Genomic DNA, 47,307 nt, shown 5'->3' on the forward strand with positions numbered 1-47,307 from the left:
ATGCCCTTGCTCAATAGGATGGCAAAACTGTTCGCGATGTCCTCGCACACCTGTCCGCGATGTCCCCAGTCCAAACAGTGGGGAGGGGTTAGGGGTACGTGGCCAGGCAAAAGCGTCTCTGATGCGAAATGCCCATCACCCAGCTTGCGCAACCGGCACCGAGCGGGTTTGCTGGCGCCGGCAGAATCAGCAGGTGCGCCATGGATACGCTCACGATCACGGCAAAGGGCATTTCGGTAACGGTCGATCTCACCGTCGGCCATCTCGCCGACATGACGGTCGATATCGACGGGCGCCGGCTAAAACCGCTGCATCGCGCGCCGTGGGTCGACGAGCCGCGCGCGACGCTGCCGCCAGACCTGCCCGAGGGCACCGTTCGCCTGTCCGGCGATTTTTTATGCGCGCCGTTTTCACGCAGTGATGTCGAGGAAGCGCCCCTGCATGGCTGGCCGGCCAACAGCCGCTGGGATGTCGTCGCCTCGGCGGCGACTGCCGATGGCTGGCGGGCCGTTTTCCGGCTGCAGCACAAGGTTTTGGGCGCGACGGTCGAAAAAATCCTGACCCTGCGCGACGACCATCCCTTTCTCTACCAGGAGCATGTCTTTTCCGGCGGCTCGGGCGGCATTTCCGTCGCCCACCATCCGATGACGGTGATGAAGGACGGCGGCAGGCTGGCCTTTTCGCCGAAGCGATTTGCGACAACGCCGGACGACGCGCTCGAGCCCGATCCGGCCCGCGGCCGCTTTCTTTTCGCCTATCCGGCGCGCTCCGCCGATCTGACGCGCTTTCCTGCCACCGATGGCGGCACGCTCGACCTGACCGACTATCGCATGGACCACAGCCGAGAGGATTTCGTCACGCTGGTCGAGGCCGACCATGGCGGGCCGGGCTGGACTGCGCTGGCGCGAAAGGCGGAAGCCGATCTCGTTCTCGTGCTGAAGAACCCGGCCGAGCTGCCGGTCACCATGCTGTGGATCAGCAATGGCGGGCGCGACTACGCGCCGTGGAGCGGCCGCCATCGCGGCGTGCTCGGCATCGAGGACGGCCGCACCGCGCTCGGCCATGCGGCGTCGCTGGGTGACAACTGGCTGAAGCGGGAAGGGGTGGCAACCGCCTTTGCGCTTGGCGGCAACGTCTCGTTCCGCCACGTCATCGGCGTTTTGCCGTTATCCAGCGGCGAGCCGCCGCGCGACATCACCACCACGCAGGGGCGTATGCGCCTTGCCGCGGCTGACGGTTCGACGCGGGATGTCGCTTTCGACGGCGATTTCCTGCGGATCGGCCGATCCGTTCCTGTCTGATTGGGCTGTGGGCGGCGCTTCCGCTTGGAGTTAGCCCTCCTATTGCGAGCGTTGGCGCTGCCCCCTCACCCGGATTGCCAACCGAATTGCAAAGGGCAATTCGGGGCAATCCGACCTCTCCCCGAGGGGAGAGGAGATCGCCAGCGCCGACGCTTCTCTCTTCTCCCCAATGGGGAGAAGGTGGCCGCGAAGCGGCCGGATGAGGGGCAGCGGCGCCGACCTCGACAATTGGTCGATCTTCAATAATCCCGCGTTTGAAATTCCCGCCAACTATCGCCAAGATGCGATCCAAAACACTTAGGCCAGAAAGGCTCCGATGTCCGAGACCGCTCACCTCGCCGCCACCATCTTCAAGCGCGCCGGCAAGGCGCGGCGCTTTGTCGTTGCCATCGCCGGCCCTCCGGGCGCCGGCAAGTCGACGCTGTCGGCCCGACTGCATGAGCTGCTGCCGGAAGGCACGGCCGAAATCGTGCCGATGGACGGCTTCCATTACGACGATATCGTGCTCGAGCAGCGCGGCCTGCGCGCGCGAAAGGGCGCTCCGGAAACCTTTGACTTTGCCGGCTTCGAAACCTTGCTGAAGCGCATCCGCGCGGCCGAGCCCGACATCGCCATTCCGGTGTTCGACCGCAGCATGGAACTGTCGCGCGCGGCCGCTTCGATCATCGCCGCCGACACCAAGTTCATCCTGGTCGAAGGCAATTATCTCTTGCTTGACGAGGAACCGTGGTTGCGGCTGGCGCCGCTGTTCGATTTCTCGATCTTTGTCGATGTGCCGCGCGCCGAGCTCGAGCGCCGGCTGCTCGAGCGATGGCACGAGCATGGCCGCTCCGACGATGACGCCCGCGCCTGGATCGCTTCCAACGACATGCCCAACATCGACCGCGTGCTTGCCCGCCGCCGCCCCGCCGATCTGGTGCTTGGCGATCAACCCTGATTCGCAAGGACCGCCGGCCTGGAACCTTAGGACTTTCCGGCCGTTATCTCGAATACGGCAATAATGCTGACATGAGGAAGACTGTCCGATGGCTACTCCGATGGCAAACAAGGCAAGAAAGCCTGCGCCCGGCAAGGGCAGGGCAACTCGATCCAGGGCAACTGGATCAAAGGCAACTGAATCGAAGACCGGCGCTGGCCCGGCCGTTGCCGCCCGCTCCAAGGATGCAAAACCCAGTTTTGGCAAGGCAGCACCGAAGAAAGTGACGCCGACCGCAGCCAAGACCACGGCAAAACCGGCCAGGTCGAGGAAGTCGGCAAGCGGCGGCTCGATGGCAGACAGCGCAATGCGTACCGTCAAGACGACGGCCAATGTCGCGGCCGGCGCGGTTGTCGCCACCGCTAAGACCGCTGCATCCCTCGCCGCTTCCGTCATGGGCAAGGGCGGCTCGAAACCCAAAGCCAAGACAAAATAGCCGGTTCTCGGCGCCTGCTACCGATTGAGCTAGCCCCTGGCGGGGATGGTAAGACCCCGCTGCACCGCCGGCCGGGCAAGGCCGCGCTCCAGCCATGCCGCGACATGGGAAAAATCGTCGAAGCCGACAAGTTCCCTTGCCTCGTAAAAACCGATCAAATTGCGCACCCAGCCCAGCATCGAAATATCGGCGATGGTGTAGTCGTCGTCCATGATCCAGCTGCGGCCCTTTAGCCTCGTCTCGAGCACACCGATCAGCCGCCGTGATTCGTCGCGATAGCGCGCCAGCGGCCGCTTGTCGGCGATCTCGCGTCCGGCGAATTTGTGGAAGAAGCCGACCTGCCCGAACATCGGCCCGATCGAGGCCATCTGGAAGAACACCCACTGGATCGTTTCGTAACGCCGCACCGGGTCGGCCGGGACCAGCTTTCCGGTCTTGTCTGAGAGGTAGAGCAGGATGGCGCCGGATTCGAACAGCCCGATCGGCTTGCCGCCCGGGCCGTCCGGATCGATCATCGCCGGGATCTTGCCGTTCGGGTTCAGCGACAGGAATTCCGGCGTCCAGCTCTCGTCCTTGCCGATGTTCACCGCATGCGCCTCGTAGGGCAGGCCGAGTTCCTCAAGCGCGATCGACACTTTTACCCCGTTCGGCGTCGGGAACGAATAGAGCTGGATGCGGTCGGGATGGCTGGCCGGCCAGCGCGTGGCGATCGGAAAGGCGGACAGGTCGGTCATCGAAACTCCTGGGATTTTTTTTCGCGCCAGCGCGCCGTGGCGCGTGGCAAGACGCGTCTCGCCGTGTCTGGATGATCCGGTTGCCGTCAGACCGCCTTGAACGCCAGCACCGCATTGGTGCCGCCGAAGGCGAAGCCGTTGCTGATCGCCGCGCGCACCTTGCGCTCGCGCGCCACGTTCGGGGTGATGTCGAGATCGCAATCGGCGTCGGTTTCGCGAAAATTGGCCGTCGGCGGCACGATGCCTTCGCGGATCGCCATCACGCAGGCGATCAGCTCCAGCGCGCCCGACGCGCCGAGGCAGTGGGCATGCATCGATTTGGTCGAGGAGATCGAAAGTTTATGGGCATGATCGCCAAAAACGCGCTTGATCGCCGCCGTCTCGATCTGGTCGTTGGCCTTGGTGCCGGTGCCATGCGCATTGACGTAGTCGATGTCCTCCGGGTTGAGCCTGGCATCGACGAGGCAGAAGCGCATCGCCGCCTCCGGCCCTTCGATGGTCGGCGCGACGATGTCGGAGGCATCGCCGGAAAGCCCGGCGCCGGCAATTTCGGCGAGTATAGTGGCGCCGCGCGCCATGGCATGCTCAAAAGTTTCCAGCACGACCATGCCGGCGCCTTCGCCGAGCACCAGGCCCTGGCGATCGGCCGAAAACGGCCGGCAGGTGTCGGGCGCCAGCACCCGCAGCGCCTCCCAGCCTTTCAGGATGCCCCAGACCAGCGGCGCATCGGTGCCGCCGGCGAGCATGACGTCGGCGCGGCCAAGCCTGATCTGGTCGACCGCCGAGGCAATGGCGTGATTGGACGAGGAGCAGGCCGAGGTGATGCCGAAGACCGGCCCGCGCAGGCCGAGATTCATGCTGACATGGCCGGCCGCAGCGCCCGGCATCACTTTCGGCACGGTGAAGATGCCGGTGCGGTTCTTGCCCTCGAGCAGGATGGCGCGATAGCTCTCTTCGATCGCCTCCCAGCCGCAAACGCCGACGCCGACGATGGCGCCCATCCGGTAGGTGTTGGCCGCGTGCAAGCTTAGCCCGGCTTGTTGCGCGGCCTCCCGCGCGGCGATCGTCGCCAACAGGCTGAAACGGTCCATCGACACGACCTGCTTGCGGTCGATGCCGTGCTCGGGAAGCGTCCTGATTTCGCAGCCGACCCTGATTTTCAGGTCATGCAGCTCCGAATTGACGATCGGGCCGATGGCCGAACGGCCGGCGCGCATCTCGCCCCAGATCGTCGGCACGTCGGTGCCGAGCCCGCACAGGCCGCCGATGCCGGTAATGACGACGCGCTTGTGCATTCGGTCAGGCTTTTTTCGCGATCAGCGCGCGAACCGCCTCGACCATGTCGCCGACGTTCTTCAAATTGCTCCAGGCGTCGACCGTGTTCATCTCGATCTCGATGCCATACTGTTCCTCGAGGTCGAAGATGATCTCCGTCAGTTCCAGCGAATGGATGCCAAGCGAGGTCAGTTCGGTGCTGGTGGTGATTTCTTCGCCACCCGGCTCGGCATGAGCCTTGATCTTCTCGATGATGTCCGTTGCCAGCTGGTCAGCCATTCGGTTCCTTCCCCAACCCTCGTCGTTTCCCGGCGCCAACGGATCGGCGCCCGTTTTTCCCCAGGTTCAGACCGTCACCGTCGCCTTTTATCCGGCCAGGCGTTGTGTGACCGTACCAAGACGGCTCCTCTATAGAAACCGAAACGTTGTCAAGCAACAAGCTATATGTCGACAAAGCCGCCGGCGTGGTCTGGATTTGAGGTTCCTACGAATTGATGGCACCGGCGGTTAGGAACCTCAAATCCAGACCACGCCAGAATCCTGTAAGTTGCTCATATGGCTTTGAATCCGAAATTCGTTCATTACGCTGCTCCAAAGCGATGCGAATTTCGGATTCAAACCATATGAGTGTGCTTAAGTTGGCGCCGTGGATATGATCGGACAGGACCTGACCTTTGTGCCGCCGGCCCAGCGCGTCGCCGGCACGGCGCGGCTTGCCTGTGAGAAGGATGGCGGCCGCACGCGGCTTCGGCGGCTTTATCAGGATGGGTCCGCCAAGATCCGCATGCCGGCCGTCTCGGCCGATCCGCTCGAAGCCGTGCTGATCAACACCGCCGGCGGGCTGACCGGCGGCGACCGCCTTGGCTGGGACATCGATGTCGGCGCCGGCGCCTGCGCCAGCATAACCACCCAGGCCTGCGAGAAAATCTACCGCGCTGCGTCCGATCGTGCCGAGGTGCGGGTCAAGCTGACCGTCGGCGCCGGCGGCCGCATCGCCTGGCTGCCACAGGAAACCATCGTCTTTGATCGATCTGCCTTTGCCCGCAGGCTCGACCTGGAGCTTGCCGCAGGCGCCGAGGCGCTGGTGCTCGAGGCGACCGTTTTTGGCCGCCTCGCCATGGGCGAACGCGCGGCGCACGGCGCTTTCCACGACCGCTGGCGGGTCAGCCAGGACGGAGCGCTGGTTCATGCCGAGGATTTCCGCATCGGGCCGGACATTGCCGCGATTCTGGGCCGTTCCGCCGTGGCCGGCGGCGCCATCGCTATGGCGACGGTGCTGATGATCTCGCCGCGGGTCGAGGCTTTGCTCGATCCGGCCCGGGACATTATCGGCGGCCAGGGCGATGCCAGCGTCTGGAGCGTGAAAAAATATGGCAAGCTTCTTGCGAGGCTGTTTGCCGAGGACGGCTACCAGCTCCGCAAGCGGCTGGTTCCGCTTGTCGAATTGCTCAACGAACGGGCCGGTCTGCCCAAATTATGGTCACTCTGATTCCGATTACACCGCTCCTGTCTATGCCATCCTGGGAAAACGCATGAACCTGACGCCAAGGGAAAAGGACAAGCTGCTCATCGCCATGGCGGCGATTGTGGCGCGCAAGCGGCTCGAGCGCGGCGTCAAGCTCAATCACCCGGAGGCGATCGCGCTGATCACCGACTTCGTTGTCGAGGGCGCCCGCGACGGCCGCCAGGTCGCCGAGCTGATGGAGGCCGGCGCCCACGTCGTCACCCGCGCGCAGGTGATGGAAGGCGTCGCCGAGATGATCCACGACGTCCAGGTCGAGGCGACGTTTCCCGACGGCACCAAGCTGGTGACCGTGCATGAACCGATACGGTGAGGGCCGATACGGTGAGGGCCGACAAGGTGAGGTGAGAAAAATGCTTGAGCTGCGCCCCAACTGCGAATGCTGCGACAAGGACCTGCCGCCTGAGGCGACGGATGCGCTGATCTGCACCTTCGAGTGCACATTTTGCGCCGATTGCGCGGCAAATGTGCTGGGCGGCGTCTGCCCGAATTGCGGCGGCAATTTTTCAGCGCGCCCGATCCGGCCGGCAGCGATGCTGAACAAATATCCCGCCTCGACAAAGCGCGTCCTCAAGGCCGAAGGCTGCGGCCCGGCCCGCAACGCCGCGTGACGGCCGACAGCGAAAGGCATATCTATGGTCCCCGCAACGATCAAACGCACGTCCCTCTCGGCGATCCTGCTGCTCGCCGCCGGCCTCGGCTTCGGCGTCTTGTGAGGCTGGCGATGATCCCGGGCGAAATCATCACGGCAGGCGGCGAGATCGAGCTCAACAAGGGCCAGCCGACCATCACCATGAAGGTGGCCAACAGCGGCGATCGGCCGATCCAGGTCGGTAGCCACTATCATTTCTTCGAGACCAATGAGGGGCTGAAATTCGATCGTGACAAGGCGCGCGGCATGCGCCTCGACATTGCCGCCGGCACGGCGATGCGCTTCGAGCCCGGCCAGGAGCGCGACGTCACCCTGGTGCCGCTCGGCGGCAAGCGCGAGGTCTACGGGTTCCAGCAGAAGATCATGGGCGCGTTGTGAGATCCCCTGGTCGTATTGTGCGATCCAGACCGTCGCGCGGTTTCGGCTCAGCCGGGCGGCTTGGCCGCCGCGTAGATGACGACCTTGCCAGGATCGTCGAATTCCACGGCGAGAACGTCTTCGGTCTGCACGCGTCGAGAGTCGATGGCGTTGAACAGCAATGCGTTCGCCTCGATCTCGTCGCGCAGTTCCGCAATGTCGTCCTGATGCTGCTCGACCTTGCTTTCGATCGCCGGCGGCAGCCCGCCTTCCGTGCGCGCGGCGTCGGTAAGGAACACGATGTCGACCTTGTCGAGCTTGGATGTCTTGCGCACCGCGCCGATGTTTTCACGCGTCCGCTCGATCGCGGTAGTGACTTTGCCGGCCTCGACAGCCGTGTTGGTCTCTTCCTGGCCGACCTCCGAGCCGATGATCTTGTTCTGGGTCTCAGGGCCTTCAAGGCCCTGCGCATTCAGCCCGGCCTGGGGAGCGCTCGCCGCAAGAAACGCAGTTGCGGCAAGCATATGCAGCCATCTGGTGTCGGGGAAGGTGGTGATCGCCATCGCTCGCTCTCGGAGCCGCTTTCGAGACTCGGTTCTAGGCCAAAAAGTCGAAACGTATTCCGCCCTGCGAAGGTTCCCTCCCCGATGCGGCAGGCCGGCCTCGTGCCGGCCCGCCACGGCGCGTCGTCAGCTCGCCTTCTTGGTGATCAAGGTCAGCGAGCCGTTGGCGTCCATGCTGGCGGCGATCACTTGCGCGGAGGTGAGTCCCTTGGCTTCGAGTGCGGATTTGACTTGGGGGGTCGCGTCGATCGAGCTGCGCAATTTCTGCAGGCCGTCCTCGCCGCGCTTGGCGATCACTTCGTTGACCTTGGCCTGCGTTTCCTTGGGCAGGGTCTCGATGTCGACGACGTTGACGGTCTGGATCGCCGGCGCTTGCGGCTGAGCGCCGGGCGCTGCGGGAGCGGGCGAAGCCGGCGGCTCGGCAGGCTGCGGGGCAGGCTGTTGCTGGGCGCTGGCAGCGGTCGCGAGCAGCAGGGTGGCGGCGGCTGCGAGAGAGATCGTTTTGCGCATAAAACTTCCTTTCCATCGATTGGCAAACGGTCGTTTTGGGGTGACCCTGCCACCTCAAACGTTAAATGGGATCGGAAGGTGTCGCCCAGCAGGTCATTGCGTGACCATAGGATGGCGACAATGTGGGGCCGGGCTTCGCTCGGCTGTATCTTGGGTCCGCATTTGCGGCCGTATTTCGGGAGCAATTGCTGATGGCTAGAATCACCCGCGCCGCCTATGCGCAGATGTACGGCCCGACCGTCGGCGACAAGGTGCGGCTTGCCGATACCGAGCTGTTCATCGAGGTCGAGAAGGATTTCACCCTGCATGGCGAAGAGGTGAAATTCGGCGGCGGCAAGGTCATCCGCGACGGCATGGGCCAGAGCCAGGTGTCCCGCGCCCAAGGCGCGGTCGACACCGTCATCACCAATGCGCTGGTCGTCGATGCCTCGGACGGCATTTTCAAGGCCGATATCGGCCTGAGCGACGGCCGCATTGCCGCGATCGGCAAGGCCGGCAATCCGGACATGCAAGACGGCGTCACCATCATCATCGGGCCCGGCACCGAGATCATCGCCGGCGAGGGCAAGATCCTCACTGCCGGCGGCTTCGACGCGCATATCCATTTCATCTGCCCGCAGCAGATCGAGGAAGCGCTGATGTCAGGCATCACCACCATGCTCGGCGGCGGCACCGGACCGGCGCATGGCACGCTGGCGACGACCTGCACGCCGGGCCCGTGGCATCTGGCGCGCATGATCCAGTCCTTCGACGCCTTCCCGATGAACATCGGCCTGTCGGGCAAGGGCAACGCGTCGTTGCCGGCCGCGCTTGAAGAAATGGTGCTGGGCGGCGCCTGCTCGCTTAAGTTGCACGAGGACTGGGGCACGACGCCAGCGGCAATCGACTGCTGCCTGTCGGTCGCCGACAACTATGACGTGCAGGTGATGATCCACACCGACACGCTGAACGAGTCCGGCTTTGTCGAGAACACGGTGGCGGCGATCAAGGGCCGCACCATCCACGCCTTCCACACCGAAGGCGCCGGCGGCGGCCATGCGCCCGACATCATCAAGGTTTGCGGCCTGCCCAACGTCATCCCGTCGTCGACCAATCCGACCCGGCCCTACACCGTCAACACGCTGGCCGAGCATCTCGACATGCTGATGGTCTGCCATCATCTGTCGCCGTCGATCCCCGAAGACATCGCCTTTGCCGAAAGCCGCATCCGCAAGGAGACCATCGCCGCCGAAGACATTTTGCACGACATCGGCGCCTTCTCGATCATCTCGTCGGACAGCCAGGCGATGGGTCGCGTCGGCGAAGTGGCGATCCGCACCTGGCAGACCGCCGACAAGATGAAGCGCCAGCGCGGCTCGCTGCCGCAGGAGACCGGCGACAACGACAATTTCCGCGTCCGCCGCTACATCGCCAAATACACGATCAACCCGGCCATCGCGCACGGCCTGTCGAACGAGATCGGCTCGGTGGCGGTCGGCAAGCGCGCCGATCTGGTGCTGTGGAACCCGGCCTTCTTCGGCGTCAAACCGGACATGGTGCTGATCGGCGGCATGATCGCGGCCGCCCCGATGGGCGATCCCAACGCCTCGATCCCGACACCGCAGCCGATGCACTACCGGCCGATGTTCGGCGCCTATGGCAAGGCGATGACCAATTCGTCGGTGACCTTTGTCTCGAAAGCCGCGCTCGATGCCGGCCTGCGCGGCCGGCTCGGCGTCGACAAGCAGATGGTCGCCGTCGACAACACCCGTGGCGGCATTGGCAAGCATTCGATGGTGCTCAACGACGCCACCCCACATGTCGAGGTCGATCCCGAAACCTACGAGGTCCGCGCCGACGGCGAATTGCTCACCTGCGAGCCGGCCACCGTGCTGCCGATGGCGCAGAGATACTTTTTGTTCTGATCCCTACAAACGCCCTGTTGGCGGGGCGTCAAATTCGGTGCTCAGTTGTCCAAGGCTCTCTCGTGCCGTTTTGCGATTGTCTCGAAATTGCGGCATGATGGGCCTCATGAACAGGATTGATCGTCTCAGGGCCCTCACTCCCTACGAAGCGGACTACGTCCAGTGGTGCGCCGAGCAAGGCGCATTGTTGCGCGAAGCTCGTTTCTCCGACCTCGATCGTGAGAATCTTGCCGAGGAGATCGAGAGCTTGGGGAGACGTGACAAACGAGAGATTCGCAGTCGGATGGAGGTGCTGCTTGCACATCTCCTGAAATGGGAATTCCAACCCGGCCATCGAAGTCACAGTTGGCAGTCGTCAATTTCCGAACAGCGCATCTGGATCAGAAACATCATCAAGGACAGCCCGAGTCTTCGCCGATATCCCGCTCAGATTTTCGACGATGCATATAAAGACGCTTTGCTTGTCGCGGTCAGGGAAACGGGTCTCAGGAAATCCCACTTTCCAGGCGAACCTCCCTTCACATGCAAGCAGGCGCTCGATGAACGATTTTGGCCGGGCAATCCCCTATTGATGGGCGATTTCCTGCGGGATTAGCTGGCTTCTTCGGCGACCGTCGCTTTCACATCGCCTTTGTCGCCGCCGCCCTGGTCTACCAGATATCGTTCATCCTGCGGCTCTTCGACACGATCGTTTGAGCAGCATTGGGGCGGCGCACGCGATAGGCTACGCTTGTTGGGAGAGGCAGTTTTACATGAAGCTCGACATCCGCACCGATTTCACCAAATTCCCGCGTGCCGTCTCGGTTCTGAGCGCCGGCGAGGCAGGAGCGGTCGCGCCCTACGATCGTGCGGTGCTGGCCCATGACGAGCGGCATCTGCGCCGCCGCGCCATCGAAACGGCCCGTAGCGATAGAGTGCTGGTCGACCTGCCCGAACCGGCGGCCTTGAACGATGGCGACCGCCTGGTGCTGGAGGATGGCCGCCATATCGAGATCGTTGCGGCCGAGGAACCGCTCTACGATATCCGTGCCAGCGGCCCTGTCCATCTGGCCGAGCTTGCCTGGCATATCGGCAATCGCCACCTTGCCGCCGCCATCGAAGCGGAACGCATCCTCATCCTGCGCGACCATGTCATCAGGGCGATGCTGGAAGGCCTGGGTGCCACGGTGCGCGACGTTTCCGAGCCGTTCAAGCCGCTGCGCGGCGCCTATTCTGGGCACAGTCACGGTCACGCCCATGCCGAGGCGCATGCACACAGCCACGCCGAAGCGCATTCCCATGCCCATAGCGAATCGCATGCCCACAGCCATTCGCACGACCATGACTGACCAGCCTTCCAACGTCGCTTTGTTGCGGCTGATGGCGTGGCTGTCGCCTGCCTTCCCGGTTGGCGGTTTTTCCTACAGCCATGGTCTCGAACAAGCCGTGCATGCCGGCCTGGTCGCCGACAGCAAAGACCTCGCCGCATGGCTGGAGACGCTGGTCGAGATGGGCTCGGGCTGGAACGATGCCGTGCTGTTTGCCGAAAGCTGGCGGCGTGCGCCCCAAGCCGGCGATCTCGCCGAGATCGCCGCCCTCGCCGAGGCCTTGGGCGGCTCGCGCGAGCGCCACAGCGAGACCATGCTGCAGGGCGCCGCCTTCCTGAAGGCGGCATCGGCCTGGCCGTGTCAGGTGCTCGACCGTCTGCCGGCCGAGTGCGCCTATTGCGTCGCCGTCGGTGCAACTGCCGGTGGCAACGCCATTGCCCTGCACGATGCACTGTCGGCCTTCCTGCAGACCTTCTTTTCCAACCTCGTCCAGGCCGCGATCCGGCTCGGCGTCGTCGGCCAGACGGGAGCAACCACGCTGCTCGCCGGCTTCGAGCCGCTGGCGCTCAGCGTTGCCGCTCGCGCCGCCGGCTCGACGCTGGACGATCTCGGCGGCTGCGCCTTCGTCTCGGATGTCATGGCGATGAAGCACGAAACGCAATATTCGCGGCTGTTCCGCTCATGATCGTCCTCGCCTTCGCGCTCTCGCTGGTCCTGTTGCTGATCACCGCGCTGCATGTCTATTGGGGTATTGGCGGCATCTGGCCGGGCAGCGACGCTGCCTCCTGCGCCCGCGCGGTGGTCGGCTTTCGCGGCGTCGACGAAATGCCGGCGCCCTTCGCCAGCTTCGCCGTCGCCGCCTGCCTCGGCCTGGCGACGCTGTGGCCGATGGCGCTGGAAGGCGTGTTTGCCACGCCCTTTCCCAAGGCCGGGCTTGCCGCGACAGCGCTGCTCATCGCGCTGGTCTTCCTGGGGCGCGGCATTGCCGGCTTCACGCCGTGGTGGCGCCGGCTGGCGCCCGAACAGCCTTTCGCGCGGCTCGATGTCAGCTATTATTCGCCGCTCTGCCTGGTTGTAGGGCTCGGCTTTGCAGTGCTAGCCATCATGGAGTTCCCTGGATGACACAAGCCAATGGTCCCCTTCGCGTCGGCATCGGCGGCCCCGTCGGCTCCGGCAAGACGACGCTCACCGAAAAGCTCTGCAAGGCGCTGCGCGACGAGTTCTCCATCGCCGTGGTCACCAACGACATCTATACCAAGGAAGACGCCATGATGCTGGCCCGGCTTCAGGCGCTGCCCGAGGATCGCATCATCGGCGTCGAGACCGGCGGCTGCCCGCACACCGCCATCCGCGAGGACGCCTCGATCAATCTGCAGGCGATCGCCGAGATGACCAGGAAATTCCCGGATCTCGACATCGTCTTCATCGAATCGGGCGGCGACAACCTCGCCGCCACGTTTTCCCCGGACCTCGCCGATCTGACGCTCTACGTCATCTCGGTCTGCCAGGGCGAAGAAATCCCGCGCAAGGGCGGCCCGGCGATCACCCGGTCGGATTTCCTGGTCATCAACAAGAGCGATCTCGCCCCCTATGTGAACGTCAATCTCGATGTCATGGAGAGCGATGCCGCCCGCATGCGCGGCAAGCGGCCGTTCGGATTTACCGATCTGTCGCGCGGCAAGGGCCTGCAGCAGGTGATCGATTTTGTCGTCGAGCATGGCGGGCTGCGCATCGACGCCGCCAGAAGCACGGCGGCGTAAGCCAAAGCGCTCGCCTGCACCAAACGAAACCGGTTGCGCGCATCGGCGGCGCACGGCATCCTTGCTTCTTTCACGGAGGTTTTCGATGAGCATCGCCCGCCTGCAGAAGGAAATGCTGACCAACCTGCCCTTCTACGAGGAGCGCGTCGATCTGGCTTGCGCCTTCCGCTGGACAGCGCGGCTCAACATGCATGAAGCGGTGGCCAATCATTTCTCGCTGGCCGTCAACGATGACGGCTCGCAATTCCTGATGAATCCCAACCAGGTGCATTTCTCGCGCATCAAGGCGAGCGACCTGCTGCTGATCGACGCCAACGATCCCGATACGCTCTCCGGCCCGGATGCGCCCGACCCGACGGCATGGGGGCTGCATGGCGCCATCCATCGCAATGTCCGTCATGCGCGCTGCGTCATGCATGTGCACTCGATCCACGCCACGGTGCTCGCTTCGCTCGCCGACTCGACGTTGCCGCCGATCGATCAGAACTCGGCGATCTTCTTCAACCGCCACGTCGTCGACGGCCATTATGGTGGGCTCGCCTTCGAGGAAGAGGGCGAACGCTGCTCGCAGCTGCTCACCGATCCGAAGGTCAAGGTGATGGTCATGGGCAACCATGGCGTGCTGGTCATCGGCGATACCGTCGCCGACACCTTCAACCGCATGTTCTATTTCGAACGCGCCGCCGAGACCTACATCAAGGCGCTGTGGACCGGCCGCCCGCTGCGGGTCCTGTCGAATGAAATCGCCGAGAAGGCAGCAGCGGAGCAGGAAGATTATCCCGGTCAGGCCGAACGGCACCTGTCCGAATTGAAGGCGATCCTCGACGAGCAGGAGCCGACCTATCGGAACTGAGAGCCCTTCTCCCCGTCACTATGCGGGGAGAAGGTGCCGGCAGGCGGATGAGGGGCAGCGCAAGCGCCCGAAAGTGTGCTCGGCCTGGCCGTGATCTCGATGCGCCCTGGAAAAGCGCCTTCCTTGTCAATCTCGGCGCTGCCCCTCATCGCCCTGCCGGGCACTTCTCCCCGTATAGGTACGGGGAGAAGAACACTCTGATCGTCGGTTTCACCAATCATCGGCGTTGCAGGATACGCGTCTAGGTTGCAGCCCAATCTTAAAGCCCGAGTTCAGCCCGCAATTCGTCGGCGCTGTTGATGACGATCGCGCCGGGCGGCCCTGCCATGGGCGCTTCCGGCCAGAAGATCGTCCTGATCCCCGCCGCCAGTCCTGCCGTGGCGCCGGTCACGCTGTCCTCGACGGCCATGGCATTGGCTGGATCGACACCGGCCAGCCAAGCGGCGCGCAAAAAAGGTTCGGCGTGCGGCTTGCCTTCGCGCACGTCGTTGCGGCTGATCGTCTTCATGCCGGGATGGGAAAGACCGACCATGCGCAGATTGGCGTCGACGACCAGCCGGTCGGAGTTGGACACCACCGCTTGCGCCACGCCAAGGGCACGCAGCTCGTTGTAGATCTCGATGGCGCCGGGGCGCGGCTTCAGCGTCTCGGCCATCGGCAGATAATGGTCGTATTTGCGCACGATCCAGTCGTCGAAGGGCAGGTCGAGGCCGAACTCGTCGCGCAGCATCTCGTAGACCGGCCATGCGGCGATGCCGAGCACGCGCTCATGCAGGTTGGTTGGCGCCGCGATGCCGACGCTGTGCAGCGCCGCTATCAGCGCCGCCTCGTGCAACGGCTCGCTGTCGACCAGCGTGCCATCCATGTCCCAGAAAACCGCTTTCGGCGTCATGCGAGGCTCCTTTGTCCGAAATCCCTTAAAGGGTTTGCCTCGCGAGATAAACTGCCGCGCCTGGCTGCGCCAACATTGCGGGCTATAATCATCCACTCGGAACCCAGCAGGCACCCCGGGAGCTTACCTAAGCAATTGCCCTGTCTGCAGGCAATTGCTTACAAACGCATTCCCCGGTAAAACCAAGGCGCTCCCGCTCGGTGCTAGTGCTCGGTGCTCGGGGGCAGGGAGGCAGCAAGTTGAATTCCCGGCAGGACAGCGGCAGCAACAGGCTGGACGACGCGGCGCGTGCCGGCTGGCTCTATTATGTCGCCGGCAACACGCAGGACCAGATCGCCTCGACGCTCGGCATCTCAAGGCAGACGGCGCAGCGGCTGGTGTCGCTGGCGGTGTCGGAAGGGCTGATCAAGGTGCGTGTCGACCACCCGATCGCCAATTGCCTCGACCTCGCCGCCCGGCTGAAATCGCGCTTCGCCCTCGATCTGGTTGAGGTGGTTCCAAGCGATCCCGCTTCCTCCTCGACTATTGGCGTCGCCGTGGCGGCGGCCGCCGAGATCGAGAGGCGGCTGCGCTCGCCGACGCCGATCGTCATGGCGATCGGCACCGGCCGCACGCTGAAGGCGGCAATCGAGCAGCTGCCGCCGATGGAATGCCCGCAGCACAAGGTGGTGTCGCTGACCGGCAACATCTCGCCCGACGGTTCGGCCGCCTTCTACAACGTCATCTTCACCATGGCCGACAGGGTCAAGGCTCGCTCCTTCCCGATGCCGCTGCCGGTCATCGCCTCCTCGCCGCAGGAGCGAGAAATGCTGCTCAGCCAGCCGATGATCCAACCGACGCTGGCGCTTGCCGCGGAAGCCGACGTCACCTTCGTCGGCATCGGCGATCTCGGCCCCAAGGCGCCGCTTTACGAGGACGGCTTCATTTCGGAGAGTGAATTGAAAGCGCTGCAAAAGGCAGGCGGCGTCGCCGAGATCGTCGGCTGGGTGTTCGATCGCGAAGGCCGGATGATCGAGGGCATCACCAATGACAGGGTGTCGTCGGCATCGTTGCCGTCGCGCGAAAAATCGCTGGTGATCGCGCTCGCCATGGGCGAGCGGAAGCTGCCGGGCATCCTTGCGGCTGTGAACCGGCGGCTGGTCAACGGCCTCATCACCGACGAGCGGACCGCCGCCGCCTTGTTGGCCGCCAGCTGATTTGCGATAAATCCAGCAGGGCTATTTGCGACGGCCGTAAGGATCGTTGCCGTCGAGAAAACCCATGTCGCGCTGCAGATGCGGCGGTAATTCCCTGATGTCGAGATAAGCCCGTTTCCTGGCTCCGTGCCGTGCCAATCCACGCGCCAGCCGCAAAAACCAGCCTTGGCCTGGCGTCAGAAATAGCTTTTCCTGTACAATGGTCATGATCATCAGCCTTTGTTATGTCTGGCGCATGACCCCGAAAATCGATATCGAATTTCGGAAAGGATCATGCGCAAAATCAAAAGGGCTACAGCGTCCTTTGCGCGCCCAAAAGGACGCGCGGCGCTGTAGACGAGAGTGATCGTCGACCTCAAATATCGGCCGGATCGGGCCTTGCTGCCAATCAAACGTTAATCACGGCCCATAAGGAGGATTTATGCCTGAACTCAAGTCACGGCAGGTCTCCCAGCTCCCTCCGCTTCAGGCGATCCGGGTGTTCGAGGCGGTGGCGCGGCATCTTTCCTTCACCAAGGCCGCCGGCGAGCTTGGCATGACGCAGGCGGCTGCGAGCTATCAGATCAAGCTTCTGGAAGAGCGCGTCGGGGCACCGTTGTTCCTGCGCCGGCCAAGGCAGATCGTGCTGACCGAGGCGGGGCAACGCCTGGCGCCTGCGGTCAGCGAGGCGTTCGCCCTGTTGGGTGGAGCCTATGCCGCGGCGCGCAGCGGCGCCGACGGCGTACTTTGTGTCTCGACGCTGCTGACCTTTGCCTCGAACTGGCTGGCGCAGCATCTCGGTTCGTTCCAGGTCGCGCATCCGTCGCTGGCGGTGCGCCTCGATACATCGAACCGCCTCGTCGACTTCGCCCGCGAGGACATCGACATCGCCATCCGTTCGGGCGGCGGAAACTGGCCGGGCGTGGAGGTGCACAAGCTTTTCAATGCGGACTTCACGCCGATGCTGAGCCCGAAACTCGCGGCAAGCATCGGCGGGGTGAAGGAGCCGGCCGATCTGTTGCGCCTGCCGATCCTCGACCCCGGCGATATCTGGTGGCGGGACTGGTTTATCGCCGCCGGCCTGCCGGTCGAGGAACTGGCCAAGCGCCCCGGCTCCAGCATGGGGGCGCAGGCCTATGAGGCCAACGCCGCGATCGCCGGGCAGGGCGTGGCGATCGTAACGGCCGCTCTTTTCAAGGCCGAGCTTGCCGATGGCCGCCTGATCCAGCCCTTCGATCTGGTCGGCGACGACGGCCACGCCTATTGGCTGGTCTATCCCCAGGCGCGGCGCAACGTGCCGAAGATCCGCGCTTTTCGCGAATGGATCCTGGCCGAGATTGCCGGCGGATAGTCGATAATCCATCGATCAAGCGGGCACCGACATCCGGCCTGTTCGCGCGCAAAAATCCTCCGGAGCAAGATACGCACGCGGCCGGATGCTGCGCTGCAGCAACGAATCCGGCTTGACATAAATCACGCGAGGTGAGTAATTGCTCACAGCCAAAGCAAATGCTCAGCTTGGTCCATGGGAGGAATTTTGATGAAACTTCGCACGCTCACCCTGGGTCTGTTGTCGGCCAGCACCCTCGCGTTCCCCGCGCATGCCGAATCCATCACCATCGCCACCGTCAACAATGGCGATATGGTCCGCATGCAGACGCTGACCGACGATTTCACCGCCAAGAACCCCGATATCCAGCTCCAGTGGGTCACGCTCGAGGAGAACGTGCTGCGCGAGCGCGTCACCACCGACATCGCCACCAAGGGCGGCCAGTACGACGTGATGACCATCGGCACTTACGAAGTTCCGATCTGGGCCAAGCAGAGCTGGCTGCTGCCGCTCGACAAGCTCGGCGACGACTATGACGTCAAGGACATCATCCCGGCCATTGCCGGTGGCCTGTCGGTCGATGGCACGCTTTATGCAGCACCGTTCTATGGCGAAAGCTCGTTCGTCATGTACCGCAAGGACCTGATGGAGAAGGCCGGGCTGACCATGCCCGACGCGCCGACCTGGGACTTCGTCAAGCAGGCCGCCGAGAAGATGACCGATCGCGCCAATGGCGTGAACGGCGTCTGCCTGCGCGGCAAGGCCGGCTGGGGCGAGAACATGGCCTTCCTGACCGCCATGTCGAACTCCTTCGGCGCACGCTGGTTCGATGAGAACTGGAAGCCTCAGTTCGACCAGCCCGAGTGGAAGAACACGCTGCAGTTCTATGTCGACCTGATGAAGGCCAATGGCCCGGAGGGCGCGTCTTCGAACGGCTTCAACGAAAACCTGGCGCTGTTCCAGCAGGGCAAGTGCGGCATGTGGATCGACGCCACCGTCGCTGCCTCCTTCGTCTCCGACCCAAAGAACTCCACGGTCGCCGACAAGGTCGGTTATGCGCTGGCGCCCGACAATGGCCTGGGCAAGCGCGGCAACTGGCTGTGGGCGTGGTCGCTGGCCATTCCCGCCGGCACGCAAAAGGCTGACGCCGCCCAAAAATTCGTGTCCTGGGCAACCAGCAAGGCCTATCTCGAGCTCGTCGCATCGAAGGAAGGCTGGGCCAATGTTCCGCCGGGAACGCGCACCTCGCTCTACGCCAACCCCGAGTACCAGAAGGCGGCGCCGTTCGCCAAGATGACACTGGACTCGATCAACGCCGCCGATCCGACGCATCCGACCGTCAAGCCGGTGCCCTATGTCGGTGTCCAGTTCGTCGCCATCCCCGAGTTCCAGGGCCTTGGCACCACCGTCGGCCAGCTGTTTTCGGCGGCACTCGCCGGCCAGACCAGCGTCGACGATGCTCTGAAGCAGGCCCAGGACGCCGCCACCGCAACGATGACCGAGGGCGGTTATATCCAGTAGGCTCCTCCCGGTGCCGAAAGCCGGTTGCCTATCTTAACCGGCAGGGGCCGCCCGAATCCCAGTTCGGGCGGCCACCTTCACAACACTGAAAAATTTGGCTGACCTTTGAAGGGTGACCGTCATGGCTACTCAGCAGACCCGTTCGCTTGCCCGCTTCATGATGGCGCCATCCGTGGTGCTGCTATTCGTCTGGATGATCGTGCCGCTGGCATTCACCCTGTGGTTCTCCTTCCAGCAGTACAATCCGCTCAACCCGATCCGCGACGGCTTCGTCGGCTTCTCGAATTACGCGCTTTTCTATTCCAATCCGGCATTCCTGCAGTCGATCCTCAACACGCTTATCCTCGTGGCCAGCGTGCTTTTGATCACGGTGATCGGCGGCATCCTGCTGGCGCTGCTGATCGATCAGCCGATGTGGGGACAGGGCATCGTCCGCATCCTCGTCATCTCGCCGTTCTTCGTAATGCCGCCGGTCGCCGCGCTGGTCTGGAAGAACATGATCATGCATCCGCAATACGGCGTCTTTGCCGACATTGCGCGCTTCTTCGGCGGTCAGCCGATCGACTGGTTTGGCCAATACCCGATGCTGGCGATCATCATCATCGTCGCCTGGCAATGGCTGCCGTTTGCGACGCTGATCCTGTTGACCTCCCTGCAGTCGCTCGACGGCGAGCAGAAGGAAGCCGCCGAGATGGACGGCGCCGGTTTCGTCAGCCGCTTCATCTATCTGACGCTGCCGCATATGTCGCGCGCCATCACCGTCGTCATCCTGATCCAGACGATCTTCCTTCTGTCGGTCTATGCCGAGATCCTCGTCACCACCAATGGCGGCCCGGGTTACGCCTCCACCAACCTGCCCTTCCTCGTCTACCAGAAGGCGTTGCTGGAGTTCAAAATCGGCCAGGCATCCGCCGGCGGTATCATTGCCGTCATTTTAGCCAACATCGTCGCCTTCTTCGCCATGCGCGCGGTCGGCAAGAACCTGGACAAATAAGGGAGGAAACGATGGCACGTGCAGTCAGCACCCAGCACAAGACGATCGCGACCGCGGCCGCCTGGATCGTCGCCCTGCTGATCTTCTTCCCGATCCTTTATACGATCATCACCTCGTTCAAGTCGGAGCAGGAGGCCATCCAGGGCTTCAACCTGTTTCCGTCGGGAACCACGGAAAGCTACACCGCGGTCGAGGCGCAGAGCGGCTACTTCAAGTTCTTCCTCAACTCGGTGTTCCTGTCGGTCGGCTCGACCATCCTGGCCTTGCTCGTCGCCATACCGGCGGCCTGGTCGATGGCGTTCTCGCCGGGCAAGTGGACCAAGGACATCCTGATGTGGATGCTTTCCACCAAGATGATGCCGGCGGTCGCCGTGCTGTTCCCGATCTACCTGATCTTCCGCGATACCGGACTGCTCGACAGCCGCATCGGCCTGATGATCATGCTGATGCTGATCAACCTGCCGATCGTGGTGTGGATGCTCTACACCTATTTTCGCGAGATCCCCGGCGAGATCCTGGAAGCGGCGCGCATGGACGGCGCATCGCTCTGGAACGAGATCGTCTATGTGCTGACGCCGATGGCGGTGCCGGGCATCGCCTCGACGATGCTGCTCAACATCATCCTGGCGTGGAACGAGGCGTTCTGGACGATCCGGCTGACCACCACCGAGGCCGTGCCGCTTACTGCCTTCATCAGTTCCTTCTCAAGCCCGCAAGGGCTGTTCTGGGCCAAGCTTTCGGCGGCCTCGACGCTGGCGATCGCGCCGATCCTGATCATGGGCTGGTTCAGCCAGAAGCAGCTGGTGCGCGGCCTGACGTTTGGCGCCGTGAAGTAACACCGCCGCAAGCGATGAACGACGGACAATAACCCCTCGGGGAGGAAACCATGGGAAACATCACGCTCAAGCACGTCTCCAAGTCGTTCGGGTCGACGATCATTATTCCGGGCATCGACTTGGTCATCGAAAACGGCGAGTTCGTCGTCTTCGTCGGCCCGTCGGGCTGCGGCAAGTCCACGCTGCTGCGACTGATCGCCGGGCTGGAGGACACCACCGCCGGCACCATCAACATCGACGGCCGCGACGTCACCGGCGAGGCGCCGGCCAAGCGCAAGCTGGCCATGGTGTTCCAGTCCTATGCGCTCTACCCGCACATGACGGTGGCCAAGAATATCGCCTTCCCGCTGAAGATGGCGGGCGAGGACCAGGCGACCATCGATCGGAAGGTCAAGGACGCGGCACGCATCCTGAACCTCACCAACTATCTCGATCGCCGCCCCGGCCAGCTCTCCGGCGGTCAGCGCCAGCGCGTCGCCATCGGCCGCGCCATCGTGCGCCAGCCATCGGCTTTCCTGTTCGACGAACCTCTGTCCAATCTCGACGCAGCACTGCGCGGCACCATGCGGCTGGAGATCAGCGAGCTGCATCATCAGCTCAAGACGACGATGATCTACGTCACCCACGACCAGGTCGAGGCGATGACCATGGCCGACAAGATCGTCGTGCTCAACGCCGGCAACATCGAACAGGTCGGCTCGCCGATGGAGCTCTACAAGACGCCGAAGAACCTGTTCGTCGCCGGCTTCATCGGTTCGCCCAGGATGAACCTGATCGAAGGCGCGCCGGCGGCCAAACATGGCGCCAAGACCGTCGGCATCCGTCCCGAGCATATGAACATCTCGACGACTTCAGGCGAATGGAAAGCCACGGTCGGTGTTGCCGAGCATCTCGGCTCCGACACGTTTCTGCACGTTCAGGCCGACGGTGTCGGGCCGCTGACGGTGCGCGCCGACGGCGAACTGGCCGCCCATCACGGCGACACGATCTATCTGACGCCGGACCAGACCAAGCTGCACCGCTTCGGCGCCGACGGAAAGGCGATGTTGCAATGAGGCTCGAGGGTAAATCGGCGCTGATCACCGGATCGGCGCGCGGCATCGGCCGGGCGTTCGCCGAAGCCTATGTCCGCGAGGGCGCCACCGTCGCCATCGGCGACATCAATCTCGAAGCTGCGGAAAAGACCGCTTCGGAGATCGGCGGCAATGCTTACGCCGTGAAACTGGACGTCACCGACCTCGCTTCGATCGAGGCGGCGGTGAAAGCAGTCGAGACAAGGGCCGGCGGACTGGACATCCTGGTCAACAACGCCGCTCTGTTCGACTTGGCGCCGATCGTCGAGATATCGAAGGCTAGCTATGACCGGCTGTTTTCGGTCAATGTCGCCGGCACGCTGTTCATGCTGCAGGCAGCCGCCCGCTCGATGATCGCGGCTGGCCGAGGCGGCAAGATCATCAACATGGCGAGCCAGGCCGGGCGCCGCGGCGAGGCGCTGGTTGCCGTCTACTGCGCTAGCAAGGCAGCCGTCATCTCACTCACCCAGTCGGCCGGCCTCGACCTGATCAAGCACCGCATCAACGTCAACGCCATCGCGCCCGGCGTCGTCGACGGCGAGCACTGGGACCATGTCGATGCCCTGTTCGCCAAATACGAAAACCGGCCGAAGGGCGAGAAGAAGCGGCTGGTCGGCGAAGCCGTGCCTTACGGCCGCATGGGCACGGCGCAAGACCTCACCGGCATGGCGGTGTTCCTGGCCAGCGATGACGCCGAATACATCGTCGCCCAGACCTACAATGTCGATGGCGGCCAGTGGATGAGTTGAACTTTCCTTCTCCCCTTGGGGAGAAGGTGCCGAGTGAAACGAGGGCGGACGGGGGGTGTTCTGATGCAGCACTTCGTCCAGCACCCCTCAACCGTCTCGGCGCTGCGCGCCGATCCACCTTCTCCCAAAAGGGGAGAAGGTCAGGCAGGCGCAGGCGCCGCAATGAGAAGGCGTTTGTTAAAATGACCGTAAAACTCTCATCGGCGGCACTGTCCCGCCTGCCGGAAAAAGTCGTCGGCCCGAAATATGATCGCGCCGCGCTCAAAGCCGGCATCGTGCATTTCGGCGTCGGCAACTTCCATCGCTCGCACCAGGCCGTCTATCTCGACGACCTGTTCAATGCGGGCGTCGGCCACGACTGGGCAATTGTCGGCGCCGGCGTTTTTGAGGGCGAAAAGGTCGGCCGCGGCAAGTTGCAGGAACAGGACTGGCTGACCACCGTGGTCGAGCAGGATTCTGGCCACATGAGCGCCCGCATCACCGGCGCCATGATCGACTTCCTGATGCCGGGCGATGCAGCCGCGATCTTGGAAAGGCTTGCCGACCCGGCGATAAGGATCGTTTCGCTGACGATCACCGAGGGCGGCTACTTCATCGATCCGGCATCGGGCGTGTTCAATCCGACCCATCCCGATATCGTCGCCGACGCGCAGCCGGGAGCAATGCCGAAGACTGTCTTCGGCATCATTCTTGCCGGGCTGTTGCGCCGCCGCGACGACGGCATCGTGCCGTTCACGGTCATGTCCTGCGACAACATCCCCCACAACGGCCATGTCACCGCCGACGGCGTCATCGGGCTCGCGCGGCTGATCGACGAGAAACTGGCGACCTGGGTGAGCGAGAACGTCGCCTTTCCCAACGGCATGGTCGACCGCATCACGCCGGCCACCACCGACCGCGAGCGCGGCATTCTGTCGAGCGAGTTCGGGCTCGACGACAATTGGCCGGTATTTTGCGAGCCGTTCAGGCAATGGGTCCTGGAGGACCATTTCACCGACGGCCGCCCGCCGCTGGAAAAGGTCGGCGTGCAGTTCGTCAGCGATGTCGCACCCTACGAGCTGATGAAGATCCGCATCCTCAATGGCGGCCATGCGACCATCGCCTATCCGGCCGGGCTGATGGACATCCATTTCGTCGACGAGGCGATGCAGGAGCCGCTGGTGCGCGGTTTTCTCGAAAAACTGGAGCACGACGAGATCATCCCGACGGTGCCGCCGGTGCCGGGTACCGTGCTGGAGGACTATTACCAGCTCATCGAGCACCGCTTCTCCAATCCGAAGATCGGCGACACCATTCGCAGGCTTTGCCTCGACGGCTCCAACCGGCAGCCGAAATTCATCATCCCGACCATCGCCGACCGGCTGAAGGCCGGCAAGGGCGTGGCCGGCCTGGCGCTGGAATCGGCGCTCTGGTGCCGCTATTGCTTCGGCACCACGGATTCAGGCGCGGTCATCGAGCCCAATGATCCAAGCTGGGACCGGCTGCAGACGACCGCCAGGGCGGCAAAGGCTGCGCCTGCCGCCTGGCTGGCCATGGAGGACATCTATGGCGAGGTCGGCCGCTCGACGCCGTTCGTCGAGGCCTTTGCCAAGGCGCTCGAGGCGCTCTGGGCCGATGGCGCACGTACGACGCTGACGCGCTACCTCGCCGGCAACCTCTAAGATCGGCTCAATGCATGTCCCCGCCGATGAGGGCCCTGCAATGACGCCTGACCTGGTCATTTTCGACTGCGACGGCGTGCTGGTCGACAGCGAGGGGCTGTCTGTTTCGGCGCTGCTTGGCATGATCACGCTTGCCGGCGGCAGTGTCAGCGAGGATGCCGCCTATGAGCATTTCCTCGGCAAAAGCATGAAAAGCGTTCGCGAAATCCTCGGTCGCGACTTCGGACTTGATATCACCGACCTGCATCTGAGCGAGATGCGCGTCGGGCTGATGCGCAAATTTCGCGAAGAGCTCAAGCCGATCCCCGGCATCGGCCAGGTTCTTCCGAAGCTTACCGTGCCATGCTGCGTTGCTTCCTCCGGCACGCTGGATCGCATCCGCTATGCGCTCGACGTTACCGGGCTGCTCGAGCTGCTCGAGCCGCATCTGTTCAGCGCCGCCATGGTGGCGCGGGGCAAGCCGGCGCCGGACCTTTTTCTCCACGCAGCCGCCAAAATGGGAGCGATCCCGCAAAATTGCGTCGTCGTCGAGGACAGCCCCGTCGGCGTCGCGGCGGCACGGGCGGCGGGAATGCGCGTCCTCGCCTTCACCGGCGGCTCGCATGCCGGCAACCCGGCACTGAAAGCGCGGCTTGCGTCGAGTGAACCGGACTTTATATTCGCTGACATGCTGCAACTGCCCGATCTGATTGCAGGCCTGGGAGCGAGAGTAAGAACATCTTGACGAACAGTTTCGTTTGCGCGGTCGATGTCGGCACCGGGAGCGCCCGTGCGGGCATTCTCGACACCGGAGGCACCTTGCTCGGCCGCGCCGAGCATCCGATCGTCATGAACCGGCCGAAGGCCGATCACGCCGAGCACGATTCGCAGGATATCTGGTCGGCGGTCTGCATTGCGGTGCGCGCGGCCAATGAAAAAGCCGGCGTGGCAGCGCAGGACATCGTCGGCATCTCCTTCGACGCCACCTGCTCGCTGGTGGTGCGGGGCAAGGATGGTGGCCAGCTCAGTGTCTCGGTGACAGGCGAAAGGCGCTGGGACACCATCGTCTGGCTCGATCACCGCGCCATTGCCGAGGCCGATGAATGCACCGAAAGCGGCCACGCCGTGCTCGACTATATCGGCGGCGTCATGTCGCCGGAAATGGAGACGCCGAAGCTGATGTGGCTGAAGCGCAACCTGCCCGCAACATGGAACGACGCCGGCTATCTATTCGACCTCGCCGACTTTCTCAGTTGGAAGGCAACCGGTTCGCTTGCCCGCTCGCAATGCACGCTGACCGCCAAATGGACCTATCTGGCGCATGAAGAGACCGGCTGGCGGCGCGACTTCTTCAAAGCCGTCGGGCTCGGCGATCTTTTCGAGCATGGCAATCTGCCTGACAAGGCCAGCCCGGTGGGCGCCGATATCGGCCGGCTGAGTAAGCAAGCCGCAGCCGAGCTTGGCCTGACCGAACAATGCCGGGTCGGCGCCGGCGTCATCGACGCCTATGCCGGCGCGCTCGGCGTGCTCGGCGGCTTCGCCGGCGATGAAACCAACATCGGTCGGCATCTGGCGCTGATCGCCGGCACTTCGAGCTGCGTCATGGCGATGTCGCCCGACCCGCAACCCTTTGCCGGGGTCTGGGGCCCGTATTGCGGCGCGGCGCTTCCCCGGCTTTGGCTGTCGGAAGGCGGCCAATCGGCCACTGGCGCGCTGCTCGATCACATCATCCGCTGGCACGGCGCCGGCGGCGAGCCGGACGCCGCCATGCACGCCAGGATTGCCCGACGCGTTGTCGAGTTGCGCGCCATAGAGGGCGAAAATCTGGCCGGAAGGCTGCATGTGCTGCCGGATTTCCATGGCAACCGCTCGCCGCTCGCCGACCCGCATGCCGTCGGCGTCATCAGCGGTCTGACGCTGGATTCCTCCTTCGACAGCCTGTGCAAGCTGTATTGGCGCACCGCCGTCAGCATTGCGCTGGGCGTGCGCCATGTGCTGGAAGCGCTGAATGAGAACGGCTATCTGATCGACACGCTGCATGTTACCGGCGGTCACACCAAAAACCCGCTGCTGATGGAGCTTTATGCCGACGCTACCGGCTGCACGGTGGTCGAGCCGCTGGCCGATGAGGCGGTGCTGCTCGGCACAGGCATGATCGCCGCCACCGCCGCCGGACTTTTTCCCGATTTGAACGCCGCCTGCGTCGCCATGCAGCAAGGCGGCAAGACGCGAGAGCCCAATTCGGCGGCCGCCGGCCGGTTCGACCGCGACTACCGCGTGTTTTTGGAGATGCACCGGCAGCGGCAGGCGCTGGACGAAATCAGGTAAATTGAGCAGCGTGCGCCTGCAAAGCGAGCGGCATTAAATTTCATCGTCGTGACCGCGCGTTCGGCTGTCCGCCCATTCATAGTAACGCGTGTATGGATGGCCTCCTCCGAAGCGGTTGGTTAGCTTCCTAATAATGTCCTTGCTTATCCCTAACTCCCGCATCGTGGCCAAGTACGCCACTGTCTCGACAGCGGCCATTGCAATAAAGTATTCGCGTGGGTCTGTTGATCTGTCTCTGGCACCATGAGCGGCTTCGTCACGGAAGCGCTTCGCCAACTTGCAATCCCCTATGATTGTCTCAGGTAAAATGTCATCCCCAAATTGGTTCAAAATATCGGCTATCGCCTTTTCGAACCTCTCAACCAAAGGAATTTGTTTGAGCGAGTTCACAACTTCAGAGAGCCTCTTGTCCGATATGCCCAACGCTTTGATGCAACTTTCCTGCCGGGCGGCTTTTCGCACATCTTTCAATTGAGCGTCTGTGATCCCCGAATCGACTTGATACGTTGGGATCGATTCAAACCATGCCATCGCTTTAAGCATACGGGAACGGTCGTAAATGTTGCCACCATTGATGAATTGAGAAGCGAGCCAATAGGTCACTTCCCATTGCTTTCGTCGGTTTAGCCAAAGCGTGAGTGCTCGGGCCGTCTCCGCCCGGTCAACATCCCTGAATACCCGAAATGCAGGCTCACTGTAGAACTCTGGGTTTTCCACCGAAGGGGCTTCCGGGACATACAAAGAAAAATAGGCATCATGGTCAAATTCCGTGGCCTCTGTATGTTGTCGCGTCGAAACTGCCTGGCCAACCCGCCGGCATGGGCGACCTTCCGACAGCTCGAAGAAAATCTGAACGTGGAATAGAACCTGAAAAATGTCAGCCAGCGGAACCGGTTCGCTGAACGTGACAGATATCCAAGTGGGATCGCGGCTAATTTCTTCGATGCGTCCAGCGAATACCGACTGATTTTTATTCAGGCGGACAACAATTCCGTCCGCTGCAACTTCGACAATCTGGAGACGGTCCTGATAGACCCTTTCGGTTTGGACATTCTCTTCAAATTCGAGTGCTCGATGCTGATTATAGGCGAGAGACCCTTTAGCGGCCGGAAGGCAAAACTCGGCTGCTGCGACACGGTAATTCTCATCCCACGCACGATTGCCGATTAGAGCGTGTTGGGCATGAATCGTACTTGCGAAAAACCGCGGCCAGCTGCCGAAAAGCGTTACGATCTTGCCGGTCTCAAGTGTCAGAATGGGATCCTTCGGCGGCATCGCCCTGGGGCGCGGTCCAAAAGAAAATAACTCCGCCTTGATCTCGCTGCAGGTGACCAAAAAACGGCCGCTCCTCTGGGCTTGATCCACGCACGACAGGTCGAGGATTGGCATTGTACTGCTTCCGCTCAGTTAACGTCGCCGTCGTTTAAAGATGATAATCTACAGTTGCGAAATGAACTTGACTGAGATGAGTGCAGGTACCCTGACAGATCACCCGCGCTACGTGAGAAAGACTTCAACGCGCGCTGCCTGGCAACTCTCCAGTATGGACGATAGGTCACCGCGATAGCTCCGCCTGCAATGCGTCTGCTATCTTTGGTTCCACCGCCGGATGATTGGTTCGCTGAGGTCGTGGTCGTAGCCGAGCACGCTTATGCTGGCGGTATCCAGCACGAACAGAGCGCCATCTTGCGGCGGCAGGCCGAGCCAGCGCGCGGCCAGCACCCTCAGGAAATGCGAGCTTGAAAACACCAGCACGTGATCGTTGACGTCACGCAGTTCGTCGACGATCCGATCCGCCCTTGCGCCGACGTCGTCTGCCGCCTCGCCGTCAGGGCAGCCGTCGCGAAACAGACGCCAGCCGGGGCGTTCGATGCGGATCTGCTTCGTGGTCAGCCCCTCGTAAGCGCCGTAATCCCATTCGGCCAGATCGGCCTTCTTCACGCCGGCCGAACCGAAGCCGGCCAGCGCGCAGGTCTTGAAGGCGCGCTGCGACGGGCTCGACCAGACGGCCTGGAACGAAAGCCCCTGCAACCGCTCAGCGACCCGTCCGGCGGCCGCCTCGCCGGCCGGCGTCAACGGTATGTCGGTCAGGCCGGTGTGCTTTCCCGACGCGCTCCATTCCGTCTCGCCATGTCGAACCAGATGGATTTCGGGAAACGCGCTCATCCGCATGCCTTTCGATTGAATCCGATGTGATGACCGCTCTTCAAATCGGCCAACGACGCGATCATAGCTGTAGCGGAATTGAGATTGTCCGCGGTCGGGCGCGAGATCATCGCGATTCCTGGCTCACTCTATTTGTACTCGAAGCGAAGTCGAGCAGCGAGAGAATGACGTAGTCGAGCAAGGCGTCTGTTCGATTGGTTAAGGATGAACGTCGTCTGATATGCTGATGAGCGCTGATGAGCTACCATTGATAGGCGGCTGCGTTCTGATAGCTGTTGCTGGCGCGGTGTGCCTGATAACATTGCGGCTCTCTTGCAGTGGTTGCGGACAAGGACAAGCAGGAAAGCTCCGATGACGCAACGGATACAGTTCTGCACGTCGCGGGACGGGGTTCGAATCGCCTTGGCGACGGCAGGCCACGGCCCGCCACTGGTGCGGGTCAACAACTGGTTCACGCACCTCGATATTGATTGGGAAAGCCCCGTCTGGCGGCATTGGCAAGAGACTCTCAGCGATCGACGGATGCTTGTCCGTTATGACCCGCGCGGGTCAGGCCTTTCGGACCGGGATGCGACCGACTTCTCGCTCGATGCCTGGGTAGCCGACCTGGAAGCGGTCGTCGATGCGCTCGGTTTGCATCGCTTTCCCATCATCGGGCTCTGTCAAGGTAGTCTGGTGGCGATTGCCTTTGCTGCGCGCCACCCCGAGCGTGTCACGCGGCTCGTCCTCTACAGCGGCTATCTACACGGCGCCTATGTCGACGGTGTGGGCGAGAAACTCGCCAAGCAGGCGCGGACGCTCTCGCAGATGATCGAAGTCGGATGGGGCCGTGAATCTGGAGCGTTCCGTGAAGTTTTTGCGAATCTTCTGATGCCGGACGGAGGCAAGGAGCAGCTCAAATGGATCGGTGAACTGCAGCGGCTAAGCGCGTCGCCTGAAACCGCATGCCGGCTGTGGAATGCCTTCCATGCATTCGACATCCGGGAAGAGGCACCCAAGATCACTATGCCGACGCTGGTCTTTCACGTTCGTGGCGACGGCATGGTACCGTTCGAGGCCGGCCGTAGCCTTGCTGCGATGATACCGAATGCCCGCTTCGTGCCGCTCGAAAGCAAGAACCACATCCTGCTGCCGCGCGAGAAGGCCTGGAGGAAGTTTCGGAAGGAACTCGACAATTTCCTTGATGCCGACGAGCCGATCAGTATGGCGCGGGGCAGCGAATTGTTCGACCTGACAGAGCGCGAAAAGGAACTCCTGGACCGCATCGCGCGCGGCCTGACCAATATCGAGATTGCACGAGGGCTGAACATCTCGGAAAAGACCGTGCGCAATCACATATCCAGCATCTTCTCCAAGCTTGGTGTCGAGCATCGTTCCCAGGCTATCGTGGCCGCGCGCAAGGCGGGATTTGGCCACGACTGAGCCGTTTTGGCTCGCCCACTGGGGCCGGCGCCCCAGAAAACCCGCCCCTTCTGGCAAAATAAGCAAGATCGGTAGGGCTCTCGCCCCATGACCGGGGCCCGTCGTTGCCCCATTTTTGCACCAGGATTGCAGAACTTGGGACACGGACCCATGAGCCAAACCTCAGCAGGCATCGTCAAGCAACGCCAGGATCCGCTTCGCGAGCGCTATCGCAGCGCTGCGGAAGAAGCCCTCATCACCGACCGCGCGAGAACGATTGATGATCGCGCAGATCCTTTCCACGGCAGCGTTGCTCTCGGGGAAGGAGATGGTTCGCCATGGCGGTTCGGTATTCATCGGGCGGTCGGCGGTTATCACGATCTGCCGAATCCGGGCGACATGCTGTGCGCCGCGCTCGCCGCCTGTCTCGATTCCACCCTTCGAATGGTTGCCGACCGGCTCGAGATTCGCCTTGAGTCGCTGGAGGTCGCCGTAAGCGCCGACGCCGACGTGCGAGGCGCGCTGCTCGTCGATCGCTCCGTTCCGGCAGGCTTCCAGCGCATAGGCTGCCGCGTGCGATTGCAGCCGGCTTCTGATGCCGATCCCACGAAGCTGCAGGTGCTCTTCGCGGCGGCCGAACACAGTTGTGTCGTGCTGCGGACCCTGCGCCACGGCGTTCCGGTGCGAACGCGCATCGGCGCGCCCTTCGACGAGGTGGCAGGTTCGCCGCCCGATCGACCCGGTCAACACGATTCCACGTCGCCTCCCGCGTCCGCGCCCATGGACTGGCCTCATCATTCACAAGCAGATCATTGGGCGTCTTTGGCGCCGGACCAGCGCCCGAGAGGAGAAGCGTCATGACCACACTGCTTGTCCGAACCAATAAAACAACCGCGCGAGCCCGCAAGTTTCGTTCGCCCCAGCAGAGCGCAGGCCATTCCCGTGGCCTCATTGGCGGATGCGACGGCAGACGAGCACAGCAACAGGGGGTGACTCATGACACCGCCACGGAGGCTTCACCGACCGCAGAATGAGTCGTGCGAACAAGTCCACGACGATCGAAAACGCCAACCCTGAAATGGAGGAACAGACTATGCCACTCGTCGACATTCACGTCATCCGAGACGTTTTCACGCCCGCCCAGAAGCACAAGCTGATCGAGAAGGTGACCGAAGCGATGGTCGCCGTCGAAGGCGAAAACATGCGCGGCGTCACCTGGGTCAAGATCAACGAAGTCGCAAGCGGCGACTGGGCGATCGGCGGAGAGATGCTGACGTCCGAAAAGGTCAAGGCCATCGCTGCCGGACGCGGTGCTGCGGCATAACCCGTGCTGGACCTGGTCCGATTGTCCAGATCAACGAAACGGATCCCTTCGACATCACTTACGTCGATCCCGGACCAATTGAGCGCGATGCCCGGACACCGGGCTGCGCCGGCCAGCGCAAGCTCAAGTGCTTGACCCGCGCCGCGGGCGACCTCGTCCCGGGCAACAGAATGAGACAGTGGCGGTGATCAGATTCGACGCCATAACTGCGGGCGCTCGCTGCGCTGGTTCACCGGTGGCGTTCCGCAAACTCGCTGATGCCGCGCAGCAGCTGGTTCTGGTCGCCGACCCAGAACCAGTGGTCGTCGCCGGCGACCTCCACGAACCGCCCTCCGGGTATCTTCGCAGCAAGGAAGCGACCCGCCTCCGAGTGGACCGCGCGGTCGCCCGAGCGATGCAGCACCAGTGTCGGGACCGAGACCCTTGCGAGCAAATGGCGGACGTCGGTGTCGCGCAGCGCATCGATCACACCTGCAACGGCACCTGGACTGGACGCCGCCCGCAGCAACCCGGCCCACCAGGCTTCCGCTTGGCGGTCGCCGACCAGGCTCGGGGCAAAGGTTTCGATCTCGGCCGGTCCGCCCCAGTTGGCGACCAGGCGGCGCTTCCAGAGGTCGTATTGCTCGGAGGTCAAGGCGAAAGCGTATTCGGGCGTCCGGCTGCCTTTGGCCAGGGAGCCCCACAGAACGAGCCCGATGAGGCGATCGGGATGATCGACTGCAAAGCGGATGCAGCCGGGACCGCCTTCCGACGAACCGATGAGGAGCGCAAGGCGGCTTCCGGCCGCGTTCATGACCGCCAATATGTCCTGCGCCGTCGCGTCGACGGTTGGACGCGCTCCGACGCGGTCGGAAAGGCCCACGCCGCGCCGGTCGAAGAGGATAAGGCGACCGATACGCGAAACCGCCGCAATCCACGCGCGGCAGCGGCTGTCTTCCCAGATCCGCTCCACATGCGAAACGAACCCGGGAACGAGCACGATGTCCGGCGGACCACTGCCGACGGTCTGGAACGCGAGGTGGATCCCATCCACCTCGACATAACGCGTTCGCGGCGCTTCCGGAGCAGTGGTCTTGCTTGGCTCTTGTAACAAGGCAACGGTTGCAGGGTCAGGTGTCACGCCAAGCTCTTCTTGCAAGTGCCGGGCGCATGCTTCGAATTGGCGCTCGGCTGCCGCCCTGTTCCCGACCGCCAAGTGGGCACGGATCAGATGGCGGTGCGCATTTTCGCTCAGCGGATCCAGTCCCACCAGACGCGTCGCATGCACAACTGCGGTGAGAGGTTCTCCAGCGGCGATCTGCGTTTCGACCAGGCGCTCCAACGCCTGTGTCAGGCGGCTGCGCAGGGCCTCGCGCCTGAAGAACGCCCATTCCTCGAATTCCTGACAATCCGGCAGGGAGAAACCCGCAAGAAAATCGCCCGTGTATATGTTGGCCGCCGTTTCAAGAGAGCCGTGGTCGCAGGCGTGCTCAAAAATTCTGGAGTCAATCTCGACGGAAAGCTCCGGGTGCAGGCTGAGGGAAGTTCCGCTCACGGCGACGAGTTCGCTGCGAAAAGCGATCCGGATCTTGTAAAGGATACGCCGAAGGCGCGCCCGAGCAGTCTCTTCGTCGGCTTCGGGCCACAGCAGCGTGGCCGCAGTTTCACGCGCGACGGGCCGACCGGCCTCGGCAAGAAAGATGAGCAGCGCGGCTGCCTTGCGCAGGGCAAGTGGCATCGGCTGTCCGTCCAAGCGGAACTCCGGAAAGCCCAAAAGTCGAAACTCCAATTTCTCCATGGATCCGCTCGCGACAAATCGCACCAGGCAGGGGACGTTGAGGGGACGCCTGCCGTCTATCGTTGCCCCTGCGACTTTCGGGCCAACTGCGCCCAACTTTGGAGCGATAAATGTCACTGGTCAATTCTATCATCCCCCACCACCCATCCGAGGCTGTTGCCGCGGATGGCGTCTCGATTGCTTATGAACACATTGGCTGCGGCGAGCCGCTCATGCTGCTTCACGGCGTAACTGAAAGCCGTGAGTCCTGGCATGAGGCCGGTTATGTCGAGCAATTCCTGCAGCGCGAACGGCGGCTGATCCTTGTCGATTGCCGCGGCCATGGCCGCAGCGGCAAGCCGCACGATCCGGCTGCCTATTCGGGCCGCAGGCGGGCGGCCGATATCATCGCGGTCCTCGACCACGCCGGCATTCGCCGCGCTGCACTAATGGGTCATTCGATGGGCGGTGTCATCGCACTTGCCACCGCCGCGTATCATCCGGACCGCGTCGATGCACTGATCGTCAATGGCGCGCATCCCTTCGCGGAAGACCTTACTCCCTTGCGAGCCGCACTCAAGGATAACTTCGAAGCGTGGCTTGCCTTCGTGAAGCAGTTGGCCCCCGACCTTTCGCCGGACAGCTGCCGACGCATCCGAGATAATGATCTCCCTGCTGTTCAGGCAAGCCTCGCCAGGGATAGAGCGGATTTCTCAGCGGCTCTTGCGAAGCTCGATATCCCAGTGCTGGCAATCAGCGGCACGCTCGATCCCCGATGCGATGCCACCCGAAAGTTCGCAGAACTGGCCGGAGGTGAATTCCTACCGCTTGAGGGCAGGAACCATGTGACGGCCTTTCTCGATGTCGAGACGATCGTGCCGGTTGTCGACCAATTCCTCGGCAGTATCGGCACCCGCAATGCAGGGCGAGGAGGGTGAGCCATGTGTCGGTCATGTCTCTCCTGGTACGGACGACGCATCGCGCCGTACGTCGTCCACGCCGGCTGTTCGGCGACCGCTTTCTCGCGCATGCGGCAGCGCATGGTGCCGCTGGCGGAGGGCGTTGTGGTCGAAGTCGGCTTCGGGTCCGGCCTGAACCTGCCTTACTACGATGCAGCCAAGGTGAGGCGGCTTGTCGGCGTCGATCCTGACGGCACTATGCTCGCTTTGGCGAAACGACAGAACCGCGCTTTGCCGTTCGATGTCGAATGCCTCCAGGCCTGCGGCGAAAGCATGCCACTTGTGAGTGGATTCGCCGACACAGTGATCGTCGCTTACGCCTTCTGCACCATTCCGAAGCCGGCGGCTGCGCTGACGGAGATCCGGCGCATCTTGAAGCCCGGCGGGCGGTTGATCTTCCTCGAACACGGGCAAGCGAATGCCGGCTGGCGGAGAAGGTTGCAGGATCGGCTCAACCGCTTCTGGGGCGTTCTTGCCGGCGGATGCAATCTCAACCGCAACCCGTTTCAGCTCGTGGCGAGCGCCCACTTCGACATTCGAGACGCATGGCAGGAGGGGTTTCCGCCCACCTTCTGGCTGTTGGGCAGCCACTACGCGGGCGTCGCCATAAGGCAGCCTGACTGCCAGCCATCACAACCGAGAACGTCAACCTGAACAGGAGGAAGTCATGCCACTTGTCGACATTCACCTGAGTAGGAACACTAGCTACACGATTGCCGGACTGCTTGCCGTGCTCGTGATCATGCCGGATCCGGCCAATGCAGCCGACGAGGCGGAGGTAGCGCCTTCAAGCGATAGGGGTTGGCTGACGACGTCGTTCGCCGTCCTCGACGTGCCCAACCCGCCCGCCGACGCTGGCGCCGAACTCGACGAGGTGAAGGCGTTTGTCGCACGGCGGAGCGCTGCCGACGTCGAACGCACCCGCTGGTGGAACGTCGGCGGACCGGCCTACCGGTGGAATGAGATCGCCGTCGACACGATGCTCGCCGACTTCGTCACCTCGCTCGCCGCGGGACGTGGTCTCGCCTTGATGCACGCGGCGATCGACGACGCGGTCGCGGCCGCATCAGCGATGAAGCAAACGCCCGGCAGGGCGCGCCCGGCCAGGGCCGATCCATCGATCGACACGGCGATTCCGACGCCGGACAGTTCGTCCTACCCGTCCGAGTATGCGGCAGCGGCGGCAGCGGCCGCAGGCGTGCTCGGCGATCTCTTCTCTAATCGCGCGAGCGCATTTGCCGAGAAGGCGGAAGAGGCCATGCAGAGCCGGCTCCTTGCAGGGGTCGAATTTCCAACCGACATCGCCGCCGGCCGGGCGCTCGGAGAGAAGATGGCCGCGCTTGCGATAGCGCGCGGCGAGGCCGATGGGTCAGATGCCAAATGGACAGGAAGCGTTCCGCAGGGACCAGGCAAATGGCAAGGCAGCAAGCCGATCGCCCCGCTCGCCGGCACCTGGCGTCCCTGGGTGCTCGACCGTCCGGACGAGTTCCGCCCCGCCCCGCCGCCTGCCTTCAATTCCGAGGCGGTCGCCGCGGCCCTGGCGGAGCTCAAGAGCTACGAGCGCACGCCGGCGAGCAACCACAAGGCCCTCTATTGGGAGGTGTTCGGCGGCGGCCGTGACTTCTCGCTTTGGAACGAGATCGCGCGGACGAAGCTCCTGGAATACGGCCCGGCGTTCGGCCCGCAGGCGTCGGCCCGCGCGCTGGCGGCTCTGAACGTCGCCCATGTCGATGCCACCATTGCCTGCTTCGACGCGAAGTATGTCTAATGGTACATCCGGCCCTCGCAGCTCGACCCCGAGCTCGAGACCGTGTTCCCCTCGCCCAATCACCCGAGCTACCCAGCCGCTCACTCTTGCCTGTCGACCGCCCGCGCGACGGTGCTGGCGCACCTCTTCCCGCGCGACCGCGAACGGCTTTTCGCCCGCGCGACGGAGGCGAGCGAGTCGCGGATCTGGGCCGGCATCCACTACCGCTTCGATATCGAGGCAGGGGAGACCGTGGGCCGGCAGGTCGCCGAGAAGGTGCTGTCGCGCGCCTTCACCGACAGGGAGGAGTGAGAAGCTTACCGTTCCCATTGGAGTTAGAACCATGTCCACGATGTTTACTTTCAACCAAGCGATGTCGGTCGCTGCGAAACCGCGGACAGCCAAAATCAACGGCCGGCTGTGGGGTGCGCGCGCCAGGGACTGGGCAGAGATCCAGGAGGGCACGGTTCGTCCAGTCTACGAGGCGGTGCTGGAGCACACGCACATGAGGGAGGGGACGCACTACCTCGATGTTGGCTGTGGCGCCGGCATGGCGGCGCAGATCGCCGCGGCGCGCGGCGCCGAGGTGTCGGGCATCGACGCCGCCGAGGCGCTCCTCGACATCGCGCGGCTGCGGACGCCGGAAGGCGATTTCCGCCAGGGCGATATGGAGGAACTGCCTTTCGATGACGGCAGCTTCGACGTGGCCACCGGCTTCAATTCATTCCAGTACGCCGGCAATCCCCTTGTCGCGCTCCGCGAAGCGCGACGCGTGACCCGGCCCAACGGTTCCGTCGTAATCATGACCTGGGGCAATCCTGAAGGCATGCAGGCAGCATCGCTATTGGCCGCCCTGCGCCCGTTGATGCCGCCACCGCCGCCGAATGCGCCCGGACCTTTCGCACTGTCCGACGAGCAGGCTTTGCGCAAGTTCGCCTCCGAGGCCGGCCTCACACCGGTGGACGTGTTCGATGTCGACAGTCCCTTCGTCTATCCGGACGAAGCCACGGCGGTACGCGGCCTCAACTCCGCCGGCGTTGCGGCACGCGCCATGGAATACTCCGGCGAGCAGGCCGTGACTCGGGCGCACACCGAGGCGATCGCGCCCTTCCGCCAGCCCGACGACAGCTATCACATCGAGGCGACTTTTCGCTGCCTGCTGGCGCGGCCGTAACGACTTGGCGTAGCCGACATGGTGACATCACGCCGAACTGTCGAGATCGCAGTGAACATTGCGCGCTTGAACGAGAGGTTTCACCGAAAGGAGGCAGATATGACCGCCGCAGCTCGAAAGCATACCGTCGAAGACCCCCTCGAGGCAGTACGCCGGCTGGGCCCGACCATCGCCAGTCGCGCCGCAGACATCGAGAGTGCCCGCCGCATACCTCGCGATCTGCTTGATGAACTGACAGGCGCCGGCTGTTTTCGTGTCCTGACGCCAACCTCGCACGGTGGTCTCGGTGCCGACCTGGCGAGCGGGATGAGGGTCTTTGAGGCCCTCGCCCGTGCCGACGCATCGGTGGGCTGGACTGTCATGATCGGCAGCGCCTCGTGGATCGACCTGGTGGGGCTTCCCCGTGCCACATTCGACAACCTGTTTGCTTCGCGCCGCAACGTCATCTTTGCCGGCGTATTCAGCCCGTCTGGCTCGGTCACGGCCGTCGAGGGCGGCTACAATGTCACGGGGCGGTGGAGCTTCGCCAGCGGCTGTGAGCACGCCGACTGGTTGTTCGGCAACAACGTCGAGAGCATCGAGGATGGAGTACCCCACCTGCGCACGGTGGTGTTCTCTCCCGACCAGGTTGTGATCGAGAATACCTGGAACGTCTCGGGCCTGTGCGGGACCGGAAGCCATCACTTCCGTGTCGACGACGTCTTTGTGATGTCCGAGCGGACGCTCGTTCCGCTCGTCGACAAGCCATGCATCGACGCCGTCATCGTTAATATCCCGCCGCCGGTCCTGGCATCACTCAGCATCGCGTCGATCGCTGTGGGCATTGGGCAAGGCGCGTTGGACGACATCATCGAATTGGCAACCAAGAAGACTCCTCTCCTCGCCGAAAGCACTCTCGCCCGAAGCGGCTATTTCCAATTCGAGCTGGCCAATGCCGACGCAGCACTCCGTGCGGCTCGAGCATTGTTGTACGAGAGCGCCGAATCGGTGTGGGCGACCGTGGCAGGCGGATCACCGCTGGCTATCGAGGATCGGGCACGCATCAGGGCGGCGGCAGTGTGGGCAACCAACCGCACCGCTGAGGTGGTGACCAGCGCCTATCGCGCCGGCGGCGGCAGTTCGCTCTATGCCTCTTCGCCTCTGCAAAGGCGTCTGCGCGACGTCAATGCCCTGACGCAGCACTTCCTGGTCAAAAACGACACGCTGACAACGGCCGGCGCCATTCTCGCCGGCCAGGACGTATCGGTGATGGTGTTCTGAAAGGAGCAAAAAGACGGATCTCTACGTCATCCGTCGCCGAGGAGCCTAGGCCGATCTGGATGTATTGGGTACGGCCGCCGAGATGTCAAAGCGTGTCGGCGAGGAAATGTCCGACCAGGTTCGCTGGATTCGCAGCCACGTCGTCAACGAGTCCGACGGCCGTATCGGGTCGGTCTGCATCTATCAGGCGCCCGACGAAGAATCGCTCCGCGAGCACGGCCGTCGCATCGGCGCACCGGGTGAGGAGTTCGCCGTCGTCCAAAACACAGTGGTCGTGCGGGACGACCCGGCCGGCAGCGACGGGATCGAGGCTGTTCATCAATTTTTCCGCTTCCTCGTGCGTCTTTGCGGCCTGACCGTCATAGAGGTCGATCGCGATCGCCCTGATCCCAGATGCCAACATCGACGCCTTGATCGAACTTGCAGCGCTGGACCTGCTGGCGTCCAGATTAAGCACGCCGCTCCAGTTCGCCGAGCATCTCAACCGCGCCTTCGAGCAGGGCTTCAAGCTGGGCGACAAGCCAATCACCCCTGAGATCGTCGCATCCACGCTCGCGCCCGACTTTGACGATCTCGCGATGATCTCGCGCCCAACCCCAGATGATCTCAATCCGCTAATCATAGCGGCTTCTGCGCTCTCTGGCTCAACTCTTCCCCTGAGCCAGCCCCCTTGCCATAGCTGCCCATTTCGTGGACAAGCCGTGCGGATAATGCGGAATCCGGGCCGATCACGGCCATTTCCGCGCTGAGACGCGGCTTCCGGCCCTTTTTGCCGACGCGCCGCAATCGGATAGGCGAAATAATGTCTGCGATCGAAGCCGGCGCGCGCGCGCCGGAAAATCTTTGGCGTCGGGAAATCAAGGCGACGCTGGCGCTCGCCTGGCCGATGGTGCTCACCAATCTCGGCCAGACCGCGATGACCGCCACCGATGTCATGATGATGGGGCGGCTGGGTCCGGACACGCTGGCCAGCGGCGCGCTCGGCGCCAACCTCTATTTCATGCCGCTGATCTTCGGGCTCGGCCTGATGTTGGCGACCTCGCCGATGATCGCCACGGAACTCGGCCGCCGTCGCCACTCGGTGCGCGATCTGCGCCGCACCGTGCGGCAGGGCCTGTGGCTGGCAATCCTCATCTCAATCCCGATCTGGATATTTCTCTGGTACGGCGAGGCGGTGTTGCTGGCCATGGGCCAGGAACCGGCGCTGGCGTATCAGGCCGGCATCTACCTGCGCTGGCTCGAATGGGCGGTGCTGCCGTTCTATGGCTATATCGTCCTGCGCTCGTTCATCTCGGCGCTGGAGCGGCCGGGTTGGGCGCTGGTCATCGTCTTCGTTGCCGTCGCCTGCAATGTCTTCTTCAACTGGGTGTTCATGTTCGGCAATCTCGGCGCTCCTTCGATGGGCATTGCCGGCTCCGGCCTCGCCACCACGCTGTCCAGCATGCTGATGTTCGCCGGCATGGCGGCGGTGGTGACGCTTGAGCCGAAGTTTCGCCGCTACCAACTGTTCGGGCGGTTCTGGCGGGCCGACTGGCCGCGCTTCAAGGGCCTGCTGCGGCTCGGCCTGCCGATCGCCGGCCTGCTTGCCTTCGAGGTGACGATCTTCAACGCGGCGGCCCTGCTCATGGGACTGATCGACGCCGCCTCGCTCGCGGCGCATGCCATCGCCATCCAGATCGCTTCGATCAGCTTCATGGTGCCGCTCGGCCTCAACCAGGCGGCGACAGTGCGCGTCGGGCTCGCCCATGGCGCCGGCAATCCGGAAGGTGTTTCCCGCGCCGGCTGGACCGCTTTTGTCATGGGCGTCTCGTTCATGGCGCTGATGGGGCTGGTGATGATCCTGTGGCCGCAATTGCTGATCAGCGCCTTCATCGATCTCGCCGACCCGGCCAATGCCACTGTGATCGGGCTTGCCGTGTCGTTCCTGGCGTTTGCCGCGCTGTTTCAGATTTTCGATGGCGCCCAGGCCGTGGCCGCCGGCATGCTGCGCGGCCTGCACGACACCCAGGTGCCGATGATCTATGCCGCGATCGGCTATTGGGGCATCGGCCTGCCGCTCGGCGTGCTGCTTGCCTTCCATTCCGGGCTCGACGGCGTCGGCATCTGGATCGGCCTGTCGTTGGGCCTGGCGGTGGTGGCGGCGCTGCTCCTGGCGCGCTGGCTGCGGCGCGACAAGATCGCGCCGCCGCTCTCCTTTGGGCATTGATGAAAGCGGCTTCGTCACGAAGCAGGACGGGGTCGTGACGTCTATGGATATCTCGTCCGATTTGCGATTGCGGCCTGTGGGCTTAAGTCGCTTTGCAACTCCTTTGGCAGTGGAAGGCTTGAGCACCGCAAGTGCACCGCGCGGGCGAACAATTTTCGTTGCTTCTGCTGGTGCTCCTTGATGGCTGCTGCGAGCCCTAATCCGTACGGGCCAAGAAAGACGCCGGTTCCCCAGCCCGGCTGCTTTTTTTCGCGAGCGTCGTAGTCCGAAGCCTCCATGCGGGCTTGCTGGCATTCCGGCGACGCCCATTTCCGGTCTTGCTTCGAAAGCGACGCTCCATAGTCGACCGGAGAGGTCGCGCACCCGGCCACTGTCGCGGCCAACGCGACCAACATTGCAATTCTCATCCCCAAGCCTTCCTAACGCATGTGGAGAGTACACAGAACTCTTCTTGTAACAAGGAGATAGCTCCGAAGAAGCTAAGAAGGCATTCGAACGCCAAGCGCCGAGGCGGTTTGCTAGTTTGTCGTCGCTCGTCGTTCAAGCGAGCGCGCATATTGCGTCAGCGGGAAGCACATGGCGAAGAAGATCAAGGCGACCAGCCCATAGACGGTGAACGGCTCGAAGGTCGCATTGTTGATGGCGTTGGATGTCCTGACCAGTTCCTCGAAACCGATGATCGAGGTCAGCGCGGTCGACTTGATCAGCTGCACCAGGAAACCGACGGTCGGGGCGCGGGTGATCGAAAACGCCTGCGGCAGGATGATCAGCCTGAGTTCCTGCAGATAGTGAAGGCCGAGGCTGGCGCCGGCGTCCCACTGGCCGCGCGGCAGCGCATCGACGCCGCCGCGCCAGATCTCGGCGAGATAGGCGCTGGCGAAGAAGGTCAGGCCAAGCGCTGCAGCGGTCCACGGCTCGATGCGCAAGCCCAGCATCGGCAGGCCGAAGAACATCAGGAAGAGCTGCATGAGCAGCGGCGTGCCCTGGAAAAGCGCGATGTAGCCCGAGGCCAGGCGCCGCGCCCATTTATTCTTGGCGATCCGGAAGAACAGCACGAGCATGCCGACCACGCCGCCGCCGACGAAGGCCGCCAGTGACAGAAGCACCGTCCAGCGCGCGGCGAGCAGGAGGTTGCGGACGATATCCCAGAAGGTGAATTCGATCATGACACGCTGGCTCCCAGAGCGCGGCGGCCGCCGCTGACCAGCAGCCGGCGCAGCCCCATCGACAGGACGAGATAGACCATCGTCACCACGAAATAGGTCTCGAAAGCACGGAAGGTGCGCGCCTGCAGCATGTCGGCCTCGTAGGTCAGTTCGCGCACCGCGATCTGCGACACCACGGCGGACTCCAGCATCATGATGATGATCTGGCTGGTCAGCGCCGGAAAGATCACCTTGAGCGCTTGCGGCAGCACGATCTTGACGAAGACCTGACGCAGCCTGAGCCCAAGCGCAAGGGCTGCTTCCGTCTGCCCGCGCGGCACCGCGTCGAGCCCGGCGCCGACGATTTCGATCGTGTAGGCCGCCATGTTGAGCGTCATTGCCAGCATGGCGGCCAGCAGCGGATCGAGCCTCACGCCGATGCTGGGCAATCCGAAGAAGATGAAGAACAGCTGCACAAGGAACGGCGTGTTCCTGATAATTTCGACATAGACGCCGATTGCCCGCTTGAGCAGCAAGGGGCCGTTTCGCCGCCCTGCTGCGCCGAGGATGCTGAGGAACGTTCCCGCCAGCGTGGTCACGGCGATCAAAAGGATCGTCATGGCCGCCCCGCGCGCGATCGCACCTGTCGCATCGGCAAGCCAGCCGAAGTCGAGGCTGTAGCCCATGGTAGGTCCTTACCTCGGAGATCAATCCTTGAGGTTGTCGGGATTGAGCGGTGTTTTGAGCCAGGCTTTCGAGCTTTCGTCCAGCTTGCCGTCGGCCAGCATCTTGGCGACCGCGTCGTTGACCGCCTGCTTCAGGCGGTCCTCGTTCTTGTTGAGGCCGATATGCGAGGGCGAGGTGAGAAGCTGGAACTTCTGCTCCGGCTTCAGTGCCTCCTGGCGGGCGAGCACCTGGGCGCCGACATCGTTGCCGACGACCATCAGTTGGGTCTGACCCGAGATGAAGGCCTGGATGACGGAATTATAGTTGTCGAAACGGCGGATGTCGGCCGAGGCGGGTGCTGCCTCGGTCAGCGACGTATCTTCCAGCGTGCCGCGGTTGACGGCGATCGACTTGTCGGCGAGATCGTCCTTGCCTTCGACCTTGAGCGCGGCCGGGCCGATGACGGCGATATAATAGGGCGCGTAGGCGGCGGCGAAATCGATCACCTGCTCGCGCTCCTTGGAGTAGCCGACGCTCATCAGGATATCGACGCGCTTGTCGGTAAGATACGGGATGCGATTCTGCCCGGTCACGCTGACCAAGTTGAGCTTGACCTTGAGCTGGTCGGCGATGAACTGCGCCACGTCGACGTCATAGCCCTTGATGCTCATATCGGCACTGGCCGAGGAGAAGGGCGGAAAGTCGGAGAAAATGCCGACATTGATCGCGCCGGCCTTGGTAATGTCGTCGAGCGCGTCGGCATTGGCGGCCTGGGTGGCAAGACCGAAGCCGGCGAGCAGCAGCACGGCGGCGATGGATGATTTCATGTGAAATGTCATTGTCGTTCCCCTGCTGGAAGCTTGTTTTGTTTGAATGCGGCCGCCGGCTCCAGCGCGGCGGCCGCCTTGGATGTGCGTTAAGCTCGCTTGCCTGAGATCGCCGGGCTGAACACCATCAGGCTGAGGATTTCGAACAGCACCTGCGCGCCGGCATGGGCGGTGTTGGTGGTCGCGTCGTATTGCGGCGCCACCTCGACGACGTCGCCGCCGACGATGTTGAGCCCTTTGAGGCCGCGCAGAAGTTCAAGCACTTCCCGCGTCGTCAGCCCGCCTACTTCCGGCGTGCCGGTGCCCGGCGCAAAGGCCGGGTCGATGCTGTCGATGTCGAAGGACACATAGGTCGGGCCATCGCCAACGATCTGGCGCGTCTTCGCGATGATGGCGGGCATGCCGAGGCCGGTCACCTCTTCGGCATGCACGACGGTCATCCCGGATTCGTAGGTGAACTCCCACAGATATTCGGCCGATCCGCGGATGCCGATCTGGATGGTGCGCGACGGGTCGAGCACGCCGTCGAGCACCGCGTTGCGGAACGGGCCGCCATGGTGGAACTTGGTCATGTCGAACAGGCCGCTGGTGTCGCAGTGGGCGTCGATATGGATCATGCCGACCGGCGCTTTTTTGCCGACAGCCTTCAGGATCGGATGGCTGATCGAATGATCGCCGCCGACCGAAAGCGGAATGACGCCGGCGTCGACGATCTGGTTCGTCCGGCGCTCGATGTCGTCATGGCTGGTTTCCAGCCGGTAGCGGCTTTGGAACGGCACGTCGCCGATGTCGGCCACCTTCAGCTCATGTGTCGGCGCGCATTCCAGCACATGGTTATAGGGGCCGATGCGCTCGATGGCGCGCAGTGCCCTTGGCCCGAAGCGGGCGCCCGGCCGGTTGGTCACGCCAAGGTCCATCGGCACGCCGATCATCGCCACCTGCAGATCGCCGAAATCAGGATTGTCGGCGGCTATTTCCCGGTAAGGCGCGCTGAGGAAGGTCGGGATGCCGGAATAGGGCGCCAGCCGCGTGCCGCTCTTGGAAAAAATCTTGTCGGCGACGCGCCGGAATTTTGGGTCGAACATCTCGCCGCCATGGCTTTCGCCATATTTGCGGCGCAACGCTTCGAGCTTGCCGCTGTTATAACCCATGTCGGTCCTCCATGGCTGGTGCAGTGCGGCCATCGATGACGGTCGCCATTCCTGCCGGCTGCCTGCGGATTTCACGTCTTGATGCGGTACGAGCCAAAGTGTCTTGCAGCTGCATTGAAAAATCAATTGATATTGTTAGGGTGTTTGCTGTGAGAAAATCTCACATTGATGTCGAGCACGGTCTTATCCAAACCGGGGGGATCGTGTTCCTTTGAGGCTCCGATGGCCAAGCGTCTGCCTCCCCTGAATCCATTGCGCGCCTTCGAGGCGACGGCGCGCCATGCCTCGCTGACCAAGGCGGCGGCTGAGCTCAACGTCACCCACGGCGCCGTCAGCCATCAGATCAAGGCGCTCGAACAGTCGCTGGGCGTCAAGCTGTTCGAGCGCGCCGGTCAGCGGGTGAAGCTGACGCCGCACGGCGCCGAATTGCTGCCGGCGGTGTCGACTGCCTTCGACGGCATCGCCGCCGCCACGCAGCGCATGACGAGGCCGGCGAGCACCGGCGCCCTGTCGGTGTCCTGCGTGCCGGCGCTGCTGCTGCTGTGGATGATCCCGCGGCTCGGCAGCTTCACCTCGCAGTATCCCGATATCAGGCTGACGCTGATCCCGTCCAATGACGCCAAGGACGTCCGCGCGCCGCATATCGATATCTGCGTGCATTATGGCGATGGCAGCTGGACCGATTGCTGGATGCGCAAATGGTCGGGCCTCGAACTGTTCCCCGTGGTCAGCCCGACGCTGATCAACAACCGTCCGATCCGCACCGTGCGCGACCTCGCCGATCACGTCTTCCTGCACGGCGACGACGGCCGCGAATGGCACACCTGGCTGGCCGCCGCCGACGCGCTGGATCTGGAGCGCGGCCGCCGCCATCATCTCGGCGACGCGCGCATGGCGAGCGAGGCGGCTGTCCACGGCCATGGCGTGGCGCTGGGCGATACGGTGACAGCAAGCGGACTGCTTGCCAGGGGACTGCTGGTCGCGCCGTTCAGCCTGTCGGTGCCGGCGGTCGACGATTTCTATGTCGTCTGCCGCAACGAGATGAGGTCGGCGCCGATCGTGCAGCTGTTCATCGACTGGCTGTTTGCCGAAAAGGAGCAGGCCGACGGCCGCGCCGATGCGCCGGTGGCGGGCCGCATCGGCATCCGCAGGAAGCGTCCGGCGCTGAGGGTGATCGGCGCCAAGACCGCGCCCTGAAGTTGCTGCAGCCGACGCAGCGCGCTTCCCGCAGCCTTTTCTTTTTGTCGGGCCAGCCGGCAAAGCGGGAGGCGCATTCAAAAATTCAATGCTAAGAGGCATTTGGAGCAATTCCCGGAATAGTGCGCAGCGGCTTCCCGGGAAAAGCGCTAAACAAAAGCTAGGGCGAGCAGCGAAGGCGGCATCGAGACATGACCAAGACCGATATAGCGCGGCGCGTCTACAACCACACCTGGAAGCTCGACCCGATTGTCCGCAGCCTGCTCGACACCGATTTCTACAAGCTGCTGATGCTGCAGATGATCTGGGGCATGTATCCCAAGATCGACACCACGTTCTCGCTGATCAACCGCACCACCTCGGTTCGCCTTGCCGAGGAGATCGACGAGGCGGAATTGCGCGATCAGCTCGACCATGCCCGCACCTTGCGCTTCTCCAAGAAAGAGATGATCTGGCTTGGCGGCAACACCTTCTATGGCCGCAAGCAGATTTTTGAACCGGAATTCCTCGCCTGGCTCGAGAATTTCCAGTTGCCGGAATACGCGCTTTCCAAGCGCGATGGCCAGTACGAGCTCACTTTCAGCGGTCCGTGGATGTACACGACGCTCTGGGAGATCCCGGCGCTGGCAATTATCAATGAACTTCGCTCTCGCGCCGCCATGCGGGCGTTCGGGCCGTTCGCGCTCGACGTGCTCTATGCTCGCGCCAAGGCCAAGATGTGGGCCAAAACCGAGCGGCTGAAAGCGCTGCCGGATATCCGCATTTCGGATTTCGGCACCCGCCGCCGCCATTCCTTCCTGTGGCAGCGCTGGTGCGTCGAAGCGCTGAAGGAAGGCATCGGCGAGGCGTTCACCGGCACCTCCAACGTGCTTTTGGCCATGGACAACGACCTCGAGGCGCTCGGCACCAACGCGCATGAACTGCCGATGGTGTTCGCCGCGCTCGCCAATTCGGAAAAGGAAATGAAGCAGTCGCCCTACAAGGTGCTGCAGGACTGGCAGCGCTACTATGGCGGCAATCTGCTGATCGTGTTGCCGGACACTTTTGGCACCGCGGCGTTCCTGCGTGACGCGCCGGACTGGATCGCCGACTGGACCGGTTTTCGCCCCGACAGCGCGCCGCCGATCGAAGGCGGCGAAAAGATCCTTTCCTGGTGGCGCGGAAAGGGCAAGGACCCCAGACAGAAGCTGCTGATTTTCTCCGACGGGCTCGAGGTCGAGACCATCGAGGAAACCTACCGCCATTTCCACGGCAAGGTGCGCATGTCCTTCGGCTGGGGCACCAACCTGACCAATGATTTCGAGGGCTGCGCGCCGACCAAAACCAACCGGCTCGACGCCATCTCGCTTGTCTGCAAGGTCACCGAGGCCAATGGCCACCCGGCGGTCAAGCTCTCCGACAATCCCGCCAAGGCCACCGGCGACGAAAAAGAGATCGAGCGCTATTTGCGCATATTTGGCGAGAAAGACCGCGTGGAGCAATTGGTCAAGGTGTGAGGGGCTGCGGATGGTTTCGCCTCGCCAAAAGGGAAATCTCGGATAGCGTGAGTTCCCGCCCACCCCCCTCTTTGCAAGGCCGCACAAAACCCCCCAAGGCGGGGGCGCGGGGAGTGGGTTGTGGCCGGGCGGGCGGGGCGAGGG

At 63.2% G+C, this 47,307-nt stretch carries 52 protein-coding genes; 37 read left to right on the forward strand and 15 right to left on the reverse strand.

Annotated elements, in window-relative coordinates; all coding sequences use genetic code 11:
- The first annotated feature begins 200 nt into the window (after window positions 1-200).
- From AC0L2V_RS29720 to AC0L2V_RS29730, 3 genes are all read left to right on the forward strand, one after another.
- Window positions 201-1,301 carry a hypothetical protein gene (locus tag AC0L2V_RS29720; protein WP_473521914.1) on the forward strand — a complete coding sequence of 367 codons (1,101 nt, stop codon included), beginning with the start codon at window positions 201-203 and terminating at the stop codon, window positions 1,299-1,301.
- A gap of 316 nt (window positions 1,302-1,617) precedes the next feature.
- Window positions 1,618-2,238 carry a nucleoside triphosphate hydrolase gene (locus AC0L2V_RS29725; protein WP_473521915.1) on the forward strand — a complete coding sequence of 207 codons (621 nt, stop codon included), beginning with the start codon at window positions 1,618-1,620 and terminating at the stop codon, window positions 2,236-2,238.
- Between the two features lie 88 nt (window positions 2,239-2,326).
- Window positions 2,327-2,713 carry a hypothetical protein gene (locus AC0L2V_RS29730; protein WP_473521916.1) on the forward strand — a complete coding sequence of 129 codons (387 nt, stop codon included), beginning with the start codon at window positions 2,327-2,329 and terminating at the stop codon, window positions 2,711-2,713.
- A gap of 29 nt (window positions 2,714-2,742) precedes the next feature.
- Here the strand turns inward: AC0L2V_RS29730 and AC0L2V_RS29735 are convergent, their stop codons facing one another.
- The 3 genes from AC0L2V_RS29735 to AC0L2V_RS29745 form a co-directional block, all read right to left on the reverse strand.
- Entirely contained in the window at window positions 2,743-3,447 is a 705-nt protein-coding gene (locus AC0L2V_RS29735) for a glutathione S-transferase family protein (protein ID WP_473521917.1), read from the reverse strand.
- 86 nt (window positions 3,448-3,533) lie between these two features.
- Complete coding sequence (locus tag AC0L2V_RS29740) at window positions 3,534-4,742, reverse strand: beta-ketoacyl-[acyl-carrier-protein] synthase family protein (RefSeq protein WP_473521918.1); 1,209 nt, start codon at window positions 4,740-4,742, stop codon at window positions 3,534-3,536.
- 4 nt (window positions 4,743-4,746) lie between these two features.
- Complete coding sequence (locus AC0L2V_RS29745; protein WP_010912831.1) at window positions 4,747-5,001, reverse strand: acyl carrier protein; 255 nt, start codon at window positions 4,999-5,001, stop codon at window positions 4,747-4,749.
- A gap of 373 nt (window positions 5,002-5,374) precedes the next feature.
- On the opposite strand from AC0L2V_RS29745, the gene AC0L2V_RS29750 reads away from it, so the two are divergent.
- From AC0L2V_RS29750 to AC0L2V_RS29765, 4 genes are all read left to right on the forward strand, one after another.
- Complete coding sequence (locus AC0L2V_RS29750; RefSeq protein WP_473521919.1) at window positions 5,375-6,211, forward strand: urease accessory protein UreD; 837 nt, start codon at window positions 5,375-5,377, stop codon at window positions 6,209-6,211.
- Window positions 6,212-6,254: 43 nt separating this feature from the next.
- Window positions 6,255-6,557, forward strand: coding sequence for an urease subunit gamma (locus AC0L2V_RS29755; RefSeq protein ID WP_473521920.1), 303 nt, complete (start codon window positions 6,255-6,257; stop codon window positions 6,555-6,557).
- Between the two features lie 40 nt (window positions 6,558-6,597).
- A complete protein-coding gene (locus tag AC0L2V_RS29760; protein WP_091596265.1) occupies window positions 6,598-6,855 on the forward strand; it encodes a DUF1272 domain-containing protein in 258 nt (85 codons plus the stop codon).
- Between the two features lie 113 nt (window positions 6,856-6,968).
- A complete protein-coding gene (locus AC0L2V_RS29765; protein WP_077374464.1) occupies window positions 6,969-7,274 on the forward strand; it encodes an urease subunit beta in 306 nt (101 codons plus the stop codon).
- Window positions 7,275-7,321: 47 nt separating this feature from the next.
- On the opposite strand, the gene AC0L2V_RS29770 is transcribed toward AC0L2V_RS29765, so the two are convergent.
- Together AC0L2V_RS29770 and AC0L2V_RS29775 are read right to left on the reverse strand one after the other, a co-directional pair.
- Window positions 7,322-7,816, reverse strand: a complete 495-nt coding sequence (locus tag AC0L2V_RS29770) for a hypothetical protein (protein ID WP_023801508.1) — start codon at window positions 7,814-7,816, stop codon at window positions 7,322-7,324.
- A 126-nt stretch (window positions 7,817-7,942) separates the two neighbouring features.
- A complete protein-coding gene (locus AC0L2V_RS29775) occupies window positions 7,943-8,326 on the reverse strand; it encodes a hypothetical protein (RefSeq protein WP_287225221.1) in 384 nt (127 codons plus the stop codon).
- A gap of 191 nt (window positions 8,327-8,517) precedes the next feature.
- Between AC0L2V_RS29775 and ureC the strand changes: the two genes are divergently transcribed.
- The 7 genes from ureC to AC0L2V_RS29810 all read left to right on the forward strand — a co-directional run bounded on the left by ureC (window position 8,518) and on the right by AC0L2V_RS29810 (window position 14,150).
- Window positions 8,518-10,230 carry an urease subunit alpha gene (ureC, locus tag AC0L2V_RS29780; RefSeq protein ID WP_473521921.1) on the forward strand — a complete coding sequence of 571 codons (1,713 nt, stop codon included), beginning with the start codon at window positions 8,518-8,520 and terminating at the stop codon, window positions 10,228-10,230.
- Between the two features lie 106 nt (window positions 10,231-10,336).
- The gene (locus AC0L2V_RS29785) at window positions 10,337-10,825 is read left to right on the forward strand and encodes a DUF29 domain-containing protein (protein ID WP_473521922.1); all 489 of its coding nucleotides are present in this window, start codon (window positions 10,337-10,339) and stop codon (window positions 10,823-10,825) included.
- Window positions 10,826-10,982: 157 nt separating this feature from the next.
- A complete protein-coding gene (ureE, locus tag AC0L2V_RS29790) occupies window positions 10,983-11,558 on the forward strand; it encodes an urease accessory protein UreE (RefSeq protein WP_473521923.1) in 576 nt (191 codons plus the stop codon).
- Window positions 11,551-12,222: an urease accessory protein UreF gene (locus AC0L2V_RS29795; protein WP_473521932.1), complete on the forward strand. Its 672-nt coding sequence runs from the start codon at window positions 11,551-11,553 to the stop codon at window positions 12,220-12,222. The genes ureE and AC0L2V_RS29795 overlap by 8 nt, the downstream gene beginning before the upstream one ends.
- A complete protein-coding gene (locus tag AC0L2V_RS29800) occupies window positions 12,219-12,659 on the forward strand; it encodes a DUF3995 domain-containing protein (protein ID WP_473521924.1) in 441 nt (146 codons plus the stop codon). The genes AC0L2V_RS29795 and AC0L2V_RS29800 overlap by 4 nt, the downstream gene beginning before the upstream one ends.
- The gene (gene ureG / locus AC0L2V_RS29805) at window positions 12,656-13,297 is read left to right on the forward strand and encodes an urease accessory protein UreG (RefSeq protein ID WP_287221321.1); all 642 of its coding nucleotides are present in this window, start codon (window positions 12,656-12,658) and stop codon (window positions 13,295-13,297) included. The genes AC0L2V_RS29800 and ureG overlap by 4 nt, the downstream gene beginning before the upstream one ends.
- Window positions 13,298-13,382: 85 nt before the next feature.
- Entirely contained in the window at window positions 13,383-14,150 is a 768-nt protein-coding gene (locus tag AC0L2V_RS29810) for a class II aldolase and adducin N-terminal domain-containing protein (protein ID WP_473507965.1), read from the forward strand.
- A gap of 259 nt (window positions 14,151-14,409) precedes the next feature.
- Here AC0L2V_RS29810 and AC0L2V_RS29815 read toward each other — a convergent pair whose 3' ends face one another.
- Window positions 14,410-15,042, reverse strand: a complete 633-nt coding sequence (locus AC0L2V_RS29815) for an HAD family hydrolase (protein ID WP_473507964.1) — start codon at window positions 15,040-15,042, stop codon at window positions 14,410-14,412.
- A gap of 239 nt (window positions 15,043-15,281) precedes the next feature.
- On the opposite strand from AC0L2V_RS29815, the gene AC0L2V_RS29820 reads away from it, so the two are divergent.
- Window positions 15,282-16,238 carry a sugar-binding transcriptional regulator gene (locus AC0L2V_RS29820; RefSeq protein ID WP_287059388.1) on the forward strand — a complete coding sequence of 319 codons (957 nt, stop codon included), beginning with the start codon at window positions 15,282-15,284 and terminating at the stop codon, window positions 16,236-16,238.
- 21 nt (window positions 16,239-16,259) lie between these two features.
- On the opposite strand, the gene AC0L2V_RS29825 is transcribed toward AC0L2V_RS29820, so the two are convergent.
- Window positions 16,260-16,445, reverse strand: a complete 186-nt coding sequence (locus AC0L2V_RS29825) for a hypothetical protein (RefSeq protein WP_027152175.1) — start codon at window positions 16,443-16,445, stop codon at window positions 16,260-16,262.
- A gap of 214 nt (window positions 16,446-16,659) precedes the next feature.
- On the opposite strand from AC0L2V_RS29825, the gene gcvA (AC0L2V_RS29830) reads away from it, so the two are divergent.
- From gcvA (AC0L2V_RS29830) to AC0L2V_RS29870, 9 genes are all read left to right on the forward strand, one after another.
- On the forward strand, window positions 16,660-17,568 hold the full coding sequence (gene gcvA, locus AC0L2V_RS29830) for a transcriptional regulator GcvA (protein ID WP_473507962.1): 909 nt from the start codon (window positions 16,660-16,662) through the stop codon (window positions 17,566-17,568).
- Between the two features lie 189 nt (window positions 17,569-17,757).
- Window positions 17,758-19,068, forward strand: coding sequence for an ABC transporter substrate-binding protein (locus AC0L2V_RS29835; RefSeq protein WP_473521925.1), 1,311 nt, complete (start codon window positions 17,758-17,760; stop codon window positions 19,066-19,068).
- A 121-nt stretch (window positions 19,069-19,189) separates the two neighbouring features.
- Window positions 19,190-20,062, forward strand: coding sequence for a carbohydrate ABC transporter permease (locus tag AC0L2V_RS29840; protein ID WP_091596287.1), 873 nt, complete (start codon window positions 19,190-19,192; stop codon window positions 20,060-20,062).
- Window positions 20,063-20,073: 11 nt separating this feature from the next.
- The gene (locus AC0L2V_RS29845) at window positions 20,074-20,898 is read left to right on the forward strand and encodes a carbohydrate ABC transporter permease (protein ID WP_473521926.1); all 825 of its coding nucleotides are present in this window, start codon (window positions 20,074-20,076) and stop codon (window positions 20,896-20,898) included.
- A gap of 50 nt (window positions 20,899-20,948) precedes the next feature.
- Window positions 20,949-21,953, forward strand: coding sequence for an ABC transporter ATP-binding protein (locus AC0L2V_RS29850; RefSeq protein ID WP_091596290.1), 1,005 nt, complete (start codon window positions 20,949-20,951; stop codon window positions 21,951-21,953).
- A complete protein-coding gene (locus tag AC0L2V_RS29855) occupies window positions 21,950-22,720 on the forward strand; it encodes an L-iditol 2-dehydrogenase (protein ID WP_473507961.1) in 771 nt (256 codons plus the stop codon). Before AC0L2V_RS29850 ends, AC0L2V_RS29855 begins: the two co-directional genes overlap by 4 nt.
- 182 nt (window positions 22,721-22,902) lie before the next feature.
- Entirely contained in the window at window positions 22,903-24,381 is a 1,479-nt protein-coding gene (locus tag AC0L2V_RS29860) for a mannitol dehydrogenase family protein (RefSeq protein WP_473507960.1), read from the forward strand.
- Window positions 24,382-24,421: 40 nt separating this feature from the next.
- Window positions 24,422-25,105 carry an HAD-IA family hydrolase gene (locus tag AC0L2V_RS29865; RefSeq protein ID WP_473521927.1) on the forward strand — a complete coding sequence of 228 codons (684 nt, stop codon included), beginning with the start codon at window positions 24,422-24,424 and terminating at the stop codon, window positions 25,103-25,105.
- Window positions 25,102-26,688: an FGGY-family carbohydrate kinase gene (locus AC0L2V_RS29870; RefSeq protein ID WP_473521928.1), complete on the forward strand. Its 1,587-nt coding sequence runs from the start codon at window positions 25,102-25,104 to the stop codon at window positions 26,686-26,688. The genes AC0L2V_RS29865 and AC0L2V_RS29870 overlap by 4 nt, the downstream gene beginning before the upstream one ends.
- Before the next feature lie 33 nt (window positions 26,689-26,721).
- Here AC0L2V_RS29870 and AC0L2V_RS29875 read toward each other — a convergent pair whose 3' ends face one another.
- Together AC0L2V_RS29875 and AC0L2V_RS29880 are read right to left on the reverse strand one after the other, a co-directional pair.
- Entirely contained in the window at window positions 26,722-28,077 is a 1,356-nt protein-coding gene (locus AC0L2V_RS29875) for a hypothetical protein (protein WP_473521929.1), read from the reverse strand.
- Between the two features lie 198 nt (window positions 28,078-28,275).
- Window positions 28,276-28,854, reverse strand: coding sequence for a histidine phosphatase family protein (locus tag AC0L2V_RS29880; protein WP_473507955.1), 579 nt, complete (start codon window positions 28,852-28,854; stop codon window positions 28,276-28,278).
- 351 nt (window positions 28,855-29,205) lie between these two features.
- Between AC0L2V_RS29880 and AC0L2V_RS29885 the strand changes: the two genes are divergently transcribed.
- The 3 genes from AC0L2V_RS29885 (at window position 29,206) to AC0L2V_RS29895 (ending at window position 31,579) form a co-directional block, all read left to right on the forward strand.
- On the forward strand, window positions 29,206-30,276 hold the full coding sequence (locus AC0L2V_RS29885) for an alpha/beta fold hydrolase (RefSeq protein WP_473507954.1): 1,071 nt from the start codon (window positions 29,206-29,208) through the stop codon (window positions 30,274-30,276).
- A 378-nt stretch (window positions 30,277-30,654) separates the two neighbouring features.
- A complete protein-coding gene (locus tag AC0L2V_RS29890) occupies window positions 30,655-31,116 on the forward strand; it encodes an OsmC family protein (protein ID WP_473521933.1) in 462 nt (153 codons plus the stop codon).
- Between the two features lie 232 nt (window positions 31,117-31,348).
- Complete coding sequence (locus tag AC0L2V_RS29895) at window positions 31,349-31,579, forward strand: tautomerase family protein (RefSeq protein WP_473507952.1); 231 nt, start codon at window positions 31,349-31,351, stop codon at window positions 31,577-31,579.
- 229 nt (window positions 31,580-31,808) lie between these two features.
- Here AC0L2V_RS29895 and AC0L2V_RS29900 read toward each other — a convergent pair whose 3' ends face one another.
- Window positions 31,809-33,356 (reverse strand): bifunctional AfsR/SARP family transcriptional regulator/alpha/beta hydrolase, encoded by a 1,548-nt coding sequence (locus tag AC0L2V_RS29900; protein ID WP_473508078.1) that lies wholly within the window; start codon window positions 33,354-33,356, stop codon window positions 31,809-31,811.
- A gap of 212 nt (window positions 33,357-33,568) precedes the next feature.
- On the opposite strand from AC0L2V_RS29900, the gene AC0L2V_RS29905 reads away from it, so the two are divergent.
- The 8 genes from AC0L2V_RS29905 to AC0L2V_RS29940 all read left to right on the forward strand — a co-directional run bounded on the left by AC0L2V_RS29905 (window position 33,569) and on the right by AC0L2V_RS29940 (window position 40,681).
- Window positions 33,569-34,273, forward strand: a complete 705-nt coding sequence (locus AC0L2V_RS29905) for an alpha/beta fold hydrolase (RefSeq protein WP_473521934.1) — start codon at window positions 33,569-33,571, stop codon at window positions 34,271-34,273.
- 3 nt (window positions 34,274-34,276) lie between these two features.
- A complete protein-coding gene (locus AC0L2V_RS29910; RefSeq protein WP_473507950.1) occupies window positions 34,277-34,948 on the forward strand; it encodes a class I SAM-dependent methyltransferase in 672 nt (223 codons plus the stop codon).
- A gap of 13 nt (window positions 34,949-34,961) precedes the next feature.
- Window positions 34,962-36,062: a phosphatase PAP2 family protein gene (locus tag AC0L2V_RS29915; protein WP_473507949.1), complete on the forward strand. Its 1,101-nt coding sequence runs from the start codon at window positions 34,962-34,964 to the stop codon at window positions 36,060-36,062.
- A 6-nt stretch (window positions 36,063-36,068) separates the two neighbouring features.
- Window positions 36,069-36,353 (forward strand): phosphatase PAP2 family protein, encoded by a 285-nt coding sequence (locus AC0L2V_RS29920; protein WP_473508077.1) that lies wholly within the window; start codon window positions 36,069-36,071, stop codon window positions 36,351-36,353.
- A gap of 31 nt (window positions 36,354-36,384) precedes the next feature.
- On the forward strand, window positions 36,385-37,215 hold the full coding sequence (locus tag AC0L2V_RS29925; protein WP_473507948.1) for a class I SAM-dependent methyltransferase: 831 nt from the start codon (window positions 36,385-36,387) through the stop codon (window positions 37,213-37,215).
- A gap of 99 nt (window positions 37,216-37,314) precedes the next feature.
- Window positions 37,315-38,475, forward strand: coding sequence for an acyl-CoA dehydrogenase family protein (locus AC0L2V_RS29930; protein WP_473507947.1), 1,161 nt, complete (start codon window positions 37,315-37,317; stop codon window positions 38,473-38,475).
- A gap of 106 nt (window positions 38,476-38,581) precedes the next feature.
- Entirely contained in the window at window positions 38,582-39,010 is a 429-nt protein-coding gene (locus AC0L2V_RS29935) for a nickel-binding protein (protein WP_473521935.1), read from the forward strand.
- A 267-nt stretch (window positions 39,011-39,277) separates the two neighbouring features.
- Window positions 39,278-40,681: an MATE family efflux transporter gene (locus tag AC0L2V_RS29940; protein ID WP_128244683.1), complete on the forward strand. Its 1,404-nt coding sequence runs from the start codon at window positions 39,278-39,280 to the stop codon at window positions 40,679-40,681.
- 41 nt (window positions 40,682-40,722) lie between these two features.
- Here the strand turns inward: AC0L2V_RS29940 and AC0L2V_RS29945 are convergent, their stop codons facing one another.
- The 5 genes from AC0L2V_RS29945 to speB all read right to left on the reverse strand — a co-directional run bounded on the left by AC0L2V_RS29945 (window position 40,723) and on the right by speB (window position 44,470).
- Window positions 40,723-41,088 carry a hypothetical protein gene (locus tag AC0L2V_RS29945; RefSeq protein ID WP_473514461.1) on the reverse strand — a complete coding sequence of 122 codons (366 nt, stop codon included), beginning with the start codon at window positions 41,086-41,088 and terminating at the stop codon, window positions 40,723-40,725.
- A 111-nt stretch (window positions 41,089-41,199) separates the two neighbouring features.
- Entirely contained in the window at window positions 41,200-41,847 is a 648-nt protein-coding gene (locus AC0L2V_RS29950; RefSeq protein WP_473514462.1) for an amino acid ABC transporter permease, read from the reverse strand.
- On the reverse strand, window positions 41,844-42,512 hold the full coding sequence (locus AC0L2V_RS29955; RefSeq protein WP_473514463.1) for an amino acid ABC transporter permease: 669 nt from the start codon (window positions 42,510-42,512) through the stop codon (window positions 41,844-41,846). Before AC0L2V_RS29955 ends, AC0L2V_RS29950 begins: the two co-directional genes overlap by 4 nt.
- 21 nt (window positions 42,513-42,533) lie before the next feature.
- Window positions 42,534-43,331 (reverse strand): transporter substrate-binding domain-containing protein, encoded by a 798-nt coding sequence (locus tag AC0L2V_RS29960; RefSeq protein WP_473521930.1) that lies wholly within the window; start codon window positions 43,329-43,331, stop codon window positions 42,534-42,536.
- Between the two features lie 77 nt (window positions 43,332-43,408).
- On the reverse strand, window positions 43,409-44,470 hold the full coding sequence (speB, locus tag AC0L2V_RS29965) for an agmatinase (protein ID WP_473521931.1): 1,062 nt from the start codon (window positions 44,468-44,470) through the stop codon (window positions 43,409-43,411).
- A 222-nt stretch (window positions 44,471-44,692) separates the two neighbouring features.
- Between speB and gcvA (AC0L2V_RS29970) the strand changes: the two genes are divergently transcribed.
- A complete protein-coding gene (gcvA, locus tag AC0L2V_RS29970; protein WP_091596313.1) occupies window positions 44,693-45,667 on the forward strand; it encodes a transcriptional regulator GcvA in 975 nt (324 codons plus the stop codon).
- Window positions 45,668-45,858: 191 nt separating this feature from the next.
- Window positions 45,859-47,163: a nicotinate phosphoribosyltransferase gene (pncB, locus tag AC0L2V_RS29975; RefSeq protein ID WP_473514466.1), complete on the forward strand. Its 1,305-nt coding sequence runs from the start codon at window positions 45,859-45,861 to the stop codon at window positions 47,161-47,163.
- Window positions 47,164-47,307: the final 144 nt, after the last annotated feature.

Source organism: Mesorhizobium sp. WSM4814 (assembly GCF_055811595.1).

Bases quoted from the DNA above. Each gene is read 5' to 3' on its own strand.
- AC0L2V_RS29730 (WP_473521916.1), top strand. From the start codon at position 2,327: ATGGCTACTCCGATGGCAAACAAGGCAAGAAAGCCTGCGCCCGGCAAG.
- AC0L2V_RS29895 (WP_473507952.1), top strand. From the start codon at position 31,349: ATGCCACTCGTCGACATTCACGTCATCCGAGACGTTTTCACGCCCGCC.
- AC0L2V_RS29755 (WP_473521920.1), top strand. From the start codon at position 6,255: ATGAACCTGACGCCAAGGGAAAAGGACAAGCTGCTCATCGCCATGGCG.
- ureE (WP_473521923.1), top strand. From the start codon at position 10,983: ATGAAGCTCGACATCCGCACCGATTTCACCAAATTCCCGCGTGCCGTC.
- speB (WP_473521931.1), bottom strand. From the start codon at position 44,470: ATGGGTTATAACAGCGGCAAGCTCGAAGCGTTGCGCCGCAAATATGGC.
- gcvA (WP_091596313.1), top strand. From the start codon at position 44,693: ATGGCCAAGCGTCTGCCTCCCCTGAATCCATTGCGCGCCTTCGAGGCG.
- AC0L2V_RS29725 (WP_473521915.1), top strand. From the start codon at position 1,618: ATGTCCGAGACCGCTCACCTCGCCGCCACCATCTTCAAGCGCGCCGGC.
- AC0L2V_RS29940 (WP_128244683.1), top strand. From the start codon at position 39,278: ATGTCTGCGATCGAAGCCGGCGCGCGCGCGCCGGAAAATCTTTGGCGT.
- AC0L2V_RS29915 (WP_473507949.1), top strand. From the start codon at position 34,962: ATGCCACTTGTCGACATTCACCTGAGTAGGAACACTAGCTACACGATT.
- AC0L2V_RS29960 (WP_473521930.1), bottom strand. From the start codon at position 43,331: ATGACATTTCACATGAAATCATCCATCGCCGCCGTGCTGCTGCTCGCC.
- AC0L2V_RS29955 (WP_473514463.1), bottom strand. From the start codon at position 42,512: ATGGGCTACAGCCTCGACTTCGGCTGGCTTGCCGATGCGACAGGTGCG.
- AC0L2V_RS29910 (WP_473507950.1), top strand. From the start codon at position 34,277: ATGTGTCGGTCATGTCTCTCCTGGTACGGACGACGCATCGCGCCGTAC.
- AC0L2V_RS29855 (WP_473507961.1), top strand. From the start codon at position 21,950: ATGAGGCTCGAGGGTAAATCGGCGCTGATCACCGGATCGGCGCGCGGC.
- AC0L2V_RS29735 (WP_473521917.1), bottom strand. From the start codon at position 3,447: ATGACCGACCTGTCCGCCTTTCCGATCGCCACGCGCTGGCCGGCCAGC.
- AC0L2V_RS29770 (WP_023801508.1), bottom strand. From the start codon at position 7,816: ATGGCGATCACCACCTTCCCCGACACCAGATGGCTGCATATGCTTGCC.
- AC0L2V_RS29900 (WP_473508078.1), bottom strand. From the start codon at position 33,356: ATGGAGAAATTGGAGTTTCGACTTTTGGGCTTTCCGGAGTTCCGCTTG.
- AC0L2V_RS29750 (WP_473521919.1), top strand. From the start codon at position 5,375: ATGATCGGACAGGACCTGACCTTTGTGCCGCCGGCCCAGCGCGTCGCC.
- AC0L2V_RS29925 (WP_473507948.1), top strand. From the start codon at position 36,385: ATGTCCACGATGTTTACTTTCAACCAAGCGATGTCGGTCGCTGCGAAA.
- AC0L2V_RS29810 (WP_473507965.1), top strand. From the start codon at position 13,383: ATGAGCATCGCCCGCCTGCAGAAGGAAATGCTGACCAACCTGCCCTTC.
- gcvA (WP_473507962.1), top strand. From the start codon at position 16,660: ATGCCTGAACTCAAGTCACGGCAGGTCTCCCAGCTCCCTCCGCTTCAG.
- ureG (WP_287221321.1), top strand. From the start codon at position 12,656: ATGACACAAGCCAATGGTCCCCTTCGCGTCGGCATCGGCGGCCCCGTC.
- pncB (WP_473514466.1), top strand. From the start codon at position 45,859: ATGACCAAGACCGATATAGCGCGGCGCGTCTACAACCACACCTGGAAG.
- AC0L2V_RS29745 (WP_010912831.1), bottom strand. From the start codon at position 5,001: ATGGCTGACCAGCTGGCAACGGACATCATCGAGAAGATCAAGGCTCAT.
- AC0L2V_RS29885 (WP_473507954.1), top strand. From the start codon at position 29,206: ATGACGCAACGGATACAGTTCTGCACGTCGCGGGACGGGGTTCGAATC.
- AC0L2V_RS29850 (WP_091596290.1), top strand. From the start codon at position 20,949: ATGGGAAACATCACGCTCAAGCACGTCTCCAAGTCGTTCGGGTCGACG.
- AC0L2V_RS29835 (WP_473521925.1), top strand. From the start codon at position 17,758: ATGAAACTTCGCACGCTCACCCTGGGTCTGTTGTCGGCCAGCACCCTC.
- AC0L2V_RS29720 (WP_473521914.1), top strand. From the start codon at position 201: ATGGATACGCTCACGATCACGGCAAAGGGCATTTCGGTAACGGTCGAT.
- AC0L2V_RS29785 (WP_473521922.1), top strand. From the start codon at position 10,337: ATGAACAGGATTGATCGTCTCAGGGCCCTCACTCCCTACGAAGCGGAC.
- AC0L2V_RS29905 (WP_473521934.1), top strand. From the start codon at position 33,569: ATGCTGCTTCACGGCGTAACTGAAAGCCGTGAGTCCTGGCATGAGGCC.
- AC0L2V_RS29800 (WP_473521924.1), top strand. From the start codon at position 12,219: ATGATCGTCCTCGCCTTCGCGCTCTCGCTGGTCCTGTTGCTGATCACC.
- AC0L2V_RS29840 (WP_091596287.1), top strand. From the start codon at position 19,190: ATGGCTACTCAGCAGACCCGTTCGCTTGCCCGCTTCATGATGGCGCCA.
- AC0L2V_RS29935 (WP_473521935.1), top strand. From the start codon at position 38,582: ATGTCCGACCAGGTTCGCTGGATTCGCAGCCACGTCGTCAACGAGTCC.
- ureC (WP_473521921.1), top strand. From the start codon at position 8,518: ATGGCTAGAATCACCCGCGCCGCCTATGCGCAGATGTACGGCCCGACC.
- AC0L2V_RS29875 (WP_473521929.1), bottom strand. From the start codon at position 28,077: ATGCCAATCCTCGACCTGTCGTGCGTGGATCAAGCCCAGAGGAGCGGC.
- AC0L2V_RS29880 (WP_473507955.1), bottom strand. From the start codon at position 28,854: ATGAGCGCGTTTCCCGAAATCCATCTGGTTCGACATGGCGAGACGGAA.
- AC0L2V_RS29765 (WP_077374464.1), top strand. From the start codon at position 6,969: ATGATCCCGGGCGAAATCATCACGGCAGGCGGCGAGATCGAGCTCAAC.
- AC0L2V_RS29950 (WP_473514462.1), bottom strand. From the start codon at position 41,847: ATGATCGAATTCACCTTCTGGGATATCGTCCGCAACCTCCTGCTCGCC.
- AC0L2V_RS29825 (WP_027152175.1), bottom strand. From the start codon at position 16,445: ATGACCATTGTACAGGAAAAGCTATTTCTGACGCCAGGCCAAGGCTGG.
- AC0L2V_RS29740 (WP_473521918.1), bottom strand. From the start codon at position 4,742: ATGCACAAGCGCGTCGTCATTACCGGCATCGGCGGCCTGTGCGGGCTC.
- AC0L2V_RS29930 (WP_473507947.1), top strand. From the start codon at position 37,315: ATGACCGCCGCAGCTCGAAAGCATACCGTCGAAGACCCCCTCGAGGCA.
- AC0L2V_RS29945 (WP_473514461.1), bottom strand. From the start codon at position 41,088: ATGAGAATTGCAATGTTGGTCGCGTTGGCCGCGACAGTGGCCGGGTGC.
- AC0L2V_RS29860 (WP_473507960.1), top strand. From the start codon at position 22,903: ATGACCGTAAAACTCTCATCGGCGGCACTGTCCCGCCTGCCGGAAAAA.
- AC0L2V_RS29760 (WP_091596265.1), top strand. From the start codon at position 6,598: ATGCTTGAGCTGCGCCCCAACTGCGAATGCTGCGACAAGGACCTGCCG.
- AC0L2V_RS29775 (WP_287225221.1), bottom strand. From the start codon at position 8,326: ATGCGCAAAACGATCTCTCTCGCAGCCGCCGCCACCCTGCTGCTCGCG.
- AC0L2V_RS29795 (WP_473521932.1), top strand. From the start codon at position 11,551: ATGACTGACCAGCCTTCCAACGTCGCTTTGTTGCGGCTGATGGCGTGG.
- AC0L2V_RS29815 (WP_473507964.1), bottom strand. From the start codon at position 15,042: ATGACGCCGAAAGCGGTTTTCTGGGACATGGATGGCACGCTGGTCGAC.
- AC0L2V_RS29890 (WP_473521933.1), top strand. From the start codon at position 30,655: ATGCTGTGCGCCGCGCTCGCCGCCTGTCTCGATTCCACCCTTCGAATG.
- AC0L2V_RS29845 (WP_473521926.1), top strand. From the start codon at position 20,074: ATGGCACGTGCAGTCAGCACCCAGCACAAGACGATCGCGACCGCGGCC.
- AC0L2V_RS29865 (WP_473521927.1), top strand. From the start codon at position 24,422: ATGACGCCTGACCTGGTCATTTTCGACTGCGACGGCGTGCTGGTCGAC.